The following is a 43,241-nucleotide window of genomic DNA, read 5'->3' as shown; positions in this document are numbered from 1 at the left end:
GGGGGGGGGGGGGAGGGGGGGGAGAGGGGGGTACCCCCCCCCCCCCCCCCCCCCCCCCCCCCGCGGGTGGATCAGGCGCTGGCTGCGGCGATCGAGTCCTTGGCGGCGGCCACGACAGCCTCGGCGGTGAAGCCGTACTCGCGGAAGAGGGTCTTCGCGTCCGCGGAGGCGCCGTAGTGCTCGAGCGACACGGCGCGACCGTAGGTGCCGAGGAAGCGGTACCAGGGCATCGCGATACCGGCCTCGACCGTGACGCGAGCGGTCACGGAGGCGGGGAGCACCGACTCCTTGTACTCGTCGGACTGCTCGTCGAACCACTCGACCGACGGCATGGAGACGAGGCGGGTGGGGGTGCCCTCGGCCTCGAGCTGCTTCTGCGCCTCGGCGGCGTACTGCACCTCGGAGCCGGTGGCGATGAGGATGACCTCCGGCGTGCCGGTCGAGGCCTCCTTCATGACGTAGCCGCCCTTCGCCAGGTTCTCGGCGCCGGCGTACTCGGTGCGGTCGAAGGTGGGCAGTGCCTGGCGGGAGAGGATCAGGCCGACGGGGCCGTTGTCGCGCTCCAGCAGGGCCTTCCAGGCCTGCGCGGTCTCGTTCGCGTCCGCGGGGCGCACGATCGAGAGGTTCGGGATCGCGCGGTAGGCCGCGAGGTGCTCCACCGGCTGGTGGGTCGGGCCGTCCTCGCCCAGGCCGATGGAGTCGTGGGTCCACACATAGGTGGCCGGGGTCTTCATCAGCGAGGCGAGGCGGACGGCGCCGCGCATGTAGTCCGCGAACTGGAAGAAGGTGCCGCCGTAGGGGCGGGTCAGGCCGTGGAGCGAGATGCCGGAGAGGATCGCGCCCATGCCGTGCTCGCGGATGCCGAAGTGGAGGGTGCGGCCGTACTGGTCACCGGCGAACTCGGAGGAGCTGAGCTCGGCGGGGAGGAAGGACGGCTCGCCCTTCATGGTGGTGTTGTTCGAGCCGGCGAGGTCGGCGGAGCCGCCCCACAGCTCGGGCATGACGGCGGCGAGCTCGCCGAGGACCTTGCCGGAGGCGGCGCGGGTGGCGACGCCCTTCGCGTCGGCCTCGAAGGTCGGGAACGCCTCGGCGAAGCCCTCGGGCAGCTCGCGGGCCTGCAGGCGGTCAAGCAGGGTCGCGGCGTCGGCGTTCGCGGAGCGCCACGCCTGGTAGCCCTTCTCCCACTCGGCCTTGGCGGCGGCAGCGCGCTCGGCGAGGCCGCGGGTATGGGCGAGGACGTCCTCGTCGACCTGGAAGGTCTGCTCCGGGTCGAAGCCGACGGCCTCCTTGAGGCCCTTGACGCCCTCGGCGCCGAGCTTCGCGCCGTGGACGCTGTGGGAGCCGGCGAGCTCGGGGATCGGCCAGCCGATCACGGTGCGGAGGCGGATGAAGGTCGGCTTGTCGGCGACCTTCTGGCCCTCGAGGATCGCGTCCTTGAGCGCGGCGACGTCCTCGACGTACTCGGTCCCGCCGTTGGTCCAGTCGACGGTGCGGACGTCCCAGCCGTAGGCCTCGTAGCGCGCCGCAGTGTCCTCGGTGAAGGCGATCGAGGTGTCGCCCTCGATGGAGATCTCGTTGTCGTCCCAGATCACGATGAGGTTGCCGAGCTGCTGGGTGCCGGCGAGGGAGCTGGCCTCGGAGGAGACGCCCTCCTGCAGGTCGCCGTCGGAGGAGATCACGTAGGTGAAGTGGTCGAAGGGGCTGGTGCCCGGCGCCGCCTCGGGGTCGAGCAGGCCGCGCTCGCGGCGCTGGGCCATGGCGAAGCCGACCGCGGAGGAGATGCCCTGGCCGAGCGGGCCGGTGGTGATCTCCACGCCCTTCGTGTGGAAGTTCTCGGGGTGGCCCGGGGTCTTCGAGCCCCAGGTGCGCAGCTCCTCGATGTCCTTCTTCTCGAGGCCGAACCCGCCGAGGAAGAGCTGGATGTACTGGGTCAGGCTGGAGTGGCCCGCGGAGAGCACGAAGCGGTCGCGGCCGAGCCATGCCGGATCGGTCGGGTCGTGCCGCATGACGTCCTGGTACAGGAGGTAGGCGGCGGGTGCGAGGCTCACGGCGGTGCCGGGGTGGCCGTTGCCGACCTTCTCGACGGCATCGGCCGCGAGCACGCGCACGGTGTCGACGGCGCGCTTGTCGAGCTCGGTCCAGCCCTCGGGGGCCTTGAAGGTGTCGGTCATGTGTGCTTCCTTTCGCCGGGCAGCGGCGTTCGGCCGCTTCATTCGACAGCCCCGCCGGTCGCGCCACGCCGGGTCGGTGCGGCGGGTGCCGCGAGGTCCCCGGGGGCGAGGGCGGAGCGATGCGACCACCTTAATGCGCTCACGACAGTAACGGTGATCGCGTTCCGCCTATTGTCGTCCGCTGTTCGCGGACAGGCCGGCGATCAAGGTGCGGTGCCACGTCTCACGCGCGCCGTCAGGAAGAGGGCGCGCCGTCGTCACCTAGACTGGGCAGGTCCAGGCGGCCGTGCGCCGTGTGCAGAAGGAAGGGACGGTGGGCGGTGACCGCCACCCAGGGAGCATCCGCGCAGTCGACGGGGATGCACGGCGAGACGCCCCGGCGAACTCCTCTCTCGGTGCTCCGCGCCTATGTGGCGCTGACGAAGCCGCGGATCATCGAGCTGCTGCTCATCACCACGATCCCCACCATGTTCCTCGCCGCCGGCGGCTTCCCGTCCCCGTGGCTGATCGTCGCGACGCTGGTGGGCGGATACCTCGCCGCGGGCGGGGCGAACGCGCTGAACATGTACCTGGACCGCGACATCGACGCCAAGATGAAGCGCACCCGCAACCGGCCGCTGGTCACCGGCGAGATCTCCCCGCGTGCCGGGCTGATCTTCGGGCTCGTGATCTCGGCGGTCTCCGCGGTGTGGCTCGGCCTGCTCGTGAACTGGATGTCCGCGGCCCTCGCCGTCGCCGCGATCCTGCTCTACGTCGTCTTCTACACGATGATCCTCAAGCGCCGCACGAGCCAGAACATCGTCTGGGGCGGCGTCGCGGGCTGCATGCCGGTGCTGATCGGCTGGTCCGCGGTCACCGAGACCGTCTCCTGGACCGCGGTCCTGCTGTTCCTGGTGATCTTCTTCTGGACCCCGCCGCACTACTGGCCCCTCGCGGAGAAGTTCTCGAAGGACTACGCCGAGGCCGGCGTCCCGATGCTCCCCGTCGTCGCCTCCCGGACCTCCGTCGCGCGGCAGATGATCATGCACACCGCGCTGATGATCGCGGCGAGCCTCGCGATCATCCCCCTCGGCCACACCGGCTGGGTGTACGGCGTCGGAGCCGTCGCCTCGGGTGCCTGGTTCGGTTTCCTCGTGGTCCGCTACGCGGTGCGCGTCCACAAGGGCTGGACCGGGAAGCAGCTCGGCCCGATGACCGTCTTCCACGGCTCGATCACGTACCTCTCGCTGCTGTTCGTGGCCCTGGCGATCGATCCCTTCGTCACGCTGTGAGCGAGGCGGGCGCCGGGCGGTCCCCGTCGGACGGCCCCGCCGCCGACGAGGACGACCTGCGCCCCGGGGACCGTCGGCTCCTCGAGCAGTACCTCGCGCATCTGCGCGTGGAGCGCGGCCTGTCCGCCAACACCCTGGCCGCCTATCGGCGCGATCTGCGCCGCTATCTCGCGGACCTCGCCCGCACCGACGACGACACGGCGGCGATCGAGCCGGCACGGCTGACCGCCTGGGTGCAGACCCTCCGCACCGGGGCCGACGGGGGGAGCGCGCTCTCGGCCGCCTCCGCCGCCCGGGCCCTCGCCGCCGTGCGGGGGCTGCACTCCTTCCTGGAGGCGGAGCGGGTCTCCTCCACCGGGGACCCGACGCGCCTGGTGCCCTCGCCCGCGGTGCCCGCGCGCCTGCCCCATCCCCTCGCGATCGACCAGGTCGAGTCCCTGCTCGAGGCCGCGAGCCGTCCCGGCACCGGTCGGGACGCGACCGAGCGGGCCCTGCGGGATCGCGCCTTGGTCGAGGTGCTCTACGGCCTCGGCGCCCGCATCTCGGAGGCCACCGGCATGGACCTCGACGACGTCGATCGCGCCGAGCGCTCCGCCGTGCTGCGGGGCAAGGGGGACAAGCACCGCGTCGTGCCCGTCGGCCGCTATGCGCTCGAGGCGCTCGACGCCTATCTCACCCGGGGCCGCCCCGCCCTCGCGTCCCGCGGTCGTGGGACCCCCGCGATCTTCCTCGGCTCGCGCGGGACGCGGCTCACGCGGCAGGCTGCCTGGCAGGTGGTGCAGCGCGCGGCGGAGACGGCGGAGATCCCCGAGACGGTGAGCCCGCACACCCTGCGCCACTCCTTCGCGACGCATCTGGTGCACGGCGGGGCCGACGTCCGCGCCGTGCAGGAACTGCTCGGCCACGCCTCGGTCACCACGACGCAGCTGTACACGAAGGTCACGGTCGACTCGTTGCGGGAGGCTCACGCGATCACCCACCCCCGTGCCCGACGGGGGGCTTAGACTTGACCGGCGCGAGCACCCCGGCCCCGGGGCCGTCTCGCCGACACGCCTCGGGCGACTGCGCGCAGACGCCCCTCCCGGGGTTCGAGGACCTGATGCCGTCCGCGAGGGCGGCCGTGGCCCGTCCCCGCACCCGACCACGACGCCGACGACAGGACTACGACGTGAGCCCCTCCTCCTCCCAGCAGCTGGACATCGATCTCGGCCCGACCGGCCGGCCGATGCCGGACCTGCCGGAGCCGGCGCCGCTCGAGGGCCACGGACCCGCCCGGATCATCTCGATGGTCAACCAGAAGGGCGGGGTCGGGAAGACCACCAGCGTGATCAACCTGGGGGCGGCGCTCGCGGAGCTCGGTCGCAAGGTGCTGCTCGTGGACCTCGACCCCCAGGGAGCGCTCAGCGCGGGGACCGGCGTGAACCCGTACGACCTCGACGTGACCGTCTACAACCTGCTCATGGAGCGGGGGCACGACGTGCGCGAGGTAATCCGCGAGACCTCCACCGAGGGCCTCGACGTGCTGCCCGCCAACATCGACCTCTCCGCCGCGGAGGTCACCCTGGTCAACGAGGTCGCGCGGGAGATGGCGCTGGCCCGCGTGCTGCGCCCCGTCGCCGACGACTACGACGTGATCATCATCGACTGCCAGCCGTCGCTGGGCCTGCTCACGGTCAACGCCCTCGCCGCGAGCCACGGCGTGATCATCCCGCTCGAGGCGGAGTACTTCGCGCTGCGCGGCGTCGCGCTGCTCGTGGAGACCATCGAGAAGGTGCAGGACCGCATCAACCCGCGCCTCGAGCTCGACGGCATCTTGATCACCATGTTCGATCCGCGCACCCTGCACGCCCGCGAGGTGTGCCAGCGCGTGGTCGAGGCCTTCCCGGACAAGGTCTTCCACACCACCATCAACCGCACGGTGAAGTTCCCCGACGCGTCCGTCGCGGCCGAGCCGATCATCTCCTTCGCCTCCACCAACAAGGGCGCGGACGCGTACCGCCAACTCGCCCGCGAGCTGATCGCGCGCGGCGCGGCCGCCTGATGGCCGGCTCCTCCTCCCGCGGCGGCGGCCGACGTCGGCGCAGCGCCTTCACCCCGCCGCGGACGGTCCGGCTGCGCGAGGCCGACGGCACCCCCGCGGCTCCGGCCCCGGACGACGGCTACGGGCCGGAGGTCCATCGCGAGGACGGCGAGCGCCTGCAGAAGGTCCTGGCCCGGGCCGGGTTCGGATCCCGCCGTGCCTGCGAGGCGCTGATCTCCTCGGGTCGCGTGAGCGTCGACGGCGCGGTCGTGCTCGAGCAGGGCGTGCGCATCGATCCCGCCACCCAGACCGTGCACGTGGACGGGCGCCGCCTGCAGCTCGACGAGGCGAAGCTGACCGTCGTGCTGAACAAGCCGCGCAAGGTCGTCTCCGCCATGAGCGACCCCGAGGGACGACGCGACCTGACCGAGTTCACCGCGGGCTACGACCAGCGGCTCTACCATGTCGGCCGGCTCGACTACGAGACCGAGGGGCTGCTCCTCCTCACCAACGACGGGGAGCTCGCCCACCGGCTCACCCATCCCAGCTTCTCGGTCGAGAAGACGTACGTGTGCCGCTTCGACGCACCCGGAGGTCCGCCGCGCGGCCTGGTGAAGACGCTCCGCGAGGGGGTCGAGCTCGAGGACGGCCCCGCCCGCGCGGACCGCGCCCGGGTGCTCGCGCAGGACGGTCGCGAGGCGGTCGTCGAGGTGACCCTCCACGAGGGTCGCAACCGGATCGTGCGCCGCATGTTCGCGTCCCAGGGCTTCGAGCTCACCTCGCTCATGCGCACCCGCATCGGACCGGTGTTGCTCGGCGATCTCGCCCCGGGGCGATCCCGCGAGCTGACCGGCCGCGAGCTCGGCACCCTGATGGCCGAGGTGGGACTGTGAGCGGACTCGTCCCGGGTCCGGTGCGGATCGTCGGCACGGGGCTGATCGGCGGTTCCCTGGGCATGGCACTGCGCGCCGCGGACGTCCCCGTGCAGGTCGAGGACGTGTCCCCGGGCACCGCGGCCCTCGCCGTCGAGCTGGGCGTGGGGGAGCTGCCGGCCGACGGGGACCCCGATCCCGCGCTCGTGCTCGTCGCGGCGCCGCCCGATGTCGCCGCGGCGCTGGTGGTGCGGGCCCTCGCGCAGTGGCCGGAGGCGATCGTCGCCGACGTCGCGAGCGTGAAGAGCACGGTCCTCGACGGCGTGCGCGCCCTCGGACGCGAGAGCGACCTGCCGCGATACATCGGCGCCCATCCCATGGCCGGTCGCGAGGTGTCCGGGGTGATCGCGGCCCGCGGCGATCTCTTCCAGGGGCGTCCCTTCGTGGTCGTGCCGCATCCCGGCACCCGTCCCGAGGCGGTGACCGCACTGCGGGCCGTGGCGACCGAGATCGGGTCCGTCCCCACGCTCCTCGACGCGGCCGCGCACGACATCGCCGTCGCCCACGTCTCCCACGTCCCCCAGGTGCTCTCGAGCCTGCTCGCGGGCAGCCTCCTGGAGCCCTCGGAGAGCGCCCTCGGCCTCGCCGGCCAGGGCCTCCGCGACACCACCCGCATCGCCGACTCCGATCCTCGGCTGTGGGTCGAGATCCTCGGAGCGAACGCCGCCTCGGTGCGCGAGGTCCTCACCGGGGTCCGGGACCGTCTGGACGACGTGCTCTCCGCCCTCGACTCGCTGCGCGGCGACCCGGATCCGCGCACCGGCTCCCGCCGCGCCCTCGCCTCCCTCATCGCCGACGGCAACCGGGGGGTGCGGCGCATCCCCGGCAAGCACGGCGCCGGCACCGACTCCTTCGCCGTGCTCGCCGTGCTCGTCCCGGACCGGCCCGGGGAGCTCGCCCGGCTGCTCACGGAGATCGGTCAGATCGGCGTCAACCTCGAGGATCTCCGCCTCGAGCACGAGCTGGGCCGCGCGGTGGGCATCGCCCACGTCTCCGTGGACGCCACCCGTGAGGAGATGCTCACCCGGGAGCTCGGCGCGCGGGGCTGGACCGTCGCCGAGGGCTGAGCGCCCCGTATCCTTCAGGGATGCACACCAGCGCGCCGCACGACCCCTCCGCCCTCGCAGGTCCCGCCCGGGGGATCGCCATCGCGATCGACGGCCCGGCCGGATCCGGCAAGTCGACCGTCTCCCGCCTGGTGGCCGACGCCCTCGGCGGAGGCATGCTCGACACCGGCGCGATGTACCGCGCCGTGACCTGGACCTGCCTCGAGCGCGGCATCGACCTCGCCGACCACGAGGCGGTCGCGGCGGTCGCCGAGACGCTCGACCTCGATCTCGGCACCGATCCCGCGGGTGCCCGCGTGGCCGTCGGCGGTCGCGAGATCACCGCCGAGATCCGCTCCGAGCGCATCTCGGAGCTGGTCAGTGCCGTGGCCACGAACACCCTGGTGCGCGCGATCCTGCAGCGCCGCCAGCGCGAGCTGCTCTACGCCGCGGCCGATGAGCGGGGCTTCTGCGTCGCCGAGGGCCGCGACGTCACGACGGTCGTCGCGCCGGACGCCCAGGTGCGCGTGCTCCTCACCGCGAGCGACGAGGAGCGGATGCGCCGGCGCGCCGCGGAGCTCGAGCTCGAGGACACCGAGGAGACCCGGGCGCGGATGGCGGACCAGGTGCTGCGCCGCGACCGTGACGACTCGACCGTCTCGGAGTTCCTCACCCCCGCCGAGGGGGTGCACGCGCTTGACACCACCGGGCTCGACATCGAGGACGTCGTCGAGCGGGTGCTGATGCTCGTCGCCGAGGCCGAGGCCGACCAGGAGGAGGCCGAGCACGGTGTCCCCGAGCCGGCCCCGCGCGCCGATGGCGAGGGCCCGAGCGACGACGAGGTCGAGTCCGCCCTGCGCGCGGGCCTGACCGAGTACGAGCTCGACGAGGAGGACCTCGCCCTGCTCGCGGGAGAGGAGGCGGAGGAGTCCGTCCACCGCATCCAGCGCAACCTGCCCGTGGTGGCCGTCGTGGGCCGCCCCAACGTCGGCAAGTCCACCCTGGTCAACCGCATCCTCGGCCGCCGTGAGGCGGTCGTCGAGGATCGCCCCGGCGTGACCCGCGACCGGGTCTTCTACGAGGCGGAGTGGACCGGCAAGGACTTCTGGCTGGTGGACACCGGCGGCTGGGAGGACCGGGTCCAGGGCATCGCCTACCGTGTCGCGGAGCAGGCCGAGGTGGCCGTCTCCCTCGCCGACGTGGTGATGTTCATCGTCGACGCGAACGTGGGCATCACCACCACCGACGAGCAGCTGCTCAAGGTGCTGCGCCGCGCGAACGTGCCGATCGTCCTCGTCGCGAACAAGGTCGATGACCAGCGCGGGGAGCTCGAGGCGGCGGCCCTGTGGAACCTCGGCCTGGGCGAGCCGCATCCCGTCTCCGCCCTGCACGGCCGGGGCTCCGGCGACCTGCTGGACGCCGTGGTCGCCGCGATGCCCGAGGAGGGCCGCGGCGCACCGGTCGACCACGGGCCGCGCCGCGTCGCGCTCGTGGGCCGTCCCAACGTCGGCAAGTCCTCGCTGCTGAACCGCCTGGCGGGGGAGCAGCGCGTGGTGGTCGACGACGTCGCCGGCACCACCCGCGACCCCGTCGACGAGAAGATCACCCTCGGCGGCAAGGAGTGGACCTTCGTCGACACCGCGGGCATCCGCCGCCGCGTGCTGCAGTCGCAGGGCGCGGACTACTACGCCTCGCTGCGCACCCACGCGGCGCTGGACCGCGCCGAGGTGGCGATCGTGCTCCTCGAGGCCTCGGAGCCGATCTCCACCCAGGACCTCAAGATCATCGACATGGTCCTCGAGTCCGGGCGCGCCCTCGTGCTCGCCTTCAACAAGTGGGACCTCCTCGACGAGGAGCGCCACCAGCAGCTGGAGCGGGAGATCGAGAAGGATCTCGCCCACGTCGCCTGGGCGCCCCGGGTGAACATCTCGGCGGAGACGGGTCGGCACGCGGAGCGGCTCGTGCCTGCGCTCGAGCGCGCCCTCGAGTCCTGGGACCGACGCATCCCGACGGGTCGGCTCAACGCCTTCCTCGGCACGCTGGTCGCGGCGCATCCGCATCCGCTGCGCGGCGGCAAGCAGGCCCGCGTGCTCTTCGCGACGCAGGCCCGCACGCGCCCGCCCCGCTTCGTGATCTTCGCGAGCGGCTTCCTCGAGCACGGTTACCGACGCTTCATCGAGCGCCGTCTGCGCGAGGACTTCGAGTTCACCGGTTCGCCGATCGTGCTGGGCGTGCGCATCCGGGAGAAGCGCCGGCGCTGAGCGGCAGCCGGACGGCGCACCCGGCCCGCCGCGGTGTGCGGCGGGTGGTGGAGCCGTTATCGTGGTGCCCATGAGCAACCCCGGTGACAACGGCTCCTGGAACACCCAGGGCAGCGGACACGACGCCTCCTCCGGCCAGGACCCCTGGGCGCAGCCCCCGGCGGACCCCTACGGTCAGCAGGGCGCCTCGGAGCAGCCCCCGGCTGACCCGTTCGCGCAGCAGCCCGACTCGGCCTCGTCGGCCGCAGATCCCTACGGCCAGCAGTCGGCCGCGGATCCTTATGGCCAGCAGCCGGGCTCTGCCCCGTCGGCCGCGGATCCCTACGGTCAGCAGCCGCCGGCTGATCCGTTCGCGCAGCAGACCGGCTCGACCGCGTCCGCTGCCGACCCCTACGGCCAGCAGCCCGGCTCGGCCTCGTCGGCCGCAGATCCCTACGGCCAGAGCGAGCAGTCCTGGTCCCCGGCCGCCTCGGGCGCATCCGCCTCCGAGGCGTACGGCCAGCCGGCCCCCGGCGCCGCTCCGGCGGGCCAGGGCGCGTACGCCCAGCAGCCCGGCGCGGCCGGAGTGCCCGCCGGCGAGGCCCCCAGCCGTCTTCTCGTGGGCCTGCTGGGCATCTTCCTCGGCGGCTTCGGCGTGCACCGCTTCCTCATGGGCTACACCACCATCGGCATCATCCAGATCGTCGTCACCGTGGTGACCTGCGGTATTGGTGCCTGGTGGGGACTGATCGAGGGCATCATGGTCCTCGCCAAGAGCGAGTCCTTCCTCCGCGACGCCCACGGGCGTCCTCTCACCGACTGATCCGGGACGGCACCGACGATGCATGACCGCAAGGCGATCCAGAACAACGCGATCCTGCTGATCGTCCTCGGGCTGCTGTGCGGCGGCACCTTCCCGGCGATCTTCGGCATCATCGCGCTCGTGCAGCTGGACACGAATCCGTCCAGCGCGCAGACGATGAACAAGGTCGGCTGGATCATCTTCTGGGTCACCCTGGGCCTGATCGTGCTCTTCTTCGTGTTCTACATCGTGGTGTTCGTGCTGATCATGGGGGTCGCGACCATTCCCGCGATCACCGGCGGCTGAGCCGCCCCGCGCTGACCGACCCGAGGAGGCTCATGGCCACCCCCGACTACGTGCTGTCCCTGCGCGAGCGCATCGGCCACGACCTGCTGTGGATGACCGGAGTGACGGCGATCGTGCTTTCCCCGGACGGGACCGAGATGCTCGCGGTGCGCCGCCGCGACAACGGCCAGTGGACTCCGGTCACCGGGATCATCGACCCGGGGGAGGAGCCGGCCGTCGCCGCCGAGCGGGAGGTGCTCGAGGAAGCCGGGGTCACCTGTCGGGCGGTGCGCCTGATCGATGTGCGCAGCCTGCCGCCGATGGTCTATGCCAACGGCGACCGCGCCCAGTATCTCGACCTCTGCTTCCTGTGCGTGCACGAGGTCGGTGAGCCCCATCCGGCGGACGGGGAGAACACCGAGGCACGCTGGTTCCCGGTCGCGGAGCCGCCGCCGATGAACGACCGTTTCACGGACATGCTCGCGATCGCCCTCGAGGACCGTCCCGAGGCGCGGTTCCGCCGATGAGCCCGGCGGTCCACCGCCCGGTAGCGAGCCCGCCCCTCCCCGGCACACGGGTCTCGATCCCGCTCACCGACCGTCCGGGAGACCTGGCCGAGGTGAGGGTCCTCGCCGCACCCCGTCGCGACATGCGGCACGGCGGGGAGCTCAGTGCACCACTGCGCCCGTTCGGCGAGGCGCTGCTGGTCGACGTCGCCGTCGGCGGACGCCTCGTCCTGCCCGGGGCGTGGGTCCAGGGCGAGGTGCTGACGCGCGGAGACCCGCTGCCGCCCGCCCCGGTACGCGCCGCCGACCTGCGACCACCCGCGGTGATCGTCGGAACCCCCGAGGCGGCCGAGCTGCACTGGGGCGAGACCGTCTGGCGACTCGACCTCGGCGGTGCCGTCGCGATCCCCGACGCGGCCCGCGCCGATCCGCATCCGCTGTCGCGGCTGCGCCGGCTCGCGCTGGTCGCGAGCGGACGCCGCGACGAGATCGGCCTGACGCTGTGGCGCGACCCGGCCTTCGAAGTGCCCTGGCAGGACGTGCGCCTGCTGCCGCGGGCGGCGAGCTGGTTCGAGCTCGCACAGGTCCCGCCCGGGATGCGCTATGCCGACGCGGAGGCCGCGCAGGGGGTCGGTCGAGCCCGTCCGCGCCGCTGACGGTCGCTCCGGGGCGAGGGTGCGGCAGTCGGTCGGACGCTCCTGCGGCACGCCGGGCCGGACACCCGGTTCGTCGGACACGTGACCGATCCGTTACCGTCGAGGGCCGAGAGACTCGACGAGGAGGACTTCGTGCCCCCAGCACCGACCATCCGGCCCGGCGCGGATCGCCGCACCTTCCTGCGCTTCACCGCGGGAGCGGCCGCCCTGCTCCCGCTCAGCGCGCTCGCGGGCTGCAGCGGCGGTAGCCGCGACCCCGGCACCATCCGCATCGCGTTCCAGCAGTTCGGCTCGAACACGATCAAGCAGGAGTGGATCACCCGGGCCGCCCAGCAGTTCTCCGCGCAGAACCCGGAGCTGGTCGTCGACCTGGTGCCGATCGTCGCCGCGGAGAACGACTACTTCACCAAGAACGAGCTGCTCATGAGCTCTCCGCGGACCAGCCCCGACCTCGTCTACGAGGACTCCTTCATCCTGCTCAGCGACGTCGGGGCGGGCTATCTCCAGCCCATCACCGATCTCGTCGAGGGTTGGGAGCACTGGGGCGACATCGCCGACGCCTCCAAGGAGGCCGTCACGGGCGAGGACGGCGAGGTGTATGGCGTGCCGATCACCACCGACACCCGGGCGATCTGGTTCCATCGCGGCGTGCTCGAGCAGGCCGGACTGCCCGCGGACTGGCAGCCCACCAGTTGGGACGAGATCCTCGACGCCGCCCGGGCCATCAAGGAGTCCGATTCCGAGGCGACCCCGTTCTTCCTCTTCGCCGGCACCCCGCAGGGAGAGAAGGCATCGATGCAGGGCTTCGAGATGCTGCTCTACGGCACCGGGGACGGCACCGGCCTGTATGACGCGGACTCCGCGAAGTGGGTGCTGGGCTCCGCGGGCTTCCGCGACGCCCTCGGCTTCCTGCGCACGCTGATCGACGAGGAGCTGACCCTCCCGCTCGGCCAGCTGCTGGACCCCAACATCTCCGAGCAGATCTACACCTCGCTGCTGCCCGACGGGAAGCTCGGGATGCTGATGGACGGCTCCTGGATCTCGCAGAACTGGACGGAGACGGCAGGACGCCCCTGGCCGACCTGGCCCGACGAGGTGGGCCTGGCCGACATGCCCACCCAGGACGGCGGCGGCACCGGCACGGTCACCCTCGCGGGCGGCTGGGGGCTGTCGATCCCCGAGCACGTCACCGATCGGGAGCTCGCGTTCTCCTTCCTGACCACCCTGGTCTCGACCGAGACCCTGGTCGACTACGCGATCGCGGACAACCACATCACCGTGCGCGAGGACGTCGCCGCGGTCGAGGAGTACCTCTCCTACTCGCCTGCCGTCGAGTACTTCACCGCGCTGCTCGAGACGTCCTACTACCGTCCCGCCCTCCCGGCCTACCCGGAGGTGTCCTCCGCGATCCAGGAGGCGATGGAGGCGGTCCTCACCGGCGCGACCCCGGAGGCGGCGCAGGCCGCCTACGACGCCACCGTGCGGGACATCGTCGGCGCCGAGAACGTGCAGGAGGAGAGCTGATGAGCACCACCGCCACCACCACCGGGAGCCGTCCGGACGCCCGGGCCGCGGAACGGCCCACCCGTCGGACGCGTCTCGGTGATCGACTGACCGCCGCGCGTGCCGTGCCGATGCTCCCCGCCGCACTGCTGATGCTCCTGTTCCTGCTGGGGCCGATCCTCTACTCCCTCTACCTCGCCTTCACCGACAGCGCCATCCGCGGCGAGGGCGCCTCGGACACGAGCTTCGTCGGCGTCGCCAACTTCACCGACGCCCTCACCGACGGCGACTTCTGGAACTCCGTCGTGCTGACCCTGCTGTTCACGATCATCTCCGCGGTGATCGGGCAGAACGTGCTGGGCATGATCCTCGCTCTGCTCATCGAGCGGGCGAACCGCGTGATCACCTTCGCGGTCACCTCGATCGTGATCGCCGCGTGGATCCTTCCCGAGGTGGTCGCCGGGTACCTGCTGTACACCTTCTTCGCCGACGCGGGGAGCCTCAACGCCCTGCTCGCCACGATCGGTCTGCCCGCCCAGGACCTCCTGTTCAGCGCGCCGATCATCGCGGTCTCCTTCGCCAACATCTGGCGCGGCGCCGCGTTCTCGATGCTGGTGTACTCGGCGGCGCTGAGCTCGGTCCCGGGGGACGTCTACGAGTCCGCGGCGCTCGACGGCGCCGGCCCTGTCCGGCGCTTCGTCTCGGTCACGCTGCCGCTGCTGCGGCCCGCGATCGCGACCAACCTGATGCTGACCACGCTGCAGACCCTCTCGGTCTTCGGCCTGATCTTCATCATGACCGGCGGCGGCCCCGCCCGGCAGAGCCAGACCCTGCCGCTGTACATGTACGAGCAGGCGTTCTCCTACGGGCAGCTCGGCTACGGCACGGCCGTGGCCCTGCTGCTCCTGCTGATCGGGGCGGCGGCCTCGCTCATCTATCTGCGCCTGCTGCCGGAGGAGGACAAGCGATGACCACCACCCAGGTTCGACCGCCGGCCGAGTCCGGCACGTCCCCGTCGTCGGCCCCGCGCACCCGTCCCGGTCGCCCCAGCCGCGCCGCCGGCGCCTCCCTGGCCAGCAGCCTCGCGATGGTGCTGATCGGCGTCGCCTTCCTGATCCCGTTGCTGTGGGTGGTGCTGGCCTCCTTCGACACCGAGGCCTCGCTGTCGGTGTCCTGGCCGGAGCGCTTCAGCCTCGAGAACTACGCCGCGATCTGGAATACCGAGACCACCTTCCGACCCCTGTGGAACTCCCTGGTGCTGTGCGGCGGGGCGACGATCGTGACGATGCTCAGCGCCGTGCTCTGCGCCTACCCGCTCAGCCGCTACCGGTTCCGCGCCAAGCGGCCGCTGCTGCTGACGATCATCTTCTCCACCGGTCTGCCGATCACGGCCATCATGATCCCGGTCTACTCGATGTTCGTGCAGGTCAATCTCATCGACTCGATGGGCGGGGCGATCCTGTTCCTCGGCGCGAGCTCGCTGCCGTACGCCATCTTCCTCACCAAGGGGTTCATGGACGGCGTGCCGCTGGAGATCGAGGAATCCGCCTGGACCGAGGGCGCCGGTGTGTACCGCACCCTCTTCTCGATCGTGCTGCCGCTGATGCGCTCGGGCCTCGCCGTCGCCACGATCTTCACCTTCGTGAGCATGTGGGGGAACTTCTTCGTGCCCTTCATGTTGCTGCTGAGCCCCGAGAACCTGCCGGCCGCGGTGACGCTGTACACCTTCTCCTCCCAGTACGGGCAGGTGGCGTACGGCCAGCTCGCGGCCTTCTCGATCTTCTACTCGGTGCCCGTGGTGGCGCTGTACCTGTTCCTCGGACGGAACCTGGGCCAGGGCTTCGCCGCCGCCGGCGGCGTCAAGGGCTGAGGCTCGCCGCGGGGCGCGGCTGGCGCCGTCGGTCGCCCCCCGGCCGACGCCGTCAGAGGTCGATGCGGCTCGCCGGTCTCTTCAGCGGAAGACGATCGTCCGGCTGCCGTCCAGGAGCACCCGCGACTGGGCGAACAGGCCCACCGCCTGGCGGAGGGTGCGCACCTCGGTGTCCTGGCCGAGCGCCATCAGCTCGCGCGGCGAGCGGGTGTGGTCCACGCGGATGACCTCCTGCTCGATGATCGGGCCCTCATCGAGGTCGGTGGTCACGAAGTGCGCGGTCGCCCCGATCTGCTTCACCCCGCGGGCATACGCCTGGCGGTACGGGTTCGCGCCCTTGAATCCCGGCAGGAACGAGTGGTGGATGTTGATGCACCGCCCCGCGAGGTCCGCGCACAGCTCGGGGGAGAGGATCTGCATGTAGCGGGCGAGGACCACCAGCTCCACGTCGTGCTCGACGATCGCCTCCCGCACCCGGTCCTCGAAGGCGGCCTTCTCCTCGGCCGAGGTGACGGGGCGGTGCTCGAAGGGCACCCCGTGGAACTCGGCGAAGCGGGCGGGGGTCTCGTGATTGCCGAGCACCAGCGGCACCTCGATCGCCAGGTTCCCGGTGGAGGCCTGGTAGAGCAGGTCGTTGACGCAGTGCGTGGCCGTGGAGGTGAGGATCAGGGTCCGCAGCGGTCGGCCGACGCGGTCGATCGTCGCCTCCAGGCCGAAGCGGTCGATCACCTCGGCGAGCGCGGTGCGCACCTCCTCGAGGGAGGCGGCGGTGACGATCTCGACGCGCATGTAGAAGCGGTGGGAGTCGCCGCTCTCGAACTGTCGGCTCTCGGCGATGTTCCCGTCCACGGCGACGATCGCACCGGTGATCGCATGGACGATGCCGGGACGGTCCTCGCACACGAAGGTCATCACGTAGCGGTGCGCGGCGGTGGTCGAGGTGTCGGAGAGGGCGATGCTCATGGCGGGAGTCTAGGAGCGCGGGGCAGAGCGGCGGGGGAGCGCCCGTGCCCGGATCGCCGGGATGCCGCGCAGGTCACGTCTCGCCATCGTCACCCGGCTCCCTCCGCCCGCCTGCTCTTCCCTTCGCCCGCCCCCGTCCACCTCGCCCCACCTCGCCCGCCCTCACCGTCGGTGCTGTCCATGAACGGGGACGTCAGCGGCACCAGGCCTGCATATGGCAGGTCTGTGGCCGCTGACATCCCTGTGAGGGACAGGGCGCGGACCGGCTCAGCGGTGGGCGCGGCGGTACTGCGCGGGGATGTACGGGTCATCGACGCGCAGGGCGCGTGCGGCGTGCAGCGGCAGGTTCGCATCCCGCAGCAGCGCTCGGCCCACGAGGACCACATCGGCGAGGCCGGTGGCGAGGATCTGCTCGGCCTGGAAGGGCTCGTCGATCATGCCCACGGCGCCGACGGGCAGCCCGGAGGCGGCGCGCACCGAGGTCGCGGCGGGCGTCTGGTAGCCGGGGCCGACCGGGATCGGGGCGGGGGTGATGTTCCCCCCGGTGGAGATGTCCAGCAGGTCGACGCCGTGCTCGCCCAACCAGCGGCCCATCTGTCCGGTCTCCTCGAGGTCGAAGCCGCCGTCGACCCACTCGGTGGCCGAGAGCCGGACCAGCAGCGGCATCCCCGCGGGGATCACGGCGCGGGCCGCGTCGACCACCCGCAGCAGCAGCCGCGCTCGGTTCTCGAGGGAGCCGCCGTACTCATCGGTGCGCTGGTTGCTCAGCGGCGAGAGGAACTCGTGCAGCAGGTAGCCGTGGGCGGCGTGGATCTCGACGAGGTCCATGCCGGCCTCGACGGCGCGGCGCGCCGCGGCGGCGAAGGCCTCCACGACCTGGTCGATCCCGTCGGCGTCGAGCGCGACGGGCGCGCCGAGGCCGGGGAAGGGAATCGCGGAGGGTCCGACGGTCTGCCAGCCGCCCTCGTCGGCGCGGAGGCTGCCGCTGCCGTCGGTGCCCCACTCGGGGTGGGTGGAGGCCTTGCGGCCGGCGTGGGCGAGCTGGATGCCGATCGCGGCACCCTGCGCGTGCGCGAGCTCGACGATCGGCACGAGGGCATCGCGCTGTGCGTCGTCCCAGAGCCCCAGGTCGGTGGGGGAGATGCGTCCCTCGGGGACCACGCCGGTGGCCTCGACGATGATCGCACCGGCGCCGCCCCGGGCCAGGGCGCCGTAGTGCATCAGGTGCCAGGAGGTGGCTCGCCCGTCGAGGCCGAGCGCGGAGTACTGGCACATCGGCGGCACCCACAGCCGGTTGCGGATCTCGAGGTCTCGCAGGCGGATCGGGGTGAACAGGGTGCGGGTCATGGGGGTCCTTCCGGAACGGTCGCGCACGGGGACCCCCGGCGGAGCCCCCACGCCGGTGTGTCGAGGACACGCTAGACCCGCGCGGCATCGGCTGACCAATAGCGGGACCGATGGCGGGTATCGATCACGTGATGGCTCGGCGGTGCGTCACCGGTAGGATCGCCGGCATGTCCGCCACACCGAGCACCCGTCGACCTCCCCGCCCGACCGCCGGGGATTCCGATCCCGGTGCGCGAAAACTGCCCGCAGGGGACCTCAACCTGCTGCGCACCTTCCTCGCGGTCTATCGCAGCGGCTCGTTCACCGCGGCCGCGCCGCAGCTGGGGCTCTCCCAGCCGACGGTGACCGCACAGATCCGCTCCCTCGAGACGCAGATGGGCCACGAGCTGTTCGAGCGTCGGCCGCGGGGAGTGGAACCGACCCGTGCCGCCCATGGCCTCGCGGCGCGCGTGGCCGAGCCGCTGGACGCCCTCTCGGGCCTCGACCAGCAGGCGTGCGGAGCAGGCGGTCGCCCCGCGCCGGTGCACCTCGCCGCACCCTCGGAGCTCCTGTGCACCCGGCTGCTGCCGGGGATCGCACCGCTCGTGGGGGAGGGCGTGCAGGTGCGGATCGCCCAGGGCGGCACCGAGCAGCTCCTCGCCGAGCTGCGCGAGGGGACGCACGACCTGGCGATCACGACCCGTCGGCCGCGGGGCGCGGGCCTGGTCTCCTACCCGCTGACCGACGAGGAGTACCTGCTGGTCGCCGCCCCCTCCTGGGCGGAGAGGTTGCAGGGGACCGAGTCCCTCGCGAGCGCGCTGCGGTCTGTGCCGCTCGTGGCCGATGCGGAGGAGATGCCGATGGTGCGCCGCTACTGGCGCACGGTGTTCGGCGCGCAGCCGCCGATCGGCCCGGCGCTCACGGTGCCGAGCCTGCATGCCGTGGTCGGTGCCATCGCCCGCGGTGCGGGGTACGCGGTGGTGCCGCGCTCGCTGTGCCTCGAGCATCTCGCGACCGGGCGACTGGTGCAGCTCGAGTGCCCCTGCGATGGCCCGCTGAACACGCTCTTCCTCGTCGAGCGCGCCGGAGCGGAGGCGAATCCGGACATCGCCCGGGTGCGGGACGCACTGCGGGCCGACGCCATCGACTGGGCCGAGCCGCAGCCGCCGATCCTGCAGTGACAGCGCTCCCGTGGCGGCGTCGATCCTGCCGTGACCCCGAGCGGGCCGCCCGATCCCCGAGTGGCCCGCTCGACGGACGCTCCGATCAGATGGCGGACGGGTCGACCATGACCTTCAGGGCGGTCCGTTCGTCCATCGCGATGTAGCCGGCCGGGACCTCGTCCAGCCTCACGGTGCGGTCGAAGACCTTCCCCGGAGCGATGTCGCCGCGGAGCACCTGGGCGATCGCGTCCTCGAGGTAGGCGCGCACCGGGGCGGGACCGCCGGCGAGGCGCAGGTTCCGGCCGAAGAGGGAACCGAAGCCGACGCCGGCGTCCTCGTACTGCGGCACGCCGACGCGGGAGATGACCCCGCCGGTGCGTGCGACCCGGTAGGACTGCTCGTACGCGGGCAGATGACCGACCGCCTCGAGCACCGCGTGGGAGCCGAGGCCGCCGGTGAGCTCGAGGACCTGCGCCACGCCCTCGTCACCGCGCTCGGCGACGACGTCCGTGGCCCCGAACTCGCGGCCGAGGTCGGTGCGGGTGACGTGGCGGCCCATGAGGATGATCTGCTCGGCGCCGAGCTGCCGCGCGGCGAGCACCGCCGAGAGGCCCACGGCGCCGTCGCCCACCACGGTCACGCTCTGCCCGGGGCGGACCTGCGCCATGTGCGCTGCGTGGTAGCCGGTGAGGTAGACGTCGGAGAGGGTGAGCAGGGAGGCGAGGAGGGACTCGTCGGCGGTGGCCGGGTCGACCTCCGGGACGGCGACCAGCGTGCCGTCGGCCTGCGGGATCCGGGCGAACTCGGCCTGCAGCCCGTTGGTCTCCGGGGTCGCGTAGAAGCCGCCGTGCGGGCAGGCGGTGTGGAACCCGTCGCGGCACGCGGGGCAGGTGTTGTCCGAGAACGCGAAGGGGACGACGACGAGCTGGCCGGGCGTCACCGAGGTGACGGAGGCGCCGACCTCCTCCACCACGGCGAGGGACTCGTGACCCATCGACTGACCGTGCTCCTGCGCGGCCATGCCGCGGTAGGGGTGCAGGTCCGAGCCGCAGATGCAGGTGCGGACCGTGCGCACGATGGCGTCGGTGGGGCGGAGGATCGAGGGATCGGGGACGGTCTCGACGCGCACGTCGCCGGCCCCGTACATGACGGCTGCCTTCAAGGGGGACTCCTGGAGATCGGTGGGGATGCCGCCCGGGGCGGGGCGCCGCACGGAGCACCGACGGCGCGCGTCCTCGGGCCTGATCCAGGATGCGACGGCGGGAGAGGGCGGGGGAGTCTCCGATCGGACGTGTACCGGCAGGGCACCCCTCGAGCCGGTCCGGTGCGAGCCCCTTCCCGCGCTGTCGGGAGCCCCACCGGGCTGGATCCTGTCGTGATCTGGTCCTGTCCCGGGCCGCTGCTGCTGCGAGTCCCCGCCTGCCACCTGCCCTGTCCCTGTACGGGACCTGAGCAGCACCTGACCTGCACAGGGCAGGGCTTGGGCCGCTGAGGTCGCCTAGATGGTCAGTCCGCGGCAGCACGAAGCGGTGAAGGAGTCGGCGCCGCGCCGGGGAGAGCTCGCCGGTCGCGCGGGGGCGGGGACCGGGAGCACCGGCGATCGTGAAGCTCGACGTGCTGGGCTCCAAACTCCCCGCCTGACACCACGGACCGGGAGTACCCTCCCAGAAAGCAGGGGTCGTTGCGCGCAGTGACTTCGGGCTCACACCGTCCGCCGGCGTCGTGGCAGCGGCCCTTTCTCTTGCGGCCTATCGCTAATCACCAACAGATCGAGGAACCGCGATGACAAGAACTGACGACGGCGCTGCCACGACGCGTTCACCCGAGGTAGCAGTGATCGGGGGCGGGATCGTCGGTCTGTCGACGGCGTACGCGCTGCGGGAGCAGGGCGTGCCGGTGCGCTTGTACGAGGCTGGTCTGCCCGGGACGGGTCAGTCCGCAGGCGAGTCACGGATCTTCCGGCATGCCCATGACGACCCGCGACTCGTCGCTTTCGCGCGCGAAAGCCGCGGCGTGTGGGATGAGTGGGCCGAACACTTCGACGTCGAGCTGGTCTCATCAGACGGTGTCCTGGCGATCGGAGACAGCGCCCTGGCGCGGCTGCGGGTGCTCGACCAGGTCGGCGGCGTGGAAGCGCATGAGATCGACGCGGCCGAGGTCGCCCAGCGGATGCCGTTGCTCGCGGGGTACTCGGGGCCAGCGGTGCTCGACGAGTCGGGCGGCGCGATCCGCACCCGCGCCGCGATCACGGCACTCACGGGTGCCCTCGCAGATGCGGTCACCACCGGTGAGGTCATCTCGATCGATCCCCGCGCCGACGGGACGGTCGAGGTGCGCAGTGTCACCGACCGAGCTGTCTACTCCAAGGTGGTCGTGTGCGCCGGCCGCGAAACCGCCCGCCTGGCCCGCAGCGTCGGCCTGTCGCTGCCGGTTCGCCTTGCCGCACATGTCCGGCTTACCTTCGACGTGAAAGCCGCCGCCCCGGCACGAGTCGCGTGCCTGCAGGACAGCAGCGGCGTCTTCGGCGAAGTCGGTGTCTACGCGACGCCGCTACCGGGCAACAGCAGCTATTCGGTCGGACTCAGCGACACCGTCGGCGTCCGCGACGACGGAACTTTCATCGACCCGGCGGCGATTCGATCGCTGGACGAACGCGCACGCGACTACGTGACACGGGCGCTGCCCGGTCTCCGCCCAGAGCCTCGCGACTTCCTTCACTGCTGGGTGACTGACCTCCCGTGGAGTGAGGACGGCGTGGCCGTGTGGGAGGCAGGCTCTGTCTTTTTTGTGGCCGGTCACAATTTGTTCAAGCAGGCACCTGCGCTGGGGCGCGCTCTTGCCCGGGCTGCGACCGGCGGCGGTCTCCGCGCCGAGCTCACGCCCGAAGCGCGCCTCGGCGAGGCCCAGCACTAGGGCGTATCTCCTGACCTTCGGGTGACGTCGACGGCATCGCGACCTCGAAGGCCGCGAACTTCGTCTGCACGATCCCACTCGACCCCGACGCCGTCGACGCGCTCCGCCGCCAGCGCGCCGCTCAGAACCGAGACCGCCTCCGCGCCGCGTCGTGCAGAACGCATCGGACGCCGTCGGCCTCGACCGTGTCGGCCCGTACTCCCTCCGCCACACCGCCGTGACGCTCATGCTCGAGGGCGGCGTCAAGATCAAGGCCGGGTCCGCCCTGCCGGGCCACTCGTCGATCGCCATCACCGGCGACGTGTACGCCCCTGCCACCGACGGCACCGCCCGAGCCGCCATCGCCACGCTCAGCACAGCACTGGGGGAGCGGCCAGCATGACGATCCGCGAGCGTGTTGCTACGGCGTTGCGACACGGGCACCCCCGGAAACGACCACAGGCACCTCCCAGAATCTGAAAAGTGCCTGTGACCTGCAATCTTCGCGGTCGGGCTGACAAAATTTGAACCTGCGACCCCTTGACTCTGCGCAAATCAAGGGTTGATGCCCTGGTAGTGCGGAGAACGCGCAGGCAGTTGACGGTTCTGTGTGCTCGGAGACTTCACGGAGAATCCTGGAGGTGACCGCGAAATCCCGCCCCTTGCGGTCACCTTAGCGGTCACTTCTCGAAGATACCGGCCGCCGCAGAGACCACAGCCTCGGTGCTCGTCACGGCCGTGTACCGCTGCCGGTTGACCGCCGCCGTGTGGCCGAAGAGCCGGGTACGGGTCGCCTCGGTAAGCACGTCGTACAGCAGCGTGTTGTTCGTGGTTCGCCACGAGTGCCCCCGCTCGTACTCGAACATCTCGATGTGGAGCTGCTCGGCGAGCTCCCGGTAGAGCGCCGCGAGCTTCCGATCACGGTTGCGGGGGTCCCAGACCTTCGCTTGGTCGGTCGGCGAAGGGAAGAGCCACGGACTCCCAGAATCCAGCCGGGTCGCGAGACGCTTACTGACCGCGGGAGCAAGGACAGGTACTGGACGGCCCGTACGCGTCTTTGTGGCATCCGGGGGCAGTTCGACGATGAAGGTGCCGGAGGCGTCCACGTGGCAGTCCTCCGTGGGCCTCATGCACAGTTCGGAGGTGCTCATCCCCGTCGTCGCTTGCGCGAGCACGATGTCGACGCATGCGGCCCGCTCGATCACCCGTTGCTCCCGCGTCCACCGTCCGCGCTTCGGCGCTTCCACATCCTCCGGGTCGGCGGCGGGCTTGCCGCAGCCCAGCGCAGAAGCGAGATCGCAGCCCTCACCACAAAGGACATCTCTCGCCAGGACGCCGGACTGCTGCTGCGGATCCGCCGCTCGAAGACCGACCAGACCGGGAGAGGAGACCTCATCGGCATCCCACTCGGCATCCACCCCGAGACCTGCCCCGTCCTCGCACTCGAGGCGTGGCTCGCAGCCAGCAGCAGAACGCTCGGGGACGGAAGCCCTGTCTTCTCCCGCATCTCGAATCACTCCCGCATCGCCGACACCGCACTGTCGGACCGCTCGATCGCCCGCATCATCCAGGCCCGCGCCGCAGCAGCCAACATCAACGAGAAGGACTACGCCCACGTCGCAGGAGTCGACCAGACCTGGGTCTCGGGACACTCGCTGCGCGCCGGACACGCGACATCCGCCGCAGAGGCGGGCGTCGATCCGATGACGATCTCCCGCACCACGAGGCACCGCCGATTGGATTCCTTGGCTCGGTATGTGCGCCCCGCCAGCGCACTCGACGACTCCACAGCCGGCAAGATCGGTCTGTAGACGCACTGCAGCTCGATTTTGCATGGGCCTCCGGATCGCTTCACGCCTTGACGAGGCGCCGTACCGCGTCGGAAGCCTCCTTGAGCTTAATCTCGGCCTCATCTCCGCCTTCGCGGCCGGCGTCGAGAACGCAGTGGCGGAGGTGATCGTCGAGTAGGCCCAACGCTACGTTCTCGAGCGCGCTGTTCAGTGCAGAGATCTGGGTGAGGATGTCGATGCAGTAGACCTCCTCGTCGACCATCCGAGAGATCCCGCGGGCTTGGCCTTCGATGCGCTTGAGGCGGTTGAAATAGCGGGGCTTGTCTTGGATGTATCCGTGGGGCCCGCTGTGGCAGACCTGGTCATCGGCGGTTTCAAGGACAGTGGTCATCGGTGTTTCCGTTCGGTGAGAGAGGGCCGTGGGCGAGCTCGTACGGCGGCGACCGTAGCCTCCGGGCGCAGGTCGAGGCGTCGCAGGAGCTGGGCGTTCAGCGCGACGACGACGGTGGACAGAGACATGAGGATCGCTCCGACGGACATCGGCAGCACGAACCCGATCAGGGCGAGGACGCCGGCCGCGAGCGGCACGGAGATCAGGTTGTAGCCGGCTGCCCACCAGAGGTTCTGCTTCATCTTCCGGTAGGCGGCGCGGGAGAGCTCGATGACCGAGAGCACAGAGCGCGGATCGGAGCTGGCCAGCACGACCCCGGCCGAGGCGATTGCGACGTCGGTGCCGGCACCGATGGCGATGCCGACATCTGCCTGAGCGAGGGCAGGGGCGTCGTTGACGCCGTCGCCGACCATCGCGACCTTCTTGCCCTCCTTCTGGAGCTGGGCGACCTTCGCGGACTTGTCCTCGGGACGTACCCCGGCGAAGACACGGTCGATACCGAGCTCCGTGCCGACGCTGATTGCCACAGCCTCGGCGTCACCGGTGATCATGACGACCTCGACCCCCAAGCTGTGCAGGGCATCGACGGCCTCGCGAGATTCGGGGCGCACCTCGTCGTGGAGCTTGAGGCCGCCGATCACCTCGCCATCGCGGAGGACGTGGAGGATAATCGCGCCCTCCTGGCGCCAGGTCGCAGCCTCCTCGATTTCGGCCACTCCGGTCTCCTCAAGCAGGCGGGGCCCGCCGACCCGGATCTCGTGCCCATCGACCTGGGCACTCACGCCGAGTGCCGGGGTAGAGCTGACGTCGGAGCTCGCAGGGATCTGGGCTCCCTCGGTCTGTGCTTTGGCGACGATGGCGCGGGCGAGCGGGTGCTCGCTCTCCGCCTCGGCCGCAGCCGCCAAGGCCAGCACCTCCGTGGCGTCCGCATTGCGGGGGACGACCTCGGCAAGGACGGGCTCACCCTTGGTCAGGGTGCCTGTCTTGTCGAACAGGACGGCGTCTACCGTGCGCATGGCCTCCAGGGCAAGGCGATCCTTGACCAGGACTCCTCCACGAGCGGCGCGCTCGGTGGCGATGGAGACGACCAGCGGGATCGCGAGCCCCAGTGCGTGGGGGCAGGCGATCACGAGCACCGTCACCGTGCGCACCACGGCGGTATCGGGCATGCCGAGCAGAGACCAGGTGATCGCGGTGATCACAGCAGCACCGAGAGCGAACCAGAAAAGCCACGCCGCAGCAGTATCTGCGATGCGCTGTGCCCGGGAGGAGGAGTTCTGCGCCTCGGTCACCAGGCGCTGGATTCCGGCGAGGGCAGTCTCATCGCCTGTGGCGGTGACCTCGATGCGGAGGCTGGAGTCCGTGGCGACGGTGCCTGCCACGACGGAGTCTCCGGTGGAGCGCGTCACTGCGCGGGACTCGCCGGTGACCATGGATTCGTCCACGTCGGCGCGGCCTTCGCGGATCGTGCCGTCGGCCGGGATGCTCGCCCCCGGGCGCACCAGGACCAGGTCCCCGTGTCGCAGCTCGGTGGGCGAGACGCTCACGAGCTCTTCCCCCTCGATGCGCTCTGCCATGTCCGGCAGCAGAGCGGCTAGCGAGTCCAGCGCGGACGTCGTCTGAGCGAGGGAGCGCATCTCAACCCAGTGGCCCAGCAGCATGATCACGATCAGCAGGGCGAGCTCCCACCAGAATTCCAGCTGATGGTCGAGGACCCCGAGGGTCGCGCCCCAGGACGCGATGAACGCGACCGTGATCGCGAGCCCGATCAGGAGCATCATCCCGGGCTGTCGGGAACGGATCTCCGAGACAGCACCGGTGAGGAACGGGCGTCCGCCCCAGACGTACATGACGGTGCCGAGGATCGGTGCGATCCATAGGGCGCCGGGGAATTCGGGAACGCTGTACCCGAGCAGCATCGCGAACATCGGCGAGAACCCGACGACCGGAACCGCGATGATCAGGTTGATCCAGAACAACCGCCGGAACTGCCCGACGTGGTCTCCATGACCGGAGTGGCCACTATGTCCTGAGTGACCCTCGTGACCCTCGTGACCCTCGTGACCCTCGTGGACTGAGTGGTCCTCATGGTCGCCGTGAGATCCATCGTCGCTATTCGCGTCGGATGCGTCGTGCTCAGCAATGCCGGTGTGGGTGCCAGGAGATGCGGAGGAGGGGTGGGGGTGCTGCATGCCGGGTTCTCCGTGGGCGTGACGGTGTGTGTGGTTGCCAGCGTTCATACGCCTGACCATATACCCCTGGAGGGTATGCGTCGAGGGGCTGGAGTCCGCTGTGAGCACCGGCGTGATCGAGGTGTGGAGGTGTGGCACGCGAGGTATCACCTCGGCGCCAGAGTCCAAGCCGCTGACTCCGATCTGCTGGCCCGCTCGCCCTTGAGCGAGGCCCAGGAGAGCGACACCAATGTCGGCCTTCTTCGGCGTCGGGGGCCGGAACGCACGGCGTCAGGATGCGTAATCGATCTCTGTCATCATGCCGGCTTCCTGGTGGTACGCGTTGTGGCAGTGCGCCGCCCAGCGGCCCGGGTTGTCCGCATCGAAGTCGAGTTCGACCGAATCCATGGGCGCCAGCAGCACGGTGTCCTTGCGGAGACCGGAGGGCAGGGCGAAGGTGTGGCCGTGGATGTGCAGGGGATGGGTCATCATCGTCTGGTTGGTCGCGACGATCCGCACCCGCTGTCCTTCGCGGATGCTCAGGGGAGAGTTTTGCCCATAGGGCGCTCCATTGATGGCCCAGCGGTAGGGCTGCATCGATCCTTGGAACGCGAGCTCCAGCTCGGCGTCGGCGGCGCGGTCCTCGAGCCGGGCGGTCTCGGCCGGTTCCAGGGTGGACCCGATGAGGACCTCCCCGTCGAGCTCTCTGACCTGGGCGTCCGGAGCGGGAATGGAGCCGGAGCCGGTTTTCAGTACCGCGAGTCCCTGGCCGCCGCTGGTCTTCCCGACGGGTCGTGCCACCAGAGGGAACATGCCGTCCTTCACGGTGACCACCACGTCGTACCGTTCACCCATGCCGAGGTAGAGCGCCTTGGCGGTGACCGGTTCGACGGGGAATCCGTCCGAGTGGGTGACAGAGAGGTCGTGGTCGCCGAGCGCGAGGGCGAAGATGGTGTCGGCGGAGGCGTTGATCAGGCGGAGGCGCACGCGCTGGCCGGGCTTCGCCTCGAAGATCTCCGGTGCTTCGGGAACCCGGCCGTTGAGGAGGAAGTGGGGGTAGGCCACGTCACCCGCGTCTCCCCACGGCTCGTCCCCCATCGGCATGCCGCCGTGGTCCATGCCGCCGGGTCCGTCGCCGCCCATGGGCATGTCGCCGTGGTCCATGCCGCCGCCATCCGAAGGCCCGGAGCCGGTCAGCGCGGCCAGCACCTCGTCCGGGGTCTGCCCGGTGCCATCGATCCAGTCATCGAGGGTCACGATCCATTCCGCGTCGTAGTTCCCGGGTTCGTCGGGGTCGTCGATGATCAGTGGGGCGTAGAGCCCGCGGTCCAGCTGCAAGCCGACGTGGGAGTGGAGGAAGTAGGTGCCGGGGTCGGGGGCGACGAACTCGTAGGTGAACGAGGTGTCCGGTTCGACTGGGTCCTGGGTCATTCCGGGTACGCCGTCGGCAGCGTTGCGCAGTCGGATGCCGTGCCAGTGGATTGTGGAGGTCTCGGGCAGTTGGTTCTCGAGCGTGATGCGCAGCAGATCCCCGGCCGTGGCGCGGATCAGCGGCCCGGGGAGGGCCTCGCCGTATGCCCAGGTCGAGACCGTCTTCCCCCCGAGATCCACCGTCGTCGGAGCCGCGGTGAGGGTCTGGGCGACGACGTTCCGACCGGCCTTCGGCGTCAGGGCAGGAGGCGGCGCGAAAGTCCCCGCCTCAGTCGGAGCGGTGCGGTTACCACATGCCGCGAGCGTCAGCGCGGCCGCGCCGAGACCTCCGGTGAACACGGTACGGCGGGAAATACTCTTCACAGGTGCAGTCCTTCTGGAGCGAGGGGTGGTGTCATGGCCGAAACGCGTCCAAGACCAGTTGTCGCCGTTGCTCGAACTCGTCGGCCGTGATCTCTCCTCGAGCCAGGCGCAGCGAGAGTTCCCCGATTGCCTCGTTCTCGTCCCGAGCGCGTCGGGGGCGCCCGGGCAACACGGTGCGTGCCAGCAGCAGTGCCGAGGCCCAGAGGAGAACGAGGAGACCGGCGACCATCGCCCACATCAGCCACGACATCGCATCGGTCGGCATCATCGAGGGGCTCCCTTGGTCGAGTACTTAGGCGACACGGCCCCACCAGGTTCCCCGGGGCGGGCGAAGTTCCCGTCGAGAGTTCCTCAAGATCTGGTCCAGAAAGTCCGCCTGCACCTCCGTAGACGCGCGGTGTCCAGGAACGGAGACCAGACTGGAGCCCATGAGGAGTGAAGCGGATCGAGCAGCGGCTATGGTTCTCGTCGTCGAGGACGAAGCGGCGTTGTCGGACGTGGTCCAGGCGTACCTGGCGAAGGCCGGCTACGCGACTGCGAGCGCGCGGAGCGGTCCGGAGGCGGTGGAGATGGCCCGCACCATGGCGCCGGACGTGGTCATCCTCGATCTCGGGTTGCCGGGTCTCGACGGTCTGGAGGTGGTGCGCAGGATCCGCGCCTTCTCGGACTGCTACGTGCTGATCACGACGGCGCGATCCGAGGAGGTGGACCGCCTGGTGGGGCTGTCGGTGGGGGCGGATGACTACCTCACCAAGCCGTTCAGCGTGCGTGAGCTCGTCGCTCGGGTCCAGGCCGTGCTGCGGCGGCCTCGCGTCGAGTCAGGGAATGCTTCAGGCATGGTGCGTACGTTCGGCGAGCTGGAGATCGACACGGCTGCGCAGGAAGTACGACTCGCTGGCCGGGTGATCCCGTTGACCCCCACCGAGAGGGGACTCCTGATGACCCTGGCGCACCGTCCGGGCCAGGCCTTCAGTCGCAGACAGCTGATGGAAGCCGTCTGGGGCGACAGCTGGATCGGAGACGACCATCTCGTCGATGTGCACATCGCCAACCTCCGACGAAAACTGGACGAGTCGGCTGAATCTGCACGGTTCGTGACCACCGTGCGCGGTATCGGATACCGGATGGGGAAGGGATGAGCTCGTGACCGCCCCCAGTTCATCCGTTCGAACGGTCCGGCCTGGCACCAGCTTGGCCTCGCGCCTGATGATCGGCCAGCTCATCGTGCTGCTCGCCGGCGCCCTCAGCATCGCGGCACTCACCGTGATGATCGGGCCCGCCGTCTTCCACTATCACCTGCTCCAGACCGACCTCCCGGTGGGCAGCGACGAGCTCGTCCACATCGAACGCGCCTACCGCGACGCGCTCGCACTCGCCCTCGGAGTCGGATTGGTGGTCTCCCTCCTGGCCGCCGGACTTGTCACCTGGAACCTGGCACGACGACTCCGCCAGACGCTTCACGGCCTCACCTCGGCTGTCGATGAACTATCCCGTGGCCACTACTCCACGCGCGTTCCCTCCGTCGGAGCTGGGACCGAACTCGACTCTCTGGCTACCACGCTCAACGACATGGCTGCACGCCTGGATGCCGTCGAAGAGACCCGACGCCAACTGCTCTCCGACCTCGCCCATGAGCTGCGCACCCCCATCGCCACCCTCTCGGCACATCACGAGGCGATGGCCGATGGTGTCATCGAACCGGAGGCAGCCATGCCCATCCTCGCCGGCCAGACCGTGCGACTTTCGCGGCTGGCCGACGACATCAGTGAAGTGTCCCGGGCCGAGGAGGGCCAGCTCCCGGTACAGCTGCACCCCCTCACCGTCGATGACCTGCTGGCATCAGCACTCCAGGAATGGGAGGAACGGTTCGAGACAGCGGGCGTGGCATTACGACGAGAAATGGCCCTGCCCCACTCCGTGACGATCCACGCGGACCCGGACCGCCTCGCCCAAGTCCTCGGAAACCTGCTGAGCAACGCTCTGCGGCACACTTCCCCCGGAGGCACCGTCACAGTCTCGGCAGCCACCCACGGCAGCACGGTGGAGATCGCGGTAGCGGATGATGGCGAAGGCTTCACCGCTGAGGACCGCTCTCGCCTGTTCGAACGCTTCTTCCGCGCCGACAGCTCACGCACCCGTGACAACTCCGGCTCAGGCATCGGCCTGACGATCAGTCGAGCCCTGGTCGATGCGCACGGCGGGACCGTGGCCGCCGCCAGTGAGGGCCCAGGACGGGGAGCCACCTTCACCATCCGGTTGCCCCGAGCAATCGCTGACCGCTGAGCCGGCCGCGTACGGCTGGCTCAGCTCTCAGACGATCGTAGTGAAGGTGCCGATCCGCACCTGGAGCAATGCCATCCACTGCTCCCACACTCCGGAGACCAGCAGGAGTCCGATGGCGATGAGCATGGAGCCGCCAACGATCTGGAGCGTGCGGCGATGCCGGGACAGCACTTTGGAGATTCCGAGGGCGCGCCGGAACACGAGAGCGAAGAGGATGAACGGGATCCCGAGCCCGATCGCATAGCCGAAAGCCAGGAGAGCGCCGCGGCTCGCGGATGCCTCCCCGAGGCTGAGTGCGGCGACTGCGGCGAACGTCGGCCCGATGCACGGGGTCCAGGAGAAGCCGAACGTGATCCCGAGCAGCGGGGCGCCGGCGAGTCCGGCATCGGGGCGCTTCCGGATCCTTTTCTCACCGGAGAGGCGGGGGAAGATTCCCACGAACACCAGGCCCATGAGGATCACCAGCACCCCGGAGATCCGATTGATCACGCTCGTGTACTGGATCACCAGTGACCCGAGTGCACCGACGAAACCGCCGATGACCAGGAACACCGCCGTGAAGCCCGCGACGAACAGCACAGCGCCGACGACCAGGCGCCATGGCCGTTCCCCGGGATCGTCGGTACGGCGCGGCCCGGCGCTTCCTCCGGTGAACCCGGTGATGTATCCGAGGTAGCCGGGGACCACCGGAAGCACGCACGGCGAGAGGAACGCGACCAGACCGGCCACCATCGACAGCAGCAGGGCTGCGGCCAGGGGTCCACTCAGCACGGTGGTGGCGAACAATTCACCCATCAGGCGGCCTCCGCCAGCACGGCATCCAAGAGGCTCTCTAGGGTGCTCTGATCGGCTGCGCCCGCGATCCGGGCGGCTACTCGTCCTTCAGCATCGAGGATCAACGTCGTGGGGACGGCGTTGGGCGAGACGCTGCCGTCCATGGACGCGATCACCGCGCCGTCGGCGTCGGGGATCGAGGGGTAGGTGATGCCGAAGGTCTCCTCGAACGCGGCGGCCGGCCCGGCCTTGTCGCGCGTGTTCACGCCCACGAATTCCACTCCCAGGGCGCTGTACTCGGAGTGCACGGCCTTCAGCGCCGGTGCTTCGACCCGGCACGGCGGACACGACGCATACCAGACGTTGATCAGCAAGGGTGCACCGCGCAGCGCCGTGGAGTCGAAGTCGTCGCCGTCGTAGGTGGTTCCCCGAATCTCCAGAGGATCGGCGCGTCCCTCCGGGGGGATCTCGACGACGACACCATCGCCGGAGACGTACCCGGCGTTCGCCTCGCTCGCCATATCCGAGGAATTGCTGCACGCCGCAAGGACGGGGGCAAGGACGAGCAGGCCCCCGGTCAGCCGGAGCACCGTCCGCCTGCTCCGACTGGGCCGTGCCGCGCTCCGCCCAGCTGGGCCGACCACCGAATGCCAGAAGGCGGACCGGGTGCTTCGCCTGCTCACGTCAGCTGGAGACTGGTCAGACAGGTCAGATCATCCTCCGTCTGAGTCGAGAAGGACGCGGTCCCCGTGTAGTCCTCGAGGGTGCACGTGAGCTCCGCGGTGATTCCACGCGGTAGCCACAGACCGAGGAACCCGTTGTCATGCGTGGTGCGAGGGCCCTCCTCAAGGACCTCGCCCGAGCCGCTGTCGACCACGCTCACGGTGAGCTCGCGGCTGCGCAGTTCTCCGCGGCACGTGGTCAGGCTGTGGAAAGCGCACTCGTGGGTGGTCTCCACGAACGGGGCCACCGACAAGTAGAACTGGTCCTCGGGAAGGGGCAGCTCGGCCTTTCGCTCTGCATCGTCTTGGAGCTGGAGAGACGTCGCGGTGACGCTGGCAATCAGGTCCTGCGGTCGCTCAGCCACCGGGAGCGCTTCGAGCCGGTCGATGATCTCGTGCGCGTCCGCGTCGGCGAAGCCATGTTCCTGAAGCAGCTCCTGATCACCCGTGATGGCTGCGGGCTCGGACCCGCCGGTCCCGCAGCCGGCGACCACGAGCGGGAACAGGCCGGCACCGAGCACGAGCGATCGGCGCGGCAACCGGCCGGTGCGACGACGGGGCCTACCCCCGGAGGAGGCGAGCGCACCTCGAGGGCTCGACGGGGAGGTCATCACGCAGGCTCGATCTCGCTCTCGACGACCCACTTGTGGTTCGTCATCATCATCCCGTCAGCTTCGTAATCGACCATGTACACGGTCTCCTCGGTGGCACTGTCGATGGTGGCCTCAGCACCCTCCATCCCGGTCATGTGATCGGCGGTGATGACCACTTCGGTGCCCTCTGCCAGCGGTGCCTCGCCCGGGTTCTCGAGCTCCTCGTGAACGACCCACTTGTGGTCAGTGACCGGCTCACCGCCATCGGTCGGCGTGAAGCTGACCGAGTAGGTCGTGGTGTCGAAGGCGCCCGAGATCGTCGCCGTCGCCCCCTCCATGCCCTCCATGTGGTCCGCCGTGAGCGTCACCTCCGTGCCGACCGGGAACTCGGGATCCTCCGCAGGCGCCATACCTTCGGGCGCAGGGCCGCCATCCATCGGGTGCTCCATGCCGCCGTGGCTGCCTCCACCGGACGCCTCCGACGCTTCTGACCCACCCGACGTCTGACCATCGTCAGACCCGCTGTCGGTGCAGCCGGCAAACACAATCGCACCGGTGACGACGACGGCCGCGAGACGGCCGAGAGAGCGACGAGAACGCATGATTTCTCCTAGTCAGAGGACACTTTGCGCCAGCCTATGACCCCTAGATCAAGGTCTCCTCAAGGTCAGATCTTGACTTCTTGAGCACAACGTTGGCCAGTCATTCCGCATTGCCTCCAAACGAGTGGTCTATCCGCTTCCGTCCTTCGGGGGGCGATGGCTAGGGTCGTCAGGACGGGCCGGCATCCGCCGGTCCGTCCGGAACGAGAAGGAGCAGGATCATGACCCATCACGTCGCATCAATGCTTCAGACCTACCCGAAGGACCTCGGCACCATCGACCAGCAGAAGCTCGCTGAATGCGTCGAGGCTTGCTTCGAATGCGCCCAGACCTGCACCGCCTGCGCGGACGCCTGCTTGGCCGAGGACATGGTGGCGGAGCTGACCCAATGCATTCGCCTGAACCAGGACTGCGCCGACGTCTGCGAGGTCACCGGTCGGGTCCTGTCCCGTCAGACGGGCACCAACGTTGCCCTGAACCGTGCTCTGCTCGAGGCGTGTCAGGCAGCGTGCCGTTCCTGCGCCGAGGAATGCGAGAAGCACGCTGAAATGCACGAGCACTGCAAGATCTGCGCGGACGCCTGCCGACGCTGCGAGCAGGCATGCGCCGAGCTGCTCGCCTCGATCGGCTGACACCGCTGCCTCTGCACGTAGAGGGAGCCCCGACCGGTGGTCGAGGCTCCCTCTACGTTGGCGTCGTAGCGTTCTGTCAGCGGAGGGTGACGAAGGTCGGCGAACCCCAGATGGTGCGCTCGCTGACGGAGCCCTTGCTGTTGCCGGCGTCGATCACCGTGTTGCCGCCCGCGTAGATCCCGAGGTGGCCCGGCCACACCACGAGGTCGCCCGGCTTAGCCTCGGACTTCGAGATCGTGGTGCCGGCCGCGACCTGCTGCGACGAGGTGCGAGGCAGGGCGATGCCGGCCTGCGCGTACGCGTACGAGGTCAGCCCCGAGCAGTCGAAGCTGACACCCGGCTTGGAGGTCCCCCACGAGTACGAGACCCCGACCTGGCTGCGCGCGGCATCGACGATCGCCTGCCCCGAGCTGCTCGTGGAGGAGGGGGCGGGAGTAGAGGTTCCACCGCCCGAGGTCGATGCGCCGCCGTTCAGCGCGCCGCGGGTTTCCGGCCCCACGACGCCGTCGACCTTCAGGCCATGCGAGCGCTGGAAGTCCTTCACGGCCCCATGGGTGAGCTTGCCGAACTTGCCATCGACCGACAGCGAGGCACCGTGCTCGTTCAGTGCCGTCTGGAGCTGCTCCACCGACGAGCCCTGCGAACCCCACCGCAGCTTCTCGGCCGCCAGCGCAGACGTCGCATGTGCAGGAGCCGGCGCCGCCGGAGCGGCCGCCTGCGCAGCAACGGCCGGTGCGGCGGGCGAGACGGCGGGGGCGGCCTGCGCGGGGCCCGCGAGCAGGGCGGAGCCGATGACGACTGTGCCGAGCACAGCGGCACCGCCGGTGCCACGCAGAGCGCGGCCAGCGGTCCCGACGGGGGTGACAGCGCGGCCGAAGGCGCGGTGGGTGTTGTTCTGGGCCATGGTTCTACTCCGTAAATTTCCCACTCGAGTCGGGCGGGAGTTGATGACTTCGTCAGCGCCACAGCGACAGCGGAACGAGCATCGAGGGGACGGCTCATGTCGTGGGCAGTGAGACCAACGTACGGGCCAACCCGCGCAAACTACGGAAGCATGGAGCGAGCTGCTTGAAGCTTTAACCGCGTCTTTGTGTGCGCTCCAGGGATACCTCCGGAGGGTAGGCGGGGCCTTTACTTCTGCCGTCGAAACGATGACGCGCAGCATCGAACGAACTCTCAAGATTGTGTTTAGACGGCGCTCCGCCACTCAGTGGACAAGCTCTGCTGACGGGGACGGACGCACTGCGGCCCGGCACCCCTCAGGTCGTGCCGGGCCGAGGAAGGAAGGGCGGAGTCAGTGCGCCTTGGCGTACGCCTCGCGGATCTCGGTCGGGATCCGGCCCCGCTCGGAGACCTCGTAGCCGTTCTCGCTGGACCACTGCCGGATCTTCTTCTCGACGCCGCTCGGTCCAGCTCCGGTGCCGGTGCCACGCTTCGCGCGACCGCCGGTGCGTCGTGCCAGGGCCGTCCACCTCTCCAGCTCGGAGCGCAGCTGGCGAGCGTTGTCGTCGTTCAGGTCGATTTCGTATGCGACGCCGTCGAGTCCGAGGGTGACAGTGTTCGTGGCATCGGTTCCGTCGATGTCGTCCACGAGGAGAATTTGAGTCTCGGGGGCCATGATGACCTCCAATGATCGAAGAATGTGCGCGCAGATTACCAGCATACGTCCCTTGGTCAGTAGCGCCTATTAAGGTCACTGGGGGGTCGCACGACGTCAGTCGAGTTCACAGTTGATGGGCTGAGGGAAGCCGCCGACGCTGCAGTCGGCTGTCAGTGGAGCGAACACAATCTCGGCCTCTCGACGCGCGTGTACACCGGTGACGGGGGCGGAAGCATGGGGGCCAATGTGTTCGACCGGCCATCCGACGACCTTCTCAATGAGTTTCACGATAGCTTCTCGACAACCGTCATTGCGGGAGAGGTGGCGTTCCAGTACGACTCGAGATACGCATCCCGATTCGTCTCGGTCCCGATGATGCGGGCATGTCAGGTCGCGGATCCGTGTTACGTGACGGTCGGCGATGGAGAAACCTGGGAGTTCGCCCCAAGACACCGTCCGACGGGGAAGTCTTCTTCGCGGAGCTTGCCGCCGCGTATACCACGCGGTAGATCTTCTTGAAACTGCGCGGCGCCGGGCAACGCATAGTTCGTCGCGAACGGGGCACCGGACCAGTAAGATCTTCCGCTCATTTTGTTGGGGGAGCGTGCGCGTACGTGACCGTCTTGGCCCTCGAACGGCGAGACGTGGTCTGTACATCCCGTGTTTCGGGTCGCAGGTCGTGGCAACCGAGGAGCCAGTGCAGCCACGTCGCTCCGCGGCCGAGTGCGACCGAGAGGTTCTGCATAGGGACGCCGTCGTCGACGACGAATCTGCATGCTTCTGCAAGTAGGCGACCCTCGGCTCCGCGTACGGCTCGTGCCCCTTCGCATGCTCGCGGTGCCTGTGGGCACGCCTCATACAGTCCTCGGATCTCGGCGATCTCGTCGTCAGTGGGCGCCCGACGGCGGGAGAGGCGGCGTACCGGGTCACGCGGGCACGGTGTGCTGTCTCAAGCGCGGTGCGGATGGCCTGACGGGAGCAGCCGAGTTCTTCGGCGATCTGGGTGAGGGCCTGCCCGTCCTCACGGCGGCGGACGACCTCGTCGACGTCAGCGACTGGGCGCCGGCCCCAACGTCGGTTTTTGATGTCGTGGCGCGCGATGGTGAGGCGCCGGACGTGCTCTCCGGTCACGCCATGACTCTGGGCGATCTGCTGCCAGCTCTCCCCGGCCCGGTAGCGCGCGGGGTCAAGTCCCAGGAAGTGGTGTAGCGATCCTTCGACGAGGGGTCAGGCTGTCAGCGCGGGCAGGGCATCGGTGTTCACCTCGTTCACGGGGCTGGTGGTGAGGGCGAGACGGCCTGCCTGGTCTTGAGTCGCGGCGACGAGAGAACATGGGGGAGACTCTGGCCGTGGCCACCAGCCGGCCGCGTTTTGTGCTCGCTCCGCGTGCCCCTGGTCCAGATGCGGCACTCTAAGGTCGATCGCCGTCGTGATGGTGACCCCGAGGCTCGTGCGGTCTCCAGCCGGCGCGACTCTAGCGGTCACATCGCCGCTAAGAAAGACAACGCCCTGGCGAGAAACTTGTTCTCACCAGGGCATTTGTCGGGCTGACAGGATTTGAACCTGCGACCCCTTGACCCCCAGTCAAGTGCGCTACCAAGCTGCGCCACAGCCCGAGTGCCCTCCGTTGCCGGAGGACCGAGGAATACAGTACCCCGACCCCGGCCGCCGAGGCGAATCGGAACGCGCGTGACCTGCGGCACCCGCCGCGGGCGCGGCGCACAGCCCGAGCACAGCCGAGCCTGGGCCGGGACACGAGCACGGTCCATAGCGTCCTCGCCATCCCCACCACCGGAAGGCATGACATGACGCAGACCCCCGATTCCCGCGACCCGCGCCTCACCGAGGACCCCGACGGCACCCTCCGCTACGAGGGCCGGCCCCTCGCCCACGCCGACGAGCCGCTCGCCGATCAGGGCCTCGCCTTCGACCTGGGCACCCTCGCGACCCGTCGCGCGGCCCTCGCCGCCTTCGCGGCCGGCGGCGCCGCGCTGGGCCTCGCCGCCTGCAGCGCCTCCGGGTCCGACGGCGCGAGCGACGGCGGGGGAGAGGCCGCGGCGACGACGGCCGACGGCGAGATCCCCGAGGAGACCAACGGCCCCTACCCGGCCGACGGCACCAACGGCATCACCGTCCTCACCGAGTCCGAGGTGGTCCGCAGCGACCTCACCACGAGCTTCGGCACCGGCTCCGCCACCGCGAGCGGCGTCCCCATGACGCTGAGCCTCACGATCACCGACCTCTCGAACGACAACGCGCCTTATGAGGGCGTCGCCGTCTACGTCTGGCACTGCACGGCCGATGGCCTCTACTCCCTATACTCCGAGGGTCTCGAGGAGGAGAACTTCCTGCGCGGCGTGCAGGTCGCGGACGGGACCGGCACCGTCACCTTCACCAGCATCATGCCGGGCTGCTATGCGGGCCGCTGGCCGCACATCCACTTCGAGGTCTACCCCGACCTCGAGTCCATCACCAGCACCGACAACCTGCTCGCCACCTCGCAGGTCGCGATCCCGCAGGACGTCTGCGAGACGGTGTACGCGACCGCGGGCTATGACGGCTCGACGGAGAACCTCGCCCAGATCACCCTCGACTCGGACAACGTCTTCGGTGACGACGGGGGAGAGCTGCAGCTCGCCACGGTCGAGGGGGACGTCAACGGCGGCTTCACCGTCGCCCTCCCCGTCGCGATCGACCCCACGACCGAGCCGGGAACCAGCGGTATGGGCGGCGGGGGAGCGATGGGCGGCGGCGCGCCGGAGGGGGGCGGTGGTCCCGGTGGCGGGGAGCCGCCCGCGGGCGCTCCGTCCGACGGCGGGGGCGAGCCCCCGGCCGCCGACGCCCAGGGCGCTCTCGTCGGCAGCGCGCTGGTCGCCTCCCGCTGATCCGCGCGCGGCGGGGAGCGAGGGTGGTGACGGAACCGTCACCTCTCTCGCTCCCGACCCCGCACAGGACTAGCGTTCGGAGCATGTGGCAGATGATGGATCTCCTGTACGCCCACAAGAAGGAGATGGTCTCCCCGGAGGACGCCCTCCCGGGTCGTGAGACCTCCCCGTACCCGCTCCTGCGCGAGCACCTCGTGCTCGGCACCGACATGCTCGGCCCCGACGCGCCCGAGGACCCCGAGCCCTGGCCCGAGGACGCCGAGGAGCTGATCCTCGCGGGCGGCTGCTTCTGGGGAATCGAGCGGATCGCCTGGCAGATCCCGGGCGTGCACACCACCTCCGCGGGCTATGCAGGCGGCTACACCCCGCATCCCACGTACGAGGAGGTGTTCTCCGCCCGCACCGGGCACGCCGAGGCGGTGCGCGTGATCTACCGCGGCGGGGACGCGACCCTGCGCGCCCTGCTCGCCGAGTTCTGGCAGCAGCACGACCCGACCACCGCGAACCGTCAGGGCAATGACGTCGGCACCGAGTACCGAAGCGCCGTGTACTGGACCTCGCCCGCCCAGGGCGAGGTGGTGCGCGACTCCGCACGCCGCTACCAGCAGGCGCTCCATGACGCCGGCCGCGGCGCGATCACGACCGAGCTGGCCCCGCTCGCCGAGGCCGGGAACGGTGCGTACTACACCGCGGAGCCCGAGCATCAGCAGTACCTCGCCCGCAACCCCGGCGGCTACTGCAACCACGGCTTAAACGGGGTCGCCTGCTCGCTCGGCTGACGCCTCCGGGACCCCGCGCACCGTATGGTGGCGGCATGCGCGAGCGGGACCACAGCACCCCCCACGGCGAGACCCCCTACTCGCCGACCTCGCTCCTGCGCGCCCTCACCGCGAACCCCTACGACGTCGAGGCGCTGCGCCGCGAGGACCCGATCGCCGAGACCCCGCCGCCCGACTCGCGGCTGACGAAGCTGCTCACGCTGCTGCTCGCCGTCGTGCTCGGCGCCGCGGTCGCGATCGCCGCCGCGGACCTCCGCGACCGGGCGAGCGCGGAGGACAGCCCCCGCGCCCTCCTCGAGCAGGAGGTCCGGGACTCGTGGGCGGAGGCCGACGAGCTCGAGGCTCGCCAGGTCGAGCTGGGCGACGAGGTCGCCGGTGCCCAGCAGGAGGTCCTCGACGACACCGCCCCCGGGGCCGCGGAGGCCGTGGGCCGCGTCGAGGTCGCGAGTGGCGGCACCGCCCTCACCGGGTCCGGCGTGGTGCTGCAGCTCGACGACTCCGATCCGCTCCCGCCGAGCCCCGGCGTCGCCGAGGGCACCGTCAACCGCGTGACCGACGGCGACCTGCAGATCGCGGTCAACGGTCTCTGGGCCTCCGGTGCGGAGGCGATCTCGATCAACGGTCAGCGCCTCACCGCCACGTCCGCGATCCGCACCGCCGGCTCGGCGGTCCTCGTCGACTTCCGCGCCCTGTCCCCGCCCTACCGGATCACCGCCCTCGGCGACCCCGAGGCCCTCCGTGAGGGCGTCGAGAGCGGCGAGGCCGGCACGTATCTCACCGAGGTCACCCAGCGCTACGCCCTCCTGATGACCTGGGAGGCCGGCGAGGAGCTCACCGTTCCCGCCCGGCCCGCCGGCACCCTGCGCGAGGCGACCGTCTACGACCCCAGCTCGGAGGAACCCGCATGATCGCCGTCCTCGGACTCGCCCTGGGCATCGCCCTCGGGCTGGTCCTGCAGCCCGACGTCCCCGTTGCGCTGCAGCCGTATCTGCCCATCGCCGTGGTCGCCGCCCTCGACACCCTCGCCGGCGGCCTCCGGGCGAGCCTGGACGGGGCCTTCGACGCGCACGTCTTCATCACCTCCTTCCTGTTCAACGTGCTGATCGCGGCCCTGCTCGTGTTCCTCGGCGACCAGCTCGGGGTCGGCCCGCAGCTGTCCACCGCCGTGACGGTCGTGCTCGGCATCCGGATCTTCTCCAACGCGGCCGCGATCCGACGCCGCCTCTTCCGGTCATGAGCGACGGCACCCGCACCCCCGAGACTCGCGAGGACCAGGACCGGGCCTGGTCCAACCTCCGTCGGACCCTCCGCCCGCGCGCGACGCGGTCCCAGGTGATCGTCGGACTGCTCTGCCTGCTCCTCGGTGTGTCCATCGCGATCCAGGTCCGCCAGGGCGACGACTCCCTCGAGGGCGCCTCGCAGCAGGAGCTGGTGCGGCTGCTCGACGAGTCGGATCGTCACGTCTCGGATCTGGAGCTCGAGAACGCGGAACTCGATCGCACCCTCGAGGACCTCCGCAGCGGGCAGGAGGACGACGCCGTCGCCCGCGCCGCCGCGGAGGACCGCCTCGAGCAACTCGAGATCATCGCCGGCACCGCCCCCGCCCAGGGTCGTGGCATCGTCGTGTCGATCTCCGATCCCGGCCGGACAGTGCGTCCCTCCACCCTGCTCGGCGTGATCCAGGAGCTGCGCAACGCCGGTGCCGAGGTGCTCCAGATCGGGGACGTGCGCGTGGTCGCCTCCACCTCGGTGACCAGCGACGAGGACGGTGCGCTGCTCGTGGACGGCACGGTCGTCCGCCCGCCCTATACGGTGCGGGCGATCGGCGACCCCGACGTGATGGACCCCGCCCTGCGGATCCCCGGAGGCTCCGCCGACTCCGTCGCGGCCGACGGTGGCACCCTCGCGATCGCGAGCGAGGACGACGTGCGCATCGAGGCGGTCGTCGAGCTGACCGACCCCGAGCACTCCGAGGTGGTCAAGTGATCGTCAAATCCTCGCCGCAGGCTGGCCCGATCGTCCCCTGAGCGGGGGCGGACGTGCGAGGATGGGACGGGCGGTTTCCTGTTCACCAGCAGGAGCGCCGCGCGCGACCCCGACCCGGGGGCGCGGCCCGCGACCGAGTCAGAGGTCGGGGACAGCAGTCCAGGAAGGGGTGCGGGGTGTCCGGGAACACCGAGTGGAACGACGAGAATCTCGACCACACGTCGAAGCTGAGCGCGATCTCGCCCAGCGACCCCCTCGAGGAGGTCGAGCCGGGCCTGTCCTCGCAGGACCGGCGCGCCATCGAGAACCTGCCGCCGCGCAGCGCCCTGCTCATCGTGCGCAAGGGCCCGAACCTCGGAGCGCGCTTCCTGCTCGACTCGGACACGACCATCGCCGGTCGCCACCCGAACTGCGAGATCTTCCTCGACGACGTGACGGTCTCCCGCAAGCACGCGGCCTTCGTGCGCGACGGCGACGCCTTCCTCGTGCGCGATCTCGGGTCGCTCAACGGCACCTACGTGGGCAAGGACCGCGTCGACGAGCTGCGCCTGAGCCCCGGGCAGGACGTGCAGATCGGCAAGTACCGCCTGACCTACCACCCCTTCACCGGGACGGCCTGAGCGGATGCCGGCCTCCGCGAAGCGCAGGCCGGGCTCGTCCGGGCCAGCGCGGCTCAGCATCGGCCAGGTGCTGGACGCCGTCCGGGACGAGTTCCCGGACCTCTCGCACTCCAAGCTCCACTACCTCGAGTCCGAGGGCCTGATCTCCCCGGAGCGCACCTCCACGGGCTACCGCAAGTACCGCCCGGAGGACGTCGACCGCCTGTTGTTCGTCCTGCGCGCCCAGCGGGACCGCTTCTGGCCGCTCAAGGTCATCAAGGAGCACCTCCTCTCGCATGGCGTGGATTCCGAGGTCACCTCGATCGCCTCCCGTCCGGGGCCGACGGCCGCGGTGCAGGCCGTGCGCCTGGATCGCCGCGGTCTCGCGGCGCGCGCCGGGGTCGACGACGACTTCCTGATCGAGCTCGAGCAGTACGGATTCCTCGCCGAGGGTGCGCTGTTCTACGGTTCCACGGAGCTCGAGATCGTCACCTCCGCCCGCGATCTGGCCGAAGTGGGACTGCACCCCCGTCACCTGGTCATGCTGCGCACCTCCGCCGAGCGCGAGGCGCACATGATCGGCTCCGTCGCGCGGCCCCGGTCGCGCACCGGCGACCCCGCGGCCCGTGGTGGCGCCGAGGACTTCGCCCGCGACCTCGGCGAGTCGATGATCTCCCTCCACAGTGCGATGCTGCGGCGCAAGGTCCGGGAGGGTTGAGGCCGGGGCGCCGGACCGCGGATCGTCACCGTTCCGTGATCTGAGGTGCCCCACCCCACGGCGTGCCGGCGTCCCAGGGCGCAGGGGAGGGGATACTCTGTCAGCGTGCTCTCACCCTTCCCCCTCTGAGAGCCTGATCCGGAGGTAGCTGTGAACGCCATGAACGGCGATGACCGCACTGAGCAGTCGACCGTGCCCGCCGAGCCCGCACAGGGCGTGCTCTTCGACGACGTCGTCGAGACGCCCGGGGAGCTCGGCTACCGCGGCCCCGCCGCGTGCAAGGCCGCCGGCATCACCTACCGCCAGCTGGACTACTGGGCGCGCACCGGCCTCGTCGAGCCCAGCGTGCGCGGGGCGAGCGGCTCCGGCAGCCAGCGCCTCTACGGCTTCCGCGACATCCTGGTGCTCAAGGTCGTCAAGCGCCTCCTCGATACCGGCGTCTCCTTGCAGCAGATCCGCGTTGCGGTCTCGGCCCTGCGCGAGCGCGGCATCGACGACCTCGCGGGCATCACCCTCATGAGCGACGGCGCCTCCGTCTACGAGTGCACCTCCGCCGAGGACGTCTTCGACCTGGTCCAGGGCGGCCAGGGCGTGTTCGGCATCGCCGTCGGCCGCGTGTGGCGCGAGGTCGAGAACGACCTCGCCGTGCTCCCCGGGGTCAACCCGGCGGACGACGCCGCCCTCGCGCTGCAGGACGAGCTGGCGGCCCGCCGCCGCTCCCGCCGCGCCGGCTGATCTCGCGGCCTGCGCGCCGCCCCGAACCGAGAACGGCGGGTCCCTGGGGAAGGGGACCCGTCGTTCTCTCGTGCTCGGGCTCGCGCCCGGCTCGCTCAGGAGTGCTGGCGCGAGTCCAGGACCGTCTTCAGCAGGGCGTCGAAGTCCTCGGTGAGCCGCTTGCCGGAGGCCCCCTCGTACGTGTGCAGCGGCACGGCGCCGCCCTGGGCCTGCTGCAGGCCGACGCGCTCCTCGATCACCGGCTCCAGCACGGCATCGCCGAACAGGTCCCGCAGCTCGGCGAGACGGTACTGGTGCTCGACTGAGCGCGGACGATACCGGTTCACGACCAGACCCAGCGGATGCAGTCGCGGCGCGATGCCCTCCTCGCGCATCTCGGCGGCGAGCTTGAGCGCGCGATCCGCGGCGGTGACCGCGAAGAAGCCCGGCTCGGCGACCACGAGTGCGCGGTCCGACGCGGCGAGGGCCATCTGGGTGAGGCCGTTCAGGGACGGCGGGCAGTCGATCAGCACCAGGTCGTACTGGTGGGTGCGCTTGTCGA

At 70.3% G+C, this 43,241-nt stretch carries 45 protein-coding genes and 1 tRNA gene (1 of these 46 running past the window's edge); 28 read left to right on the top strand and 18 right to left on the bottom strand.

Going from position 1 to position 43,241, the window contains the following annotated elements:
* Positions 1-71 precede the first annotated feature (71 nt).
* Positions 72-2,171, bottom strand: a complete 2,100-nt coding sequence (gene tkt / locus V1258_RS03640) for a transketolase (protein ID WP_329748397.1) — start codon at positions 2,169-2,171, stop codon at positions 72-74.
* Between the two features lie 320 nt (positions 2,172-2,491).
* Here tkt and V1258_RS03635 point away from each other — a divergent pair, with 320 nt between their 5' ends.
* The 13 genes from V1258_RS03635 (at position 2,492) to V1258_RS03575 (ending at position 15,302) form a co-directional block, all read left to right on the top strand.
* Entirely contained in the window at positions 2,492-3,442 is a 951-nt protein-coding gene (locus tag V1258_RS03635) for a heme o synthase (protein WP_442878567.1), read from the top strand.
* On the top strand, positions 3,439-4,446 hold the full coding sequence (locus tag V1258_RS03630) for a tyrosine recombinase (RefSeq protein WP_442878566.1): 1,008 nt from the start codon (positions 3,439-3,441) through the stop codon (positions 4,444-4,446). Before V1258_RS03635 ends, V1258_RS03630 begins: the two co-directional genes overlap by 4 nt.
* Before the next feature lie 164 nt (positions 4,447-4,610).
* Positions 4,611-5,483, top strand: a complete 873-nt coding sequence (locus tag V1258_RS03625; RefSeq protein WP_329748396.1) for a ParA family protein — start codon at positions 4,611-4,613, stop codon at positions 5,481-5,483.
* Positions 5,483-6,355, top strand: a complete 873-nt coding sequence (locus V1258_RS03620; protein ID WP_329746757.1) for a pseudouridine synthase — start codon at positions 5,483-5,485, stop codon at positions 6,353-6,355. Before V1258_RS03625 ends, V1258_RS03620 begins: the two co-directional genes overlap by 1 nt.
* Positions 6,352-7,461, top strand: a complete 1,110-nt coding sequence (locus tag V1258_RS03615) for a prephenate dehydrogenase (RefSeq protein WP_329748395.1) — start codon at positions 6,352-6,354, stop codon at positions 7,459-7,461. The genes V1258_RS03620 and V1258_RS03615 overlap by 4 nt, the downstream gene beginning before the upstream one ends.
* A 20-nt stretch (positions 7,462-7,481) precedes the next feature.
* On the top strand, positions 7,482-9,701 hold the full coding sequence (gene der, locus V1258_RS03610) for a bifunctional cytidylate kinase/GTPase Der (RefSeq protein WP_329748394.1): 2,220 nt from the start codon (positions 7,482-7,484) through the stop codon (positions 9,699-9,701).
* Positions 9,702-9,771: 70 nt separating this feature from the next.
* Complete coding sequence (locus V1258_RS03605; protein WP_329748393.1) at positions 9,772-10,503, top strand: TM2 domain-containing protein; 732 nt, start codon at positions 9,772-9,774, stop codon at positions 10,501-10,503.
* Between the two features lie 18 nt (positions 10,504-10,521).
* Positions 10,522-10,788: a hypothetical protein gene (locus tag V1258_RS03600; protein WP_329748392.1), complete on the top strand. Its 267-nt coding sequence runs from the start codon at positions 10,522-10,524 to the stop codon at positions 10,786-10,788.
* A gap of 32 nt (positions 10,789-10,820) precedes the next feature.
* Positions 10,821-11,294: an NUDIX hydrolase gene (locus V1258_RS03595; RefSeq protein ID WP_329748391.1), complete on the top strand. Its 474-nt coding sequence runs from the start codon at positions 10,821-10,823 to the stop codon at positions 11,292-11,294.
* On the top strand, positions 11,291-11,929 hold the full coding sequence (locus V1258_RS03590; RefSeq protein WP_329748390.1) for a hypothetical protein: 639 nt from the start codon (positions 11,291-11,293) through the stop codon (positions 11,927-11,929). Before V1258_RS03595 ends, V1258_RS03590 begins: the two co-directional genes overlap by 4 nt.
* A gap of 132 nt (positions 11,930-12,061) precedes the next feature.
* The gene (locus V1258_RS03585) at positions 12,062-13,453 is read left to right on the top strand and encodes an extracellular solute-binding protein (RefSeq protein WP_329748389.1); all 1,392 of its coding nucleotides are present in this window, start codon (positions 12,062-12,064) and stop codon (positions 13,451-13,453) included.
* Positions 13,453-14,403 (top strand): carbohydrate ABC transporter permease, encoded by a 951-nt coding sequence (locus V1258_RS03580; protein ID WP_329748388.1) that lies wholly within the window; start codon positions 13,453-13,455, stop codon positions 14,401-14,403. The genes V1258_RS03585 and V1258_RS03580 overlap by 1 nt, the downstream gene beginning before the upstream one ends.
* Positions 14,400-15,302 carry a carbohydrate ABC transporter permease gene (locus tag V1258_RS03575; protein WP_329748387.1) on the top strand — a complete coding sequence of 301 codons (903 nt, stop codon included), beginning with the start codon at positions 14,400-14,402 and terminating at the stop codon, positions 15,300-15,302. Before V1258_RS03580 ends, V1258_RS03575 begins: the two co-directional genes overlap by 4 nt.
* An 81-nt stretch (positions 15,303-15,383) precedes the next feature.
* Here V1258_RS03575 and V1258_RS03570 read toward each other — a convergent pair whose 3' ends face one another.
* Both V1258_RS03570 and V1258_RS03565 read right to left on the bottom strand, forming a co-directional pair.
* Complete coding sequence (locus tag V1258_RS03570; RefSeq protein WP_329748386.1) at positions 15,384-16,265, bottom strand: formyltetrahydrofolate deformylase; 882 nt, start codon at positions 16,263-16,265, stop codon at positions 15,384-15,386.
* Positions 16,266-16,532: 267 nt separating this feature from the next.
* A complete protein-coding gene (locus tag V1258_RS03565; protein WP_329748385.1) occupies positions 16,533-17,612 on the bottom strand; it encodes an NADH:flavin oxidoreductase/NADH oxidase in 1,080 nt (359 codons plus the stop codon).
* A gap of 167 nt (positions 17,613-17,779) precedes the next feature.
* Between V1258_RS03565 and V1258_RS03560 the strand changes: the two genes are divergently transcribed.
* Positions 17,780-18,772 (top strand): LysR family transcriptional regulator, encoded by a 993-nt coding sequence (locus V1258_RS03560; protein WP_329748384.1) that lies wholly within the window; start codon positions 17,780-17,782, stop codon positions 18,770-18,772.
* 85 nt (positions 18,773-18,857) lie between these two features.
* Here V1258_RS03560 and V1258_RS03555 read toward each other — a convergent pair whose 3' ends face one another.
* Positions 18,858-19,916 (bottom strand): alcohol dehydrogenase catalytic domain-containing protein, encoded by a 1,059-nt coding sequence (locus V1258_RS03555; RefSeq protein ID WP_329748383.1) that lies wholly within the window; start codon positions 19,914-19,916, stop codon positions 18,858-18,860.
* A 620-nt stretch (positions 19,917-20,536) separates the two neighbouring features.
* On the opposite strand from V1258_RS03555, the gene V1258_RS03550 reads away from it, so the two are divergent.
* Together V1258_RS03550 and V1258_RS03545 are read left to right on the top strand one after the other, a co-directional pair.
* Positions 20,537-21,667, top strand: a complete 1,131-nt coding sequence (locus V1258_RS03550; RefSeq protein ID WP_329748382.1) for an NAD(P)/FAD-dependent oxidoreductase — start codon at positions 20,537-20,539, stop codon at positions 21,665-21,667.
* A gap of 151 nt (positions 21,668-21,818) precedes the next feature.
* On the top strand, positions 21,819-22,049 hold the full coding sequence (locus tag V1258_RS03545) for a tyrosine-type recombinase/integrase (protein ID WP_329748381.1): 231 nt from the start codon (positions 21,819-21,821) through the stop codon (positions 22,047-22,049).
* 277 nt (positions 22,050-22,326) lie between these two features.
* Here V1258_RS03545 and V1258_RS03540 read toward each other — a convergent pair whose 3' ends face one another.
* Positions 22,327-22,797 carry a hypothetical protein gene (locus V1258_RS03540; protein WP_329748380.1) on the bottom strand — a complete coding sequence of 157 codons (471 nt, stop codon included), beginning with the start codon at positions 22,795-22,797 and terminating at the stop codon, positions 22,327-22,329.
* Positions 22,798-22,809: 12 nt separating this feature from the next.
* Here V1258_RS03540 and V1258_RS03535 point away from each other — a divergent pair, with 12 nt between their 5' ends.
* On the top strand, positions 22,810-23,457 hold the full coding sequence (locus V1258_RS03535; RefSeq protein ID WP_329748379.1) for a tyrosine-type recombinase/integrase: 648 nt from the start codon (positions 22,810-22,812) through the stop codon (positions 23,455-23,457).
* A gap of 40 nt (positions 23,458-23,497) precedes the next feature.
* On the opposite strand, the gene V1258_RS03530 is transcribed toward V1258_RS03535, so the two are convergent.
* From V1258_RS03530 to V1258_RS03515, 4 genes are all read right to left on the bottom strand, one after another.
* Entirely contained in the window at positions 23,498-23,827 is a 330-nt protein-coding gene (locus tag V1258_RS03530) for a metal-sensitive transcriptional regulator (protein ID WP_329748378.1), read from the bottom strand.
* On the bottom strand, positions 23,824-26,019 hold the full coding sequence (locus V1258_RS03525) for a heavy metal translocating P-type ATPase (RefSeq protein ID WP_329748377.1): 2,196 nt from the start codon (positions 26,017-26,019) through the stop codon (positions 23,824-23,826). The genes V1258_RS03530 and V1258_RS03525 overlap by 4 nt, the downstream gene beginning before the upstream one ends.
* Before the next feature lie 270 nt (positions 26,020-26,289).
* Entirely contained in the window at positions 26,290-27,792 is a 1,503-nt protein-coding gene (locus V1258_RS03520) for a multicopper oxidase family protein (protein WP_329748376.1), read from the bottom strand.
* 31 nt (positions 27,793-27,823) lie between these two features.
* Entirely contained in the window at positions 27,824-28,060 is a 237-nt protein-coding gene (locus tag V1258_RS03515; RefSeq protein WP_329748375.1) for an SHOCT domain-containing protein, read from the bottom strand.
* Between the two features lie 190 nt (positions 28,061-28,250).
* Between V1258_RS03515 and V1258_RS03510 the strand changes: the two genes are divergently transcribed.
* Positions 28,251-28,931 (top strand): response regulator transcription factor, encoded by a 681-nt coding sequence (locus V1258_RS03510; protein ID WP_329746509.1) that lies wholly within the window; start codon positions 28,251-28,253, stop codon positions 28,929-28,931.
* 67 nt (positions 28,932-28,998) lie between these two features.
* Positions 28,999-30,075, top strand: a complete 1,077-nt coding sequence (locus V1258_RS03505; protein ID WP_329748374.1) for a sensor histidine kinase — start codon at positions 28,999-29,001, stop codon at positions 30,073-30,075.
* A gap of 27 nt (positions 30,076-30,102) precedes the next feature.
* Here the strand turns inward: V1258_RS03505 and V1258_RS03500 are convergent, their stop codons facing one another.
* The 4 genes from V1258_RS03500 to V1258_RS03485 all read right to left on the bottom strand — a co-directional run bounded on the left by V1258_RS03500 (position 30,103) and on the right by V1258_RS03485 (position 32,766).
* Complete coding sequence (locus V1258_RS03500) at positions 30,103-30,870, bottom strand: cytochrome c biogenesis CcdA family protein (protein WP_329748373.1); 768 nt, start codon at positions 30,868-30,870, stop codon at positions 30,103-30,105.
* Positions 30,870-31,493 (bottom strand): TlpA family protein disulfide reductase, encoded by a 624-nt coding sequence (locus V1258_RS03495; RefSeq protein ID WP_329748402.1) that lies wholly within the window; start codon positions 31,491-31,493, stop codon positions 30,870-30,872. The genes V1258_RS03500 and V1258_RS03495 overlap by 1 nt, the downstream gene beginning before the upstream one ends.
* A 35-nt stretch (positions 31,494-31,528) precedes the next feature.
* Entirely contained in the window at positions 31,529-32,092 is a 564-nt protein-coding gene (locus V1258_RS03490; protein ID WP_329748372.1) for a CueP family metal-binding protein, read from the bottom strand.
* An 89-nt stretch (positions 32,093-32,181) separates the two neighbouring features.
* Positions 32,182-32,766, bottom strand: coding sequence for a YdhK family protein (locus V1258_RS03485; protein ID WP_329748371.1), 585 nt, complete (start codon positions 32,764-32,766; stop codon positions 32,182-32,184).
* 221 nt (positions 32,767-32,987) lie between these two features.
* Here V1258_RS03485 and V1258_RS03480 point away from each other — a divergent pair, with 221 nt between their 5' ends.
* Positions 32,988-33,398 (top strand): four-helix bundle copper-binding protein, encoded by a 411-nt coding sequence (locus tag V1258_RS03480; protein ID WP_329748370.1) that lies wholly within the window; start codon positions 32,988-32,990, stop codon positions 33,396-33,398.
* A gap of 76 nt (positions 33,399-33,474) precedes the next feature.
* Here the strand turns inward: V1258_RS03480 and V1258_RS03475 are convergent, their stop codons facing one another.
* The 4 genes from V1258_RS03475 to V1258_RS03460 form a co-directional block, all read right to left on the bottom strand.
* Positions 33,475-34,302, bottom strand: coding sequence for a C40 family peptidase (locus V1258_RS03475; protein ID WP_329748369.1), 828 nt, complete (start codon positions 34,300-34,302; stop codon positions 33,475-33,477).
* A gap of 390 nt (positions 34,303-34,692) precedes the next feature.
* Positions 34,693-35,016 carry a histone-like nucleoid-structuring protein Lsr2 gene (locus tag V1258_RS03470; protein ID WP_329748368.1) on the bottom strand — a complete coding sequence of 108 codons (324 nt, stop codon included), beginning with the start codon at positions 35,014-35,016 and terminating at the stop codon, positions 34,693-34,695.
* 96 nt (positions 35,017-35,112) lie between these two features.
* On the bottom strand, positions 35,113-36,129 hold the full coding sequence (locus tag V1258_RS15230; protein ID WP_442878564.1) for a helix-turn-helix domain-containing protein: 1,017 nt from the start codon (positions 36,127-36,129) through the stop codon (positions 35,113-35,115).
* 411 nt (positions 36,130-36,540) lie between these two features.
* Positions 36,541-36,614, bottom strand: a tRNA-Pro gene (locus V1258_RS03460).
* A gap of 189 nt (positions 36,615-36,803) precedes the next feature.
* Between V1258_RS03460 and V1258_RS03455 the strand changes: the two genes are divergently transcribed.
* From V1258_RS03455 to V1258_RS03420, 8 genes are all read left to right on the top strand, one after another.
* On the top strand, positions 36,804-37,883 hold the full coding sequence (locus V1258_RS03455) for an intradiol ring-cleavage dioxygenase (RefSeq protein ID WP_329748366.1): 1,080 nt from the start codon (positions 36,804-36,806) through the stop codon (positions 37,881-37,883).
* Between the two features lie 83 nt (positions 37,884-37,966).
* Complete coding sequence (gene msrA, locus V1258_RS03450; protein WP_329748365.1) at positions 37,967-38,662, top strand: peptide-methionine (S)-S-oxide reductase MsrA; 696 nt, start codon at positions 37,967-37,969, stop codon at positions 38,660-38,662.
* Between the two features lie 35 nt (positions 38,663-38,697).
* Complete coding sequence (locus V1258_RS03445) at positions 38,698-39,570, top strand: DUF881 domain-containing protein (protein ID WP_329748364.1); 873 nt, start codon at positions 38,698-38,700, stop codon at positions 39,568-39,570.
* Positions 39,567-39,899 (top strand): small basic family protein, encoded by a 333-nt coding sequence (locus tag V1258_RS03440; RefSeq protein WP_329746740.1) that lies wholly within the window; start codon positions 39,567-39,569, stop codon positions 39,897-39,899. Before V1258_RS03445 ends, V1258_RS03440 begins: the two co-directional genes overlap by 4 nt.
* A complete protein-coding gene (locus V1258_RS03435; RefSeq protein ID WP_329748363.1) occupies positions 39,896-40,648 on the top strand; it encodes a DUF881 domain-containing protein in 753 nt (250 codons plus the stop codon). The genes V1258_RS03440 and V1258_RS03435 overlap by 4 nt, the downstream gene beginning before the upstream one ends.
* Positions 40,649-40,824: 176 nt before the next feature.
* Entirely contained in the window at positions 40,825-41,268 is a 444-nt protein-coding gene (locus V1258_RS03430) for an FHA domain-containing protein (protein WP_329746738.1), read from the top strand.
* 4 nt (positions 41,269-41,272) lie between these two features.
* Positions 41,273-41,965, top strand: coding sequence for a transcriptional regulator FtsR (gene ftsR, locus V1258_RS03425; protein ID WP_442878563.1), 693 nt, complete (start codon positions 41,273-41,275; stop codon positions 41,963-41,965).
* A 150-nt stretch (positions 41,966-42,115) separates the two neighbouring features.
* Positions 42,116-42,700: a MerR family transcriptional regulator gene (locus V1258_RS03420; RefSeq protein ID WP_329746736.1), complete on the top strand. Its 585-nt coding sequence runs from the start codon at positions 42,116-42,118 to the stop codon at positions 42,698-42,700.
* 95 nt (positions 42,701-42,795) lie between these two features.
* Here V1258_RS03420 and V1258_RS03415 read toward each other — a convergent pair whose 3' ends face one another.
* Positions 42,796-43,241, bottom strand: partial view of a ParA family protein gene (locus V1258_RS03415; RefSeq protein ID WP_329748361.1) — the 3' portion only. It continues 346 nt past the right edge of the window; the window shows 446 of its 792 coding nt (coding positions 347-792); its start codon lies beyond the right edge, outside the window — the gene reads right to left on this strand; its stop codon occupies positions 42,796-42,798.

The sequence above is a fragment of the Brachybacterium sp. J153 genome (genome assembly GCF_036311905.1).
Classification (GTDB): domain Bacteria; phylum Actinomycetota; class Actinomycetes; order Actinomycetales; family Dermabacteraceae; genus Brachybacterium.
This window is presented reverse-complemented; position numbering and strand designations above follow the sequence as displayed.

Excerpts from the sequence above, each read along its gene's own strand:
- V1258_RS03620 (WP_329746757.1), top strand. The coding sequence starts at position 5,483 with ATGGCCGGCTCCTCCTCCCGCGGCGGCGGCCGACGTCGGCGCAGCGCC.
- V1258_RS03515 (WP_329748375.1), bottom strand. The coding sequence starts at position 28,060 with ATGATGCCGACCGATGCGATGTCGTGGCTGATGTGGGCGATGGTCGCC.
- tkt (WP_329748397.1), bottom strand. The coding sequence starts at position 2,171 with ATGACCGACACCTTCAAGGCCCCCGAGGGCTGGACCGAGCTCGACAAG.
- V1258_RS03480 (WP_329748370.1), top strand. The coding sequence starts at position 32,988 with ATGACCCATCACGTCGCATCAATGCTTCAGACCTACCCGAAGGACCTC.
- V1258_RS03435 (WP_329748363.1), top strand. The coding sequence starts at position 39,896 with ATGAGCGACGGCACCCGCACCCCCGAGACTCGCGAGGACCAGGACCGG.
- V1258_RS03475 (WP_329748369.1), bottom strand. The coding sequence starts at position 34,302 with ATGGCCCAGAACAACACCCACCGCGCCTTCGGCCGCGCTGTCACCCCC.
- V1258_RS03505 (WP_329748374.1), top strand. The coding sequence starts at position 28,999 with ATGATCGGCCAGCTCATCGTGCTGCTCGCCGGCGCCCTCAGCATCGCG.
- V1258_RS03510 (WP_329746509.1), top strand. The coding sequence starts at position 28,251 with ATGGTTCTCGTCGTCGAGGACGAAGCGGCGTTGTCGGACGTGGTCCAG.
- V1258_RS03590 (WP_329748390.1), top strand. The coding sequence starts at position 11,291 with ATGAGCCCGGCGGTCCACCGCCCGGTAGCGAGCCCGCCCCTCCCCGGC.
- V1258_RS03565 (WP_329748385.1), bottom strand. The coding sequence starts at position 17,612 with ATGACCCGCACCCTGTTCACCCCGATCCGCCTGCGAGACCTCGAGATC.
- V1258_RS03540 (WP_329748380.1), bottom strand. The coding sequence starts at position 22,797 with ATGAGCACCTCCGAACTGTGCATGAGGCCCACGGAGGACTGCCACGTG.
- V1258_RS03600 (WP_329748392.1), top strand. The coding sequence starts at position 10,522 with ATGCATGACCGCAAGGCGATCCAGAACAACGCGATCCTGCTGATCGTC.
- V1258_RS03575 (WP_329748387.1), top strand. The coding sequence starts at position 14,400 with ATGACCACCACCCAGGTTCGACCGCCGGCCGAGTCCGGCACGTCCCCG.
- V1258_RS03485 (WP_329748371.1), bottom strand. The coding sequence starts at position 32,766 with ATGCGTTCTCGTCGCTCTCTCGGCCGTCTCGCGGCCGTCGTCGTCACC.
- V1258_RS03550 (WP_329748382.1), top strand. The coding sequence starts at position 20,537 with ATGACAAGAACTGACGACGGCGCTGCCACGACGCGTTCACCCGAGGTA.
- V1258_RS03500 (WP_329748373.1), bottom strand. The coding sequence starts at position 30,870 with ATGGGTGAATTGTTCGCCACCACCGTGCTGAGTGGACCCCTGGCCGCA.
- V1258_RS03530 (WP_329748378.1), bottom strand. The coding sequence starts at position 23,827 with ATGACCACTGTCCTTGAAACCGCCGATGACCAGGTCTGCCACAGCGGG.
- V1258_RS03445 (WP_329748364.1), top strand. The coding sequence starts at position 38,698 with ATGCGCGAGCGGGACCACAGCACCCCCCACGGCGAGACCCCCTACTCG.
- V1258_RS03440 (WP_329746740.1), top strand. The coding sequence starts at position 39,567 with ATGATCGCCGTCCTCGGACTCGCCCTGGGCATCGCCCTCGGGCTGGTC.
- der (WP_329748394.1), top strand. The coding sequence starts at position 7,482 with ATGCACACCAGCGCGCCGCACGACCCCTCCGCCCTCGCAGGTCCCGCC.
- V1258_RS03470 (WP_329748368.1), bottom strand. The coding sequence starts at position 35,016 with ATGGCCCCCGAGACTCAAATTCTCCTCGTGGACGACATCGACGGAACC.
- V1258_RS03570 (WP_329748386.1), bottom strand. The coding sequence starts at position 16,265 with ATGAGCATCGCCCTCTCCGACACCTCGACCACCGCCGCGCACCGCTAC.
- msrA (WP_329748365.1), top strand. The coding sequence starts at position 37,967 with ATGTGGCAGATGATGGATCTCCTGTACGCCCACAAGAAGGAGATGGTC.
- V1258_RS03595 (WP_329748391.1), top strand. The coding sequence starts at position 10,821 with ATGGCCACCCCCGACTACGTGCTGTCCCTGCGCGAGCGCATCGGCCAC.
- V1258_RS03455 (WP_329748366.1), top strand. The coding sequence starts at position 36,804 with ATGACGCAGACCCCCGATTCCCGCGACCCGCGCCTCACCGAGGACCCC.
- V1258_RS03605 (WP_329748393.1), top strand. The coding sequence starts at position 9,772 with ATGAGCAACCCCGGTGACAACGGCTCCTGGAACACCCAGGGCAGCGGA.
- ftsR (WP_442878563.1), top strand. The coding sequence starts at position 41,273 with ATGCCGGCCTCCGCGAAGCGCAGGCCGGGCTCGTCCGGGCCAGCGCGG.
- V1258_RS03560 (WP_329748384.1), top strand. The coding sequence starts at position 17,780 with ATGTCCGCCACACCGAGCACCCGTCGACCTCCCCGCCCGACCGCCGGG.
- V1258_RS03580 (WP_329748388.1), top strand. The coding sequence starts at position 13,453 with ATGAGCACCACCGCCACCACCACCGGGAGCCGTCCGGACGCCCGGGCC.
- V1258_RS03525 (WP_329748377.1), bottom strand. The coding sequence starts at position 26,019 with ATGCAGCACCCCCACCCCTCCTCCGCATCTCCTGGCACCCACACCGGC.